Below are 57,671 nucleotides of genomic sequence, written 5' to 3'. Positions count from 1 at the left end.
AATTAAAGTTCCAATCACTTTTAAAATCAAATACTTTCCTTTATAATACTTTGACATATATATATTCTTCTCCTTAAAGGACGTTAGACATTTTTATTAAATGAAAAATATTTACTGTATTAATTCAATAAAACAGGCATTTATTTTAATGGATCAGTCACCTCAAGGCATTTTCCATTATACGCGTCCATCCTAACGGTTGGTTCTTCCCCATTTTTAGTTTTCAGTGTAACACTCAACTCGCGTTGATTAGTGAATTGATTAAAAAAACCACTCTTTGTATCAATAGACAATTTCCCCAGTGTAATGTCATTAAAATAAATTTCAACGGCTTTTATTCCCAATTTTTTAGGAGGGACGTTCAAACACAAAATTGCATAACCTGTGGCTTCATCAGTTGTCAATCTGGGCTTTTGGTATACATAGGCAATCCAAATGATCAGTAACACTAAAATGAGAAAACCTTCTTTCTTCAAGTTTGCGGCCTATAACACGTTACAATCACCCTATCCAATATTGTATAAAATTGTAATTCGACAATCTCCTCCAAAAGTCCTGCCTTATTGCACTCTCCTGCCAATTATTTCAATAAGAATAGCCATACTTCCTTCTTGAAGTATGGCTACCAATTAGTTTATGTACATTTATTCTCAAATGATGAAGGTAGAAAAATGTATATCTGTAATTAAACGCCGAACGCTAAAAACCCCCATAACCTTCCATCCTTCATTTCATAGCAGTTTCCAAATATGCCAACAGCCCAAAAAGTTATTATTCTGCCGTTTTCATATTCGAATTTTCTTTCAAAAATATTAAAAATAATCCTTTCTGCAAACATACCAGACCTAGTTGCAATTTCCTTACCGTCTTTTACACACCAGTGGTTAAATTTCTCACATTTAATATCTAACTTTTGTAAAGTCCAACTTTCGAATTGTGCTTCAGAAGGAGCAGTTGCTACCATAACTGTTAAAAGCAATATAACCACCGTTACAAGCACGATTCTAAAATTCGTTTTAAATTTACTTTTCACTATTTTTCTCCTTGGCTTATAACGTCTTCCTAATCAACTTAGTTTTAGTAGTATTTTTCCTCTACATTTTTTCATAAATCTTTCTAAACTATTATTCTTATTGTAACTTATTATAATAATCTATGAATGGAAAAATTCGAATTTTTGGGAATGACTATCTGTAATTAACCTGCCACGTTAATGCAATCAAAAAAATGGATCGCTACAGCAATCCCATCTTGAAGTAATGCACCCGTAAGTGTAGGTACATTTTTTCACAATCTTACCTTCATCACCATAGGAAATAGTTACTTCAACTTAAGTTACTTTTTATTTCCTTACAATCTTTATAGATGCACTAGACGGCGTAAGGAATTTCTTTTCCCCAATGGAAAAATCAGATTTTTGACGCTTTATTTCTGCATATTGAACTACCTTTCCTTTATTAAGAAAAACCAATAGATATATATCGTCCCTCTTATCAATATTACTTGGGTCTTTAAAATGGACATCTAATTGTTCATCGATACTTTCTTGAGTTGTATAAGGTGGAAAGATAAAGGCTTTGTCCCAAGTGAATTTAGCCAAAGACGTTATATTTATTTCACTTTTACTTTTGTTTTCCACTACCGTATGAATAGACTCTTCTAATTTTTTATTCTGGTGTACATTACTATCACTACATCCGACTAACAAATATAAAGATAAAATGACAATAATAACCTTTTTCAATTTAAATCCCCTTTTCTCAATTAACATAAGAATGCATACACTCACTCTATAATTCACACGATCCAATTTTCTAAATTTTAACATATTTATTCATTTATGTTGGACTTTTTTGAGTATTCTTATTGAACTAAACTGCTCCGTTAGTACAATAACTTCAACTAAAATAAGCGATAATCCTTTTTGAATTATCGCACCCTGTTTGTTTAATAAGAAAACATTATTTTTTTACAATCGGTATATAAATATCAAAATGCGGATCATTCGGATCACGATCAACTGGATAATGTTCATGTTTAATCGGCATATAAGGATCATAGTAATCTACACCAGCTTCTCTTAATGCGGTATAGTCACTATCAAATAACCATTGATGTAAATCCATATAGGTCTTTTGTATATCTTCTCCTTTATTATGGGTCGTCTTTACATACGTCCATTCAGGAACCCATATTTCAATCATCCCATCTGGAATTTCCTGCTCCTCACTCACTTCATACACCGCGTAATGTGCGAATCCATTCTCAATTACATGATAGGATAGACCTAATTGAACATTAGGATTCACCTTATTCTCTAACTCATCGGCACGGTCTTCAACTTGTTGAATGACGTTTTTTAACTTCGGTACAATTTCAGAGAATGTTCCCTCCCATTTTAATCCTACTGTCCGATAGGCCGGTAACGTTATAATTTCATAGCTCAATTTATTCCCTCCATTTCTCCTAAAGAGTCATAAATTCCTTTTAATCAGTTTTCTCTATCTATGGATAAATTACCTTCTTTCACTAACTAAACTGCCTAGTTAATCGAATAATAAAAAATGACCTCCGTAGCGACACTCCTCTTCAATTCTTGCAAACGTTAGCCTAGGAAAATTAAATTAAATAATGGATTTCTTGTACAGTAAAAATTGATTGTGCCATCATTTTGATAATCTGCTACTTCAATTTCTTATTTTCCCAACCTAAATCTCTAATATCGTGAATATCAAGGTTAATTGGGTGAAATTGACCACCACTCTAAAAGTTAATACGCTCATCCCCCTCTTTAGCTCTTGCCCCTATTAGCGCAATAAAGATTCTCTAATTTAGAGTCCCATTGCTCAGCACAACAAGAAAAAAGCCGCCAATTATAGCGGCCTTTCTTCAATTTTTTGTTTTATATGTGTATATAACCTTATTTACTCACCTACTAGTCCATCACCATCTCGATCGTCCATATATTTATAAAGCCAGTGATCACTCGTTATTGGCATGCTATAACCTGCTGCTTTTGCTTCTTTAATCGTCACTTGTCCATTACCATCTGTATCAACACTAGAAATATCTTCAGTGCCATTCGAGTTATTAGAACTAGTTGACTTATTTGAGTTAGTTGATTTACTTTCAGTTAAGCCTAGAGATTTATTTATCTCATCGGGGTTGCCGTTATCAAACTCATCTACAATCTTATTCCCTTTTAAAGTGTAAGTGTACTTATAATGAGAAGGAATCTGCGTTTTCGTATTAGGATATGTGATTATTGCTTCGAAATGAGCAGCCCCACCTGCTTTCCGAATGGCATCTTCCATATATGCTTGATCACCATGTCGGTTAAGCGTACTGTCTTGTGGAGTAATATTGTAAGCATTAGATACCCCTCCGAGAGAATCTGCAATGATATGTCCTTCATCTAAATCTGCTCTTTCTACACCAGGAACTTTTGCTTCATCTTCGTAGTATCTGCCAGACGATGTTACAGGTTCGCTACGATCATCTTGTAGAACGATTTCTTCTGCAATGACACGGACTACTTGCCCGTGTTCATTCGTAAAGGACCAATACTCTCGGTCCCCAAAACCAATGTCAACGACGACGTTAGGTTCTCGATGTCCAGACAAATCACCACCATCAATTTCAATTAGTTTGTAACCTTTAAACAATTGATCTTTTGATTCTGTTGATGTTTCCTCTACCACTTGTTTTTCAGTCGAAGTTTTTTCTTTTTCACTATTTTTTGTAATTACTTCTTGTGAATCAGCTTTCCCATCAGTATTTGATACATCTTCTATGTTAGTACAACCAACTATTAAGATGGCAGTTAAAAGTAAGATAAAATAGTTTATTTTCTTTTTCATTTTAGGACTCCTTATAGTATTTTTCACTGAATATTCTAGAGATCTATGATTAAAACATAAATTAACATTGTAAACCTATTTATAGTAGTATATTACAATATCAATTTTATTACAGTAAATACTTAGTTCGAAGTATGTAGTGTTAAATTCCAATAAAGATTAGTAGAGTCCATTGCACTGAAAAAGGCACAATTCCAATTCAAGAATTGCGCCCGATTGTTGATGATTGTTAGTTAACTAAAGCACCGGTTAGTTTAAGTGAAAACTTTTACATTCTCTTTCACTCATAAAACTGTAGGATGCCGCGTTCATGCGATCGGCTTATTATAACTTAATTAATAAGATATTTATGTTAAACTTACTTAAAATAACTTCTATAACAACTTATAATGCCTTATTATATAGTTAAGGAGGTCACAAATGAACCAAGAAGAGCGATTAATAAGAATTCTGAATTATTTAGAAGCTCATAAAACAATGAACATTAAACAGATGTGTGAAACGTTTAATATCTCCCGTGATACCGCAAGACGAGACATAGTTAAACTTTCAACAAATAAAGCAGTGGTTAGAACCTATGGTGGAGTTTCTTTAGCATCTTTTCATAAGAAGATTGATAATTATCAAGTGCGGTCACATACTGAATTTGATATGAAAAAATTAATTGGAAAGAAAGCAGCAAATATGATAGCTGACGATGAATTGATTTATCTAGATGTTTCCACCACAGTTAATTTTATTGCTCATTCCATACAGTCAAAACCTGTTACCATTGTGACGAATTCAATTGATACTGCTTATATGTTAGCCCAAACTGAGGATACAAAGATTCAACTCTTAGGTGGAACACTAAATAAGTCATCCAGACATCTCACTGGATATTCAACTATTGAAAAACTTAAAGATTATCACTTTAATAAGGTATTTATTGGAGCAGCAGGTATTACTGAGAACGGTTTATACTATGCATTTGAAGAAGATATTCATTATAAACGTGAATTAATAAAGCATACTGACCAAGTTATTTTATTAGCTGATCATAGCAAATATAATCATCGTCAGAATTATAGAGCTTTAACATTCGAATCAATTGATACGTTCATTACAAATGAAGCACCTCCTAATGATTTATATAATGTTATGGATAAATATGGTGTTGAAGTATTGATTGCAAGTAAAGATTAAAGCTGGGAGATATTCAGAGTTCTTTCATAATTAAACAAGAGGGAGAGAGAGAGTATGTATAATACGATTATTTTTGATGTGGATGGAACGCTTATAGATACAGAAAAGGCAGTTTTAGGGTCACTTCAAAAAGTGCTAAGAACAGACTATGACAAGGTTGTTCCACTTGAAGATTTGTATTTTGTTCTTGGAATTCCTGGGGCTAAATCGTTACCTCAGCTAGGCATTCGAGATATAGACAGGGCTAATGAACGCTGGAATTACTATATGAAGGATTTTTTTCATTCGATAGAAGTTTTTAGCGGCATTAAAGATGTATTAGAGACCTTAAAGGGCAGAGATATTGTTCAAGGAATTGTGACTTCGAAAACCAATGAAGAATTAATAAATGATTTTGTGCCATTTGGACTTTCAAGTTATATGACTCATACAGTGTGTGCTGATGATACAGAAAGACATAAGCCTAATCCAGAACCCATATTAAAGTTTTTGGAGATTTCAGGTGCTGATCAGAAAAAATCTATTTATATTGGGGACACAGTTTACGATTATGAATGTGCAAGGGATGCAGGAATAGACTTTGGTTTAGCTTTATGGGGCTGTAAAAACCACCAGAATATTCAAGCTAAATACAAATTTAAAAGACCGCAGGATATAATTGGCGTACTCTATTAGGGTATTTACAACGGTGTAATCCTCCACAAAGTTGGGATCTAACTGGTAGTTTAAGAGGAGTCGTGAAAAAGTAACTAGCGTTTCTACTCATTGTGGAAACGCTACTGGGCAAAGCTCTAAATGTTTTATCAATGGTACTAGTACGATGGATAAGAATAAGGGTATGGGTATGGGTATGGATGATAGTATGGGTAAGGGTAGCCGCCAATACCAGGTCCGCCTAAACCAAGACCTGGATAATAACCAAGTCCAGAGCCAGGTCCACCTAAACCAAGACCTGGAGCAAAACCAACACCTGAACCAGGGGCACCTATACCTGGACCCCCAAAACCAAGACCGGGACCAAAACCAGCACCAGAGCCAGGTCCGCCTAAACCAAGACCTGGGGTAAAACCAACGCCTGAACCAAGGGCACCTATACCTGGGCCTCCAAAACCATGTCCTGGACCATGACCATGACCTGGACCATGACCTGGACCATGACTTGGACCATGACCATGACCAATCCTCTCATATGTCGAACTATAAGCATTATAATTAAGAATGACATTCATCCTCCTCATTTAATTTACATTAAGCATATGCATATTTGGGATAAATTCCTGGGTATTCGTCCTGATTCTTAAAATATTATATGACAAATGCGGATAGGGAATTTATTTTAGCCAGCCTAAGGCTACTGGGCATACATCCAATCCAAGCGTTGACCTGAGCATAAACTGGTTATAAGTCTAATTCAATAAGGAGTGAACCTCGAATTATGGTATATATACGACAAACGTCACCCTATACCCAGAATCCCTTGGGTCTTCAACATTGTTTGTATCGTTTCACGTATATGCGGCTTAAAAACGGAGATAATTTCTGGTTTTATTTGACGACTGTCGCAGAATCAAGAGCTTATGGTTATAGGTTTTTCGGAGGAAGATGGAATCATTATTCGGTTGCTTTAAGAGATATTGTTTCCGCCCATTGTTCTCCTCCGACTCCAACTCTATATTAAAACACTGCTCCTGACCTTCGGAATTGTTTCGTTCAGTCTACTTTAGAAGGTTCTGGGCTTTTAAAATAACGATTTGAGCTTTATTTTAGGACATTTTTTGTTGAAACCATCTGGATTTTCGTTGTACATTTAAGTTGTTTTGGTTAACTTTAAGCCAAAACACATTTTTTTCACTGCCATTAGCTATGCCCTTGTAAATATATGGATTCAAATTATTCATTACTCATAAAAAATCCAGTTAGTAAAACTGGATTTTTTTAGTCGTATTTTTGTTCCACCAATTAGGATAAAAATTCCACCATTCCTCAGCTTGACTAAAAGAGTCTCTTATCAAAAAAGTCCTTACCGCTAAATGCAGAAGGAATTTTAATGTAATTTATAATTGATTCTTTTTTCTTACTAATTCATCTCTATCGGAAGCCATTGGAGGCTGTTCCAACCATCCATTTTTAATCATGATATTTGCTCCATCTTCAGAATACATCTGAATTTCCAAGGATAGCCTGTTATACATTGCACTAAGATCTCCTCTAGGACTTTGACTAACAGCTGTACCATAATAGCCAACGCTCAAAGAAATCAAACCACATGTGAAGAACATCATCAGTTTATCAGAAAAAGTACGGGATGTACTATTTGTTATTTCTGAATCCCAGCCCATGGGTGCAGGAAGTTTACTTTCCTCTAGCTTACTTCTAAAAATTTGAATATGTTTATTCCCAACTTCTAAACCCTTTAAAAAAAATTGTTTTACATCCTTATCCTTTGCAACCTGACTAAATCCAGTAAGTGCAGCTACTCCAAGAGCGTTTCTTTGCAGATTCGCAAATAAATTATCGACTTCTGCTGCAACTAATGGTCTTTTTTCTCCAAACACATCTAACATAAACCATTGCTTTTTTACAAATTCAACCTTTACTAAATTAGGCAGACTAGGAGACCTGACAAACAATCCTTTAGACAATAATAATTCAGTTGACTTATCATATAATTGCATTGTTTCTGTAAGACAATCCATGTAATAGGATTTAATATCACTTCTTACAGATGTTCCAACACTAGCAGCATATGTTGTAAGTCCAACCTTAGACATTTGGTTTATAAAATTTAGTACAAAACTGTCGGAATAAAGTCTAGGAGCAGTTAAATCCACATCCTCTTTAATACTAAAACCATATGGAACTACATTTTTCTCCTCTGTTAGTATTGCTGTAATCTTTTGAATATGTAACTTTGATAATTCTAAAGCAAATTTAATTATAGCTTTTATTTCAGCATCCTCAGCTTTTTCTAGAAAATATGTAAGAACACATAGGCTTGAGCTATCATTTAAGTATTGAAGCCAAAGTTGACCAATCTCACCCGCTGTTAGCCTAATCTGCTTTTCTTTTTCATCCATAAGTAACCCTCCAAAAAAGTTATACTAAAATTTACCTTCCCCAGAAACTACCTATAGTATGTAATAGTCACCGGTCACCTACCTAATTGGAACATGAAAATAGATAATAAAAAAGAAAATAATCGGAATAGAGATTATTAAAGCAACTGTTGGGTATTTATAATGCAGCCTAAGCATAACAAAAATAATAGCATTAAAGAAAACTGACCAACCTATTGTCCACCCATTATGATGGGAAATTAAGTTTAAAAACCGCAAATTTATGTATTCAATTATTGAAAACAAAGATACCCAAAATAATATCCATAAACCCATATTTAGTTTTTTCTCTGGAAATCTTCCAAGAAATATCAAGACACTTGATGGATAAGCAATAAACATAATTAATAACGTTATAATAGTGTGATTTGGCAGTACAGCAAAACCAAAAATACTTTCCTTATATTCCCACATCCTGTAATTATAACAAAGAAAATTATAGAGCAAATCACCAAACCATATAAATAAAATTGTGGAATGATATTTCCTCCAGTTCCGCCAGTCACCCCATATTATAGCTGCAATGAGAAATAAAGCATTGAATAATAAATGCATATTATCAGCCTCGAATTCCTTTTTACTCATATAATTTATTCAACTATACGGTTCTCTGAAGCAAGAACCATTTCGGAACATTTTTAACTTCATTTACCTAGTACACCATATAACCGAGATATTCCATTACGTTTTAATGTATCCAAGTAATAATAAAAAAATATTATTAAAAAGCAATCAAGATTCAAAAACCTTAACATACCAATTTCTTATTGAAGTAACCTGCCCCATTAGCACAATAAGAAAAGCTCCACAATTGGCATAACGGGTTCTCCCTTTGGAGAGAAAGCTGCAAATTAAATTGAGAAATGACAGACTAAATAGCCATTTATATATAGGAGCTTCATTGCAAAGGGATTAAATAGTAATTGTCGAATATGTAAAAGAGTAATATTATCGGGGGTTCTTGAATGAAAAAAACACTTATGATTTTATCAATATTTACTATATTCCTTATAACTCTTATTGGTTGTTCAAAAGAAGTCCCTAAAGAGTTCGATTTAAACAAACTAACTAGAGTTGACATTCAACTATTCGCTGATGAACACATTGACAATGAAATAATCATTTCAGAGGAAGAAAAGATAAAAACTTTAAGAGATGTATTTGCAAAAATTGAGTGGGAACAGAACGTAAAGGCTAATATGGCTCGAAAAGAAGATGTGAAAGCCACTTTATTCTACACCTTTGACAAAAATATGCCAGAAAGATTATTTGAATATTTTATCTGGTTCAATCAAGGCGATGCATCAGCAACGATAATTGACAGAGAAAAAAATGCTTTAGGCACATTAGAAAAAGAAGATGCCCAAACACTAAAAGATATTTTGTTGAATGACTAAAGAGCAGATATGACCTGCTCTTTTTGAATGATTTAGTGTGCATGTAGTTACCTCAGCAGCGAATGAAACCCCTAATTTCGCTAATGGTTTGTTTTTAACTTGTCTTATTCCACTAACTGTCCGTTTGCAAACAATGATTTTCAATCCTGTCTGATTGTGCTTAAAAGTACAAACGTTAACACAATCAAGTTTGGCCACTAATGACTAGAGCCCTTTTTACCCGAGTTTTATCTTCTAGCGATCATCTCGATTTCAACTTGTGCACCAAGAGGGAGGGATGACACACCTTTAGTTGTACGAGCAGGATATGGCTCGGAAAATTGTTTAGAATACACTTCATTCATTGCTGTGAAATGATTCATATCAGTTAAGAATACATTCACTTTTTCAACATTATCAGGAGTTAAACCTGCTGATTCCAATACATTGAAAAGATTCTTAAAACATTGATTGGTCTGTTCAACAATATCACCTTCTACAAGCTTTCCAGTCTTTGAGTCTACTGGGGTTTGCCCAGATAAAAATATTAAATCTCCAGCTTCAATTGCGTGTGAGTAAGGACCAACAGCAACAGCTCCAGATGCATTAAAAGCCTTTCTTGACATATTAAACTCCTCCTTTAGATATAAGCATTCCAAATGTCAGTTGTGCTAGGGGCAATATTAATGAAACTTTGAGAAAGAAAGATGCTGAAAGTTTTCTATTCATTGGATTCGCTCATTGAATGGCAACATTCGCTCATTAAACCCGAAATCGCTCATTGAACATCATAAATCCGCTCATAGACGGGTTGGGCCGTTAGATGAATAATGGTTGAAGTGTAAATTCCATCGAAAAAGAAACATTTATGAGTTTCAATTTATAATTATTTATTCAATCGTTCATATTGGTGGTCAATAAATTTCTTTACTGATTCATCCCTATTTAACAACGTTCCATCTAAATCAAATAGGACAGCCTTAATCATGATCTACCCCTCTTCCCGAATACATTTTTTCTATATACGAACTTCCTTTTAATAAATACTTCTCGGCCTTTGCTAATATTTCCTCCTTCTTCTATTAACCTTAAATGGTCACAGCCAACTTACCTAAATGATGTTTTATATGTAAAGAGACAAACCTTCTAAACTAAAACATAACCAACCTTTCGACTAATTTCTATAGTTTATTTCTTATGCAAACATTTGCTTGAAACAGCAGTAAAGTAGGATCTATAAGGCTTTCCCATGGAAACCTGAAAAAGAAATTGTCGAGAATTGCCAGGGAAATTTACAAGGAATAGCCCATATATTCACAAAATCCAACTAGTTACACGTGAACTTACATGGTTCTATCAAATCTGTGTCATTCCGATATCAATTAAACGTTCGTTTGAAAGCAGACTCAACCCGCTCCAATCCTGAACTCCCTTCGCGAAGGCCCAAAAAGAAGGTCGAAACCTGTCCCTAAATGTACGTAGAAACAAATAGAGTAGACACATGAAGAGGTTTCTTGCGCCTACTCTATAGATTCATATGGTGGTGGGGATTTAACTGACCAACATATGAAAAATGGGAGCTTAAAAATTTGCCAAACACCAACGTAGACGGGTTCTTCTTCGACGTTCGTACCTAAAATTCACTCAAACATCCAAGTAGACGGGTTCTACTTCGGCGTTCGTACCTAAAATCCACTCAAACATCCAAGTAGACAGGTTCTACTTCGACATTCGTACCTAAAATTCACTCAAACATCCAAGTAGACGGGTTCTTCTTCGATGTTAAGGCCCAAAATCCACGAAAACCTCCAAGTAGAATAATTCTAGATACTTCTTTTAAGTCGCATTTGTCCAAAAATATGTCTTAAGTCCAAAGATTTGTGTCGTAAGTTACGTCGCACTCATCCCCTATTCCGTCGTATCACTATCCACCTAAAAGGATATCTCATGGAAGTTGATCCGCCCACTAGATCAAACTTAAAATATCACGGCTTTCGGTCATAAGAACGAATCCAGAAAACGACTGAAGTATAATCCCCACAGATTGGGCAAAAAATAACCGTAATTACGTGCCAAGGGGAACCAGTTGATGAAATTTTTGGAGAAAAGGAAAAAGAAAAAGATATTTGATTTTCCAAGTAAACACTTGAATGAATCGTTGGATACATTACCGGAAATTCCTCTTGATCCGGAGTTATCTAAAAATATGGAAAGGCTAAAATCAGCCTATAAAGATTGTTCGGATGTGATATTTCGCGAATTTACTATTGGCAGCAGTGTCAATGCCGTTCTTCTTTACATAGATGGTCTTTCTAATACGGAAGAAGTCGATCAGCATGTACTCATGCCGCTGATCAGGATGAAAGACCTTGATTGCGATGCGGTATTTGAGTGTACGAAAAAGGAAATATCCATTTCGGATCTCAAAGAGATTTATTCGATTTCTGATGTTTTTAAACAAATCTCAATAGGGAACCCGATTATTCTAATGGAAAAACAGACAAAAGGAATTTCCATCGGGCTGCCGAAGTGGGAAAAGCGCAGTATTATGGAACCAGACGCGGAATCAGTCATTCGCGGTCCTAGAGAAGGGTTTATTGAAACATTACGCGTAAACACCTCCCTGTTGCGCAGGAAAATTCGTCATCCATTATTAAAAATGAAACAAATGACGATTGGCCAATATACAGAAACACCTATCATCGTGGCTTATATTGAAGGAATCGCCGACACCACTCTAGTTAATGAGGTGACCAGCAGGCTTAAGCGAATCAAGATTGATGGCATTTTAGAAAGCGGATATATTGAGGAAATGATCATTGATTACCCGTATTCTCCTTTCGCACAAGTCTTAACAACAGAACGTCCGGATGTAGCGGCAGCCTGTCTTTTGGAAGGGCGTGTTGTGATCTTGATTGACGGCACCCCTATCACTCTCATTGCACCATGTACGTTTGCCACTCTCTTACAGTCACCGGAAGATTATTATAATCAGTTTTACATCAGTACCTTTATCCGCTGGCTGCGCTATATGTTCTTTTTCATCTCGCTGCTTGCCCCATCAGCGTATGTGGCAATCTTAACGTTTCATCAAGAAATGGTTCCAACCACGCTGCTCTTAACGATCGCTGAAAGCCGTGAACAAATTCCTTTTCCGGCATTGGTTGAAGCGTTTATCATGGAAATCACGTTTGAGGCATTAAGGGAAGCAGGTGTGAGGCTGCCAAAACAAGTGGGTGCTGCTGTTAGTATCGTCGGGGCTTTGGTCATTGGACAAGCTGCGACCGCGGCAGGCCTGGTTTCATCACCAATGGTCATGGTGGTCGCCATTACGGGAGTCGCCTCGTTTTTAATGCCAAGATATGCGACCGGCATATCGACTCGAATCCTGCGCTTTCCCATCATGATTTTATCGGGGATGCTAGGACTATTGGGTGTTATGCTCGGAATTACTGCCATTGTCGCACATTTATGTAATCTAAAATCCTTTGGTGTACCCTATTTCAATTCAACTGGGGCGCTAAAGGTTCACAATTGGAAGGATATCCTAATTCGGGCTCCTTGGTGGGCAATGGATACTCGTCCAAGCCTTTTTTCAAATGATTCGAGTGACTTAATGCGTGAGGCCAGTAACCAAAAGCCTGATCCAAGCAAAGGTGGCGACGGAAGTTGAGTGGTATGATTCGATCGGTTAAGAAAACCTGCCCTTTCATCCTCCTAGTATGCTTGACTTCGTTTTGCCTAGCAGGCTGTTGGGACCGAACCGAAGTGAATGATTTAGCTCTTATTTTGGCATCAGGTATAGATAAAGGGAAGAAAAATAATATCGAACTCTCCGCTCAAATATTTATTCCACGCGCCCCACAAGGCGGAGGACAATCCGGGATGTCTAGCGGAAGCAGCAGCGGCCAGTCATTTGTCAGGTCGGCTGAAGGGGAAACGGTCGCAGATGCGATGGCACGACTCCAGGAAGAACTTACGAGAGAAATTTTTTGGGGGCAAAACGAGGTGCTCATTATTGGAGAAACATTAGCAAAGGAAGGAATAAGCGACGAAATTGATTTTTGGATGCGGCACTCGGAACCCCGTATTCGTGCCGACGTGTTTGTGGCGAAAGGAAGGCCTAAGAATGTTTTGCAGGCCATGCCTGAATTGGAAAGAAGCACCTCAAAACAACTTCGCAAAATCGTCAAAACACATATTGGTGTGAAAGTAACGGTGAAGGATTTTTCGCAGATGCTGTCAGGTGAATCCAATGCAGCCGTACTCCCTTGGGTGGAAAACCTGGACCCATCCATGATGGATTCAAAAAAGGCCATTCCAATCATTAACGGAGCCGCTATTTTTAAGGATGGAAAAATGGTAGGAAAATTAGGTGATAAAGAAACAAGGGGGATTCTTTGGCCAAGAAATGAGATCAAATCAGGTGTGATTACCATCTCTTTTCAAGACGAAAAAGGGTACATCTCCTTAAATATAATTAGAAGCCATAGTGAATTGATCCCCACCATAAAGGATGGAAAATGGGGCATGCACATCAAAACAAACGTAGACCTGGAAGTGATTCAAAATACGACAACACTTAATTTTCTGGATCCAAAGGTCATAAAAAAAGTCGAGCAAAAGGTTGGTGTGGAAATCAGGCAAAGAGAACAGTTAGCTTTTTCGATTGTAAAGAAAGACTTACATGCTGATATTTTTAATTTTGCTGATGAATTCCAAAGGAAATATCCACAAATTTGGAAACAACATAAAGAGGAGTGGAATGAAATTTTCCCACAAATCGCCCTTTCATTTGAAACGAAGGTAAATATCAAAAGAACCGGTATGGCAACTGGAACCCGTAAAAAAGGTGCTGCACGATGAAGGTGGCAGGAGTACTGGGAGTAACCATTTTACTTGCGCTCATCTTTTTGTCGCAATGGCCGATATTGAAAAAAAATAAGAAAAAAGTAAAAATGGCCTTTTTATCACTGATGCTGATTAACTGGATTCTTGCTGTTTTACTTGTTGTGTTTCCAGATATGCCGGGGCCAGGGCAACTAGTGGATTTCATCTATCAGTCATTTGAACCATTTTGGCAGTAGACGCCTTTTAGAAGAGGACTGAACAAATATGATTGAAAAAGGTAAAATTTCTTACTTGGAATTAGCCCTTATTATGTATGCAACCGTTATCGCTACGGCTATTCTTTACATTCCATATGTCACCGCCCAGCATGCAAAGCGTGATTTATGGCTGTCGCCCATTTGGGGTTCTTTGAGCGGCTTTCTGATTGTCCTGATTATTGTAAAGCTTTCTAGGCTTTTTCCGGGGAAAACGCTAATCGAATATTGTGAACTTATTCTAGGCAGGACCCTTGGCAAAATTCTCGCTTTCATTTACTTGTTTTTTCTCCTGCACGATACGGCAATCGCATTTAGGGAATACGGTGAGTTCATTGGAAGTGCTTTTTTGCATAAAACACCGATCATTATTGTTACCGGAAGTATTGCCCTTTCTTGCGCAATTGCTGTTCATGGAGGCATTGAAACGATTGGACGATGCGCGACGATTTTTTGGCCGATTGTTTTGGCCCTCTACATCCTGATTTATGTTTTTCTCATTCCTGACTTGAATGTAAAAAATATATTTCCCATACTGCAAGATGGGGTAATGCCCTCTATTAAAGGTTCCCTTGCCCCACTCGCCTGGTTAAGTCAATTTTCATTGATGTCGTTCCTCATCCCTTCTTTACGGAAACAACAAAAGGTCATGAAATGGGGAATGTTATCGCTTATTGCCAGTGTGATGACAATGGTATTTATAAATCTTGGAAATCTATTATTATTTGGAGGAATTATTTCCAACCTGCAATTCCCCGTATTTGAGGCGGCAAGGTTTATAAGCATCGGCACTTTTTTTGAACATGTGGAGTCAATCGTCATCGCCGTTTGGATTCTTGGCGGTTTCGTCCAGCTTTCCGCCTTTTTTTATATGCTAGTGCTTGGCACGTCCCAATGGCTGACACTGCCCAGTTATAAACCGTTTATCTTACCCATTGGTTTTTTAATTATTTTATTTTCAATCTGGTCGATCCCCTCGTTTGAGGACATGATTCGGGGAATGGGGACAACTGTGCCCTTTTATTTCTTAACAGTACAGCTGCTCATTCCTATTTTACTGCTATCAGTTGCGCTAATCAGGAGGAGATGATGAATGGTCCTACATCGGTGGTTGCGCTTGAAAATTCGTGAAACCCCTACGTAGACCGCTTCTACGTCGGGGTTTGGGTTGAAAAATTCACGAATTCCATACGTAGACCGCTTCTACGTCGGGGGTGACTTTGTAATAATGGCGATCATGTCCATAACCAGAAATGGTAAAAAAAAGAAGTAACGATAACTAAGAACATATAAGAAGTACAAATTAAGCCGAGTAAAACAAGGAAACATAACGAAAGTTTTCTAATTAGAACCATTTGGTACCTCCTTAGAAATAAATATTTATGTTTACCTCATTGTAATTTTCGATGTTAAATTTTCTTTAGGATTTTTGTAAAGTAATCTTTTAGTTTGTGTAAATTGGACTTTGACACGCCACGACCATTCTCCACCATTTTCACGAAATATACATCCTTTCGAGCAATTTCCATAGTTGCTTTCCTATGCAAACATTTGATTGAAACAGCAGTAAAGTATCGCCCTAAAAGGATTTCCCTTGCATACATGGAAGATCAACGCTTCAACATTTCCCCCACTTACTTCTTCCAATAGCAAATCAAAATTTTCCTTCCCATTATTACATAGTAATCCAGTCCCAACATTTATAAGGAAAAAGACCTGTTTTCTTCCTATTTACAGATTTTTCATACTCTATTAACCTATGCTCAACAATGCTCCTATATTTTTAAAGAGAAATACATAAAACGTATAGGGGATGATTGCAAAATGAAAAAGAGTTTAATTGCTAGTCTTGCTTGCCTGTCCTTGTCCGTCACAACTGCTGCGCCATATGCCGTTTTAGCCAAGCCGATTGAAATGTCCGTAACGGATAATGGACAATCAACATTAACACCACTAAACTCCGATGTGGCCGTGATTGCCCACCGCGGTGCCTCTGGATACGGCCCGGAACATACACTTGCCGCCTATAAACAGGCGATGACAATGAAGGCCGATTATGTCGAATTTGATTTACAAATGACGAAGGATGGCCAATTGATTGCCATGCATGATGAAACATTGGCGCGGACGACCAATGCCAAGGAACTTTATCCAGACCGGGCCCCATGGCGGGTAAAGGATTTTACTCTAGAAGAAATCCAGCGTCTCGATGCAGGCTCATGGTTTAATAAAGCCTATCCGGATCAGGCAAAACAAGCGTACATCGGGCAGAAGGTTCCCACACTGGAGGAAGCCATTGAATTCGTTAAGCAGCACGGTAATGGCAAAGCCGGTCTGTATATGGAAACAAAAGCTCCAAGTGTGTACCCGGGAATGGAAGAGAAAGTAATTGAAATCTTGAAAAAAACCAAAGTCTTAGAGACTGAAAAACTATTTCTTGAATCCTTCAGCGAGGAGAGCCTTCGTAAGGTACACAATCTTGCCCCAAATGTTAAACTGATTCAGCTTTATAATGCTAGTATGCTGAAAGGGAAAGATGTGTCCCAGGAGATGCATCGAATCTCTGATTATGCTTCTGGTGTAGGTCCGAGCAAAGAACTGGTGGTTCCAAAGATGATGCAAGCTGCACATCAAAACAAGCTTCTCGTTCATCCGTGGACCGTCAATTCTCAGGATGATATGGTTTCCCTAACCTCACTTGGTGTCGATGGGCTATTCACAAACTACCCGGATCAGTTTGAGAGTCTGCTAGACAAGCCGTATATTTCACACGGGATTGCAAGCGGTGATGTGACCGATTCTTCAGCCATCTTATGGACTAGGACCAACGAAAAAGCAAACGTGCAATTTGAAATTTCTACAGACAGTACGTTTAAACACGATACAATGGTCAAAACAGCACCTGCAAATAGTACGAACGATTTTACCGTAAAGGTAGAAGTGGACGGATTAAAGGCGGATACTACCTACTACTACCGGGCACATGCTGTTTCCAGCAAGTATACCGTCAATGGTTCATTTAAAACGGCACCGGGGGAAAACAGCTTAAAACCATTGACAATGGTTTGGGGCGGCGATACAGGCGGCCATGGCGAGATTCCGCCATACAAATCATTCGAAGCGATGTCCGCAGTCAATCCAGACTTCTTCCTGTTCAGCGGGGACACGATTTATGCGGATAGCCCTACCCCGGCAGTGCCGAATCCTCCTTCGCAAACGGTAGAGGATTTTTGGGCGAAGTATAAAGAAATCCGGACCGATAAAGGATTCCGCAGCCTGCTGCAGAAAACAGCGACCTATGCCATTTGGGATGACCATGAAGTAACAAATGACTTTTCAGGCCCATCCCAGCCGCTGACTCCAACTGGATTACATGCGTTTAAAAACTACTACCCCATTTCTAATGAACGCAGTGCAGAGGACAAGCTGTATCACAAGTATTCTTGGGGCAACGCGATGGATATGGTGATCCTAAACAACCGGGGTTACCGCTCTCCTAACAACCAGGCAGATGGGCCAGATAAAACCATGCTAGGGAAGGAACAAGTAGAATGGCTGAAGCAGCAGCTTCTTGAGTCAGATGCAAAAGTAAAACTGGTCGCATCTTCTGTGCCAATCTCCTTTCCAACTGGAAAAGCCATGGCTAGAGATGGATGGGCAAATGGAGACAATGTAAACCCAAATGATCCAACAGGGTTTGAGAACGAGTTCAAGGAAATCTCTGATTTTATCATCGAAAAAGGAATCAAAAATGTTTTCTTCGTCACAACAGATGTCCACTTTGCCGAAGTAATCAAATATGACGCCAATCAAGATGGTAAGACGGATTATAACGAATTGATCAGCGGACCAATCGGAGCGGTAAAGATCAATCCAGGGACACTGGATCCAACTTTCGGCCCGGAGAAATTATATGCTGAAGGCAATTTCTTTAACTTCGGCGTGTTCCGTGTGGATCCTGCAGCGAAGCAAGCGATTGTAGAAATTCAGGATGAAAACGGAAAGGTTCATTTCAGCCATACGTTCCAGCTGGAGGATTAATCCACAGGAACGGTTGATCCGGCATTTCCCACTTTTGCTTGTCAAAAAAGGCCGGCAGAAGAACGAAATCGCTAACGCGATGGCTCTTTAAAAGCCCCCACAAACCAAAAAAGTATAAAAAAAATGAAAAAGTATGTCCTTTGTGATATTGTTTAATCGCCAAACCAAACAATACAAAGAAAGACATACTTTTTCATATGACAATTATTATATCATGGACAACTCAAAAGATATACCACAATATTTTCCTTATGTTTGGAAGAGCTCCACCTATCTTCTGATTATTGATTTGCAACTAGAATAATCAATCATCAGGAGGTAATATCATGAAACAATATGAACAAAAAGTGGAGCTATATTTCGAACTTAAAGGTACCCCAGATTCCTCAAGGGAATCCTACTGGAGAAGAATGCAGGCTTTTTTAATCTATATGCAGGATCGGCAAATGCCTATTGAAGACATGACCCAGGAGGATATCCAACTATACATCCTTTATCTAAAAAGAGATAAGGGGCTTTCTGCAGGAACAATTAATAATTACATTTCAGCGGTTAAATTTTTCTATACCTACGTATTAGATAAAGAATGGAATCCTAGAAAAGTTCCAAGGATGAGAAGAATTCAGAAGCTACCTGTCATTCCTGCTAAAGAAGATGTACTTTTACTATTAAATTCTACCGTCAATTTAAAACATAAAGCTATTCTAGTATTAATTTATGGTAGTGGTCTTCGTGTGAGTGAAGTAGCGAAGCTAAAAATTAGTGATATCTGTAGTAAGACCATGCGAATTCGAGTAGACCATGCAAAACACAATACCAACAGGTATACGATACTATCTCAGACAGCACTGGAAGTGCTTCGCGAGTATTTTAAAACATATTTCCGGGCTAAAAACTATAAAACTAGTGATTGGCTGTTTCCAGGTAGAAACGAAACGGACCATATTAATGTCAAAACCATTAAGAACACCTTGATTAAACTTAGGGACAAGCTCCATCTTGACTCTACCATCTCTGCACATACATTAAGACATTGCTTTTCTACCCACTCCTTAGAAGATGGAGTCGAACCAGTATTTATCCAACAGATGCTTGGGCATAAGAGTCTTAAAACCACACTAACGTATTTGCACATGACTTCTAAAAGTTTAATGGGCGTTAAAAGTCCATTAGATTGTAAGGAGAATCATGAAGGATGACTAGTGTTCAAGATATATTTAGGGCATTCTATCCCCAATATAAAGAAAAATATAAACCATCTCCTGAACAGGCCAAAGCAGCCAACGACATCATAAGATGTCGAACTTCAGATTTAGGTGGACATGCCTATGAATGTGAAACATGCGGTCATACCCAGGTTCGATATAATTCATGCCGAAATCGGCACTGTTCCATGTGCCAAGGGGTTAATAAAGAAGTTTGGGTGGACAATCGAAAAAAGGACATTCTCAATGCCCCCTATTTTCATGTCGTATTTACCATGCCGGAACAGTTGCACATGGTAATCTATCATAATCAGAAGCTACTTTACGATTTAATGTACAAATGCGTTGCGGAAACCCTAGCGGAACTTTCAACAGATAAAAAGTATCTAGGTGCACAAATTGGCTTTTTCTCTGTCTTGCATACATGGGGCCAAAACTTGCATTTCCACCCTCATATTCATACTGTTGTCTTGGCCGGTGGACTTTCCAAGCAGAACCGTTGGCGTAGCTCGAGTAAAAAGTTCTTTATTCCAGTTAAAGTACTATCCAAGAAGTTTCGCGGAAAGTATCTGTATTACCTAAAGCAATATTATGAACAGAAGTTGCTTGTTTTTTATAATGACGCCAAAAAATACGAAAATCCAAAACAGTTCCAAAGTTTAATAGATAAATGTTACTCACTGAACTGGTATAGCTACACCAAACGGACATTTTCAGGTCCCTTGGCTGTCGTTCAGTACCTTGGGCGATATACACACCGAATCGCTATTTCTAATAATCGAATTGTTTCAATGGGTAAAGACACAGTTTCCATTCAGGTGAAGGATTATCGAAATAATAATCAAAAGAAGACCGTGACCATGAAGGCTGTTGAATTTATTCGCCGATTTCTCATGCATATTCTCCCGAAGGGATTGGTAAAGATCAGACACTATGGTCTACTGGCGAATCGAAATAAGAAAACCAAACTTAAACTATGCCGAAAATTAACCAATAGTCCAACTTACCAACCTAAATTCTCTGGACTTAGTACCGTGGAAATTGTCTCTATTATTGCAGGAAAAGATGTCACGATATGTTCAGCCTGTAATAAATCACACCTTAGGTCTGCCATCCTAGGAGCAGTACCATGATTTTAGAGAAAAGAATATCCTTTAAAAAAGCCTCTTTAGTGGGGAGGGGGCAACTGTATCCAAAAGTAGAGAAAAATTTATAAAAGGTACTTTTCAAAAATGAAAAAGGCAATTAAATATCAAAATTTTATCGAACCCCAAAGATTGAAACCCCATAGGCCATGACCGCGACTTCATTCTTCTTGGGCAATCAAAAATTCTGCGCATTTGGACTTTCGGCAAGATATAGAGCTAAGGCACAACTAGCAATTACTACTAGTTGTGCCTTTTTCCACGCAAAACTTCCGATTGTCCCCTATAAGAACCGTCCCCTTGGTCCCCCAGTCCCATTGTCTGAAAAGAGGGATCTAAGGGAATTAGGAGATTTCGGGATTATGTGTTACACTTTGAGTACCATTTGATTTACTTGTTTACATGTGCCCCGCTCATTCGTGAGCGGGGCTCCTTGTTTTTTAAAAGAAGGCTCTGTTCAAGGTTATTGTTGATTTGGAACCACTGTTGATTGGAGTGGAAGCCGCGAGACTCCTGCGGGAGCAGCGGGACAGGTGAGACCCCACAGGCGCTTTAGCGCCGAGGAGGCTCACCGCCCGCCCCGCGGAAAGCGAAGCGGCTGTAACGGAAATCAACACCGACGTTGGTTCTTACGTCTTTTTGGTGAATGTTTGTAGCCCTAAGTAAAAGTGTTACCTTCGGTAAAAAAATGTTATATTAATCAAGTTTTAACCCTGGAAACGTAAGCGATTTAACAACACCGTTATACCTGCACGTCCATACATCATCCGTTTGATATTTTTCAACTTATTTATGGTTCCTTCAGTTTTCCCGTTTGACCAAGGTAATGTTATAGCGTAATAAACAGCCTTAATATCACCTCTGATGCCATTAAGGAAGGTTTGGAAATAAGTAAATGGTGAGTGCTTATGTTCAATCAGCCATTTTCTAAGGCCAGATGAATGTTTTTCCTCAAAAAGGCTCCTAAAGGATTGAATGAATTCGCTAATTTCCATTAACGATGGGAACGTTTTTAGAAGGTTGGGATGCAAGGATTTAAATGCTTTCTTATGGTTCTGTACGTCCTTATCCCAAAGGATCCGGATGATTGCCTGTTGAAGATTCAGTGTCTGTGGCTTTTTATTTCGGATATCCCGGCGTTCGTCCGCAATCATGTAATTTAGTGTGTTGCGATGTCCACCAAACCCTGCTTTCCTGCACGCAGCCTCTATCTCATCACCCTTTGATCCATCTGCGATCATGTTACGGATAAGGGGAAGATATCGATCAAATAAAGAAGTTCGTTTAAGGGACGGTTTCGATGTCGTAGCTAAATCCTTATAAACGGTATTACGGGAAATACCTAGCTGCTTTGCGATCGCTGTGATGCTCTTGCCTTCTTTCTGAAGGCGCCGGGCATTTTGAATTCTCTTCCAAACGTTTTCTTCGTGTTCCACCAAAGGTTGGAGCCGTTTTGGTAAAGGGCGTAATGAACTGCATTGTTGGACATTTGAGTCTTGACCAGTCGGTTTCCATCTTGGCGGCACAATAGACTTAATCGTCTTCTTAACTGCGTCAAAAAGATGCTGGAGGATATGCCAACGATCACCAACTTGCTTGATTTTTGGTGACGCTTCCTCTGCCGCATTTTTATATGCATGGGCACGATCTCTTGTAATCAGTTGAATTTCAGGATGTTTGATGAGCCAGTTCCTTACTGACTCTTTGTCTCGGTTTGGTAAAAAATCAAGGATATCACCTGTTTGTAGGTCTATGAAAATCGTGCCATACCGTTTTCTTTTCTTAAAAGCAAAATCATCAATGCCCACGAAAGGGACACTCCCTTGGCTTAACCGGTTCTTCCTTTTTAATCCGGTACAGAATGGCATCATGGCTTATCGAAATACGCATTTTTCGGCAGATTTTTTCAGCGGCCAGGCAATTATTAGTGAATCCCACATGACGAATCAGGTTTTCCAGCCTGTTTGTTTTTCTGGCGGAAGGGCTTAACCAGTTCAAACGTTCGGTGAATACTTTAATCTTACAGTCTTTGTTACCACAAAACCATTTGTGCAATAGAACGGTTATATGAACCGAATGACCTGAGACCGGAAGGTCATCGACTTTCCTAGCATATTGGCTGTGCTGTCGAGACGATACATGTTTGCATTTTGGGCATTGTGCATGTTTTGAACATATCTTTAACACGGCATACATTGTATCCGGTTCCATTTTGGTATAAAGGACCTCAACGTTTTGGTCGAACTTGAAAAGTTCATTGAAGTTTGAAATGATCATTGTAACCACCGCCCTTTGAGTATTAGTATTGCTATACCCGAAAAGCAGTAAAAAATGCTTTCACCATGTTTGCGTAAGAACCCCGACGTTTAACAGAGCCTAAAAGAAAAAACAAAAAAACAGACTCGATAAAGAGCCTGTTTTCGTTTGTTCTACTTATTAAGCTTTACGTACGTTAGCTGCTTGAGCTCCACGTTGGCCTTGCTCAACGTCAAAAGTAACTGCTTGGCCTTCATCTAAAGATTTGAAACCTTCGCCTTGGATTGCTGAGAAATGAACGAATACATCTTCTCCGCCTTCACGCTCGATGAATCCGAAACCTTTTTCTGCGTTAAACCATTTTACTTTACCTTGTTCCATTTTGTTTCCTCCTGCTGTGTGCTTTGCACACATGTGTTACTATCCTTGCACTCAGTGATCGTCAAGACGAAAAGCTAATCTTATACTATTCATTACACCGAACAAAAATAATTCCTCTTAAGCTTACCATTTATCAAAAGTATTTGCAAGAAAACATGAACGGAACCATTTTTGACACTCATCTTTTGGATATTTAAAGTTTTTTTGAACGGCATAAACTTGCACTGTAGAGGGTAGTATACTTCTGTAAACATTAATGAGGTGATGGAAATGTCTAATATGATGAAGCAAGAAGAAATGGAAACGTTAAGAGAGTTAATCAAAGACGTAGACACGGCCATGCTGACTACGGTAACTGAAGAAGGACTTGTTTCTCGTCCTATGAAAACACAAGAAGTAGAGTTTGATGGCGACTTATGGTTTTTCACTAAAAAAGAGACTAATAAATATGAAGAAATTTTACATGATCAAGATGTGAATGTGGCCTATGCAGGTAAATCCTTTGTTTCCGTCCGCGGAAGAGCGGAAATCGTTACGGATTTAGATAAGAAAAAGGAATTGTGGAGCACAGCACATGAGAAAATCATGCAAACTTCTTATGATGATCCTAACGTTGTCCTGATAAAGGTAAAAGCGGAAGCAGCCGAATATTGGGAAACCGGTAATCTCACAAAAAAAATTGCCTTTCTCTATAAACGCATGACAGGACAAAGTTCTAAATCGACAGATGTGAATGAAACGGTTGAATTGAATGAATAACAGCAAAAATGGGTTGTCTGGTTATAGGACAATCCATTTTGCTGTGTTGAGTGATGTTGATCCATTTGCAGCGAACACTGAAAGAGCAATTGAGGTTAAGCCAGCACCATTTTGCACTATAAACTTGCCCTGGTTCATTTAATAAGAAATATCTATATGATACACTTTTAAATGTTTCCAAACTGCTTTCCAGTTCTTTTTTGATATTCGGTTTTCGTAAATTTCAACTCTCTCTTTCGTCTTTGTAAAATAAGGAGTCGGCTTTACCACAAGATTGACCACATCGTTGATTCCACAAGGGGCTGTTACGATCACATTGTCTTTTTCATCTAATTTTACTCCTAATGCGGTTGCTGTTTCTGGAAACTTGGAAATAGCATCCACGGATGAAACATACGGAGGCATATTGCTTTTAATATGCATTCTTGCTTCATTTTTTACAGACCAAGGAATGTTAGGCATAAGGGTTTTAAGCTTTTCCTCAAGTTTCTTTTCCAGTAATTCATCAATATTTGCAGGGTCAAAATAAATGACATCAATATCTGGGATGGGAGTTCTATCATTGAAATGATGTAATGTGTCCCATATTTTTGATCGAACAAATCCAGCACAGATCCACCAGTCAGGCAAATTCAATGATTTTGCTGCTCTTAATATATTCATCATCCATTGATCCTCTGTAATCATCTCAATGATTTTTTCCTCATTTATCACTGTAAAACTTCTCCTTAAAATGTGTATTACAAGTTACCCTTGAACTTTGGGTTAGACTTTTATTAGCCTTCTAACTAATAATTTTATAGCCAGAATAATGATATAGGTAGTTATGGTTACTATTAATATAGAAAAGATATAATTAAAAGCCAGTAAATCGGTTGCGTTTTCTTGAGGACTTAGGACCCCTACTGTGAGAGGAAAGTCTTTATCCATAGGTGTTAACGATGTCTGCTGTTCAATGATAGGTAGTGGAAAACCAAATTTAAGATAGGATAAATCATTAGTATTTGACACAATCACAGAATCAAAAAAAGGGGAAATTGAAACGGCAAGCCATCCAAAAATGAACGTAACAAAAAAAAGGCGACGATTGATACGGCATTCTCCTTTTACTTTTATTAACTAAATTATACATAGGATTTCTATGTATGTAAATCTGAATTATTTAAAATCTTGTATTCTATTGTGTTCGCTTCAATATAACTTAACATCACTTCTGGCGCTGAACATGCAATTCCTGATAAATCATGATGTTCGGCGATCTAATCGTGCGAGTATCCCCTTACAAATTCAGAAAAGGTGTAAAATCACACTTTATCATTGAATGACTGAACAGCATAAACTGGCTTAAATCATTTATCGGCGATTTTTAAGGTTTATCAGCGAATTTCGGCACTATATCAGCGAATTTTTCATTTTATCAGCGAATCCAAAATCATCCCCATAGACCATCTTTTAAATACGGGCTTGTAGACCTAGTTATTTAACCAGCCACAAAAAGGAATATTACATAGGTTAAGTCTAACATGACGTTTTTAAAATGAGGAGAATAGGCGTATGCATCAGTATTGGTTTCTGAATTCAAACGGAAACGGTCAGCTATATACACACCGAATTTCAGTGCCACAATTATATTCACAGCCCCAAACACCCAAATTTGAAGGAATTAATGGTCTTGGGATTCCTGAGGGGTGGAGTGGTCGAGTCTATCCGGCTGGTTGGAAGAGTTCTCGGGGTTTAAAGGGTTTTGATAGTATGGAACAACCTGCTATTCGGGCTTCCTCTCCCGGCCAATTAGGTTTGACAGCACAAGAGCCTTCTTCCAGTTGGACAACACCCGCAGACAATACGGACTTTACACCCCATGAACACAACGGGTATTCGATGATACCAGTCGATCATGATAATTGGGAGTCGCATGAACATCCTGCCAACTGGCCGCAACCGACTGATAATACGGGTTTCCCGTCTCAAAAACAACTCGGGAATTCGCTGCCGCCGGTCGATCATGACGAATGGGAGTCGGAAGAGCAGCCGGCCAACTGGCCGCACCTTCCCGAACAGCCCGTTTTCCTGTCTCAAGGACACTACGAGAATTCGCTGTCACCGGATCATGACGATTGGGAGTCGCAAGAACAGCCGGCCAACTGGCCGCAATTTCCCAAACATCTGGGTTTCATGACTCAAACTCCTTGGGCGCAGCCGATTAACCATGCAGGGATGTTCCCACAAGGACCGCATCTAGGTTGGGCTCCATCAGCCGGTAATAAGGGTTTCCATTCTCAAAAACAGCCCTTCTCATGGGGCCAACCGGTCAATAATAAGGGGATGTTCCCACAAGGACACCCCGCCGCTATGCTGCCGCCTCCCGCCAATCCTTTTGGTTTTAGCGCCAATGGACAGCAGGCTAACTGGGGTGGTTTTGGAACCCCCGCAGGCTGGGGGGGCCAGGTACATCCCATGGGATGGGGTGGTCCGGGAGCCCCGATGGGATGGGGGTATAACGGAGGTAACGGCCAGCCGGGCATACTTGAAGGCTTACTTAAATTAGGAAAAGGCACTATGGGTGGACTAGGAATTATTAGTAATCTAATCGGTGTGGGAAAAATCCTATTTTAGTCAATTAGGTCAAGGTGGTATTATTAAGTAAGTATAAACTTCTTACCATTGAAAAACCACGGGACGGTTCTCATGGCATTTCTCGCTCTTTCTTTCCCATGAAATCCAGCAGAAGAACGAAATCGCTAACGCGATGGCTCTTTAAAAGCCCCCACAAACCAAAAAAGTATAAAAAAAATGAAAAAGTATGTCCTTTGTGATATTGTTTAATCGCCAAACCAAACAATACAAAGAAAGACATACTTTTTCATATGACAATTATTATATCATGGACAACTCAAAAGATATACCACAATATTTTCCTTATGTTTGGAAGAGCTCCACCTATCTTCTGATTATTGATTTGCAACTAGAATAATCAATCATCAGGAGGTAATATCATGAAACAATATGAACAAAAAGTGGAGCTATATTTCGAACTTAAAGGTACCCCAGATTCCTCAAGGGAATCCTACTGGAGAAGAATGCAGGCTTTTTTAATCTATATGCAGGATCGGCAAATGCCTATTGAAGACATGACCCAGGAGGATATCCAACTATACATCCTTTATCTAAAAAGAGATAAGGGGCTTTCTGCAGGAACAATTAATAATTACATTTCAGCGGTTAAATTTTTCTATACCTACGTATTAGATAAAGAATGGAATCCTAGAAAAGTTCCAAGGATGAGAAGAATTCAGAAGCTACCTGTCATTCCTGCTAAAGAAGATGTACTTTTACTATTAAATTCTACCGTCAATTTAAAACATAAAGCTATTCTAGTATTAATTTATGGTAGTGGTCTTCGTGTGAGTGAAGTAGCGAAGCTAAAAATTAGTGATATCTGTAGTAAGACCATGCGAATTCGAGTAGACCATGCAAAACACAATACCAACAGGTATACGATACTATCTCAGACAGCACTGGAAGTGCTTCGCGAGTATTTTAAAACATATTTCCGGGCTAAAAACTATAAAACTAGTGATTGGCTGTTTCCAGGTAGAAACGAAACGGACCATATTAATGTCAAAACCATTAAGAACACCTTGATTAAACTTAGGGACAAGCTCCATCTTGACTCTACCATCTCTGCACATACATTAAGACATTGCTTTTCTACCCACTCCTTAGAAGATGGAGTCGAACCAGTATTTATCCAACAGATGCTTGGGCATAAGAGTCTTAAAACCACACTAACGTATTTGCACATGACTTCTAAAAGTTTAATGGGCGTTAAAAGTCCATTAGATTGTAAGGAGAATCATGAAGGATGACTAGTGTTCAAGATATATTTAGGGCATTCTATCCCCAATATAAAGAAAAATATAAACCATCTCCTGAACAGGCCAAAGCAGCCAACGACATCATAAGATGTCGAACTTCAGATTTAGGTGGACATGCCTATGAATGTGAAACATGCGGTCATACCCAGGTTCGATATAATTCATGCCGAAATCGGCACTGTTCCATGTGCCAAGGGGTTAATAAAGAAGTTTGGGTGGACAATCGAAAAAAGGACATTCTCAATGCCCCCTATTTTCATGTCGTATTTACCATGCCGGAACAGTTGCACATGGTAATCTATCATAATCAGAAGCTACTTTACGATTTAATGTACAAATGCGTTGCGGAAACCCTAGCGGAACTTTCAACAGATAAAAAGTATCTAGGTGCACAAATTGGCTTTTTCTCTGTCTTGCATACATGGGGCCAAAACTTGCATTTCCACCCTCATATTCATACTGTTGTCTTGGCCGGTGGACTTTCCAAGCAGAACCGTTGGCGTAGCTCGAGTAAAAAGTTCTTTATTCCAGTTAAAGTACTATCCAAGAAGTTTCGCGGAAAGTATCTGTATTACCTAAAGCAATATTATGAACAGAAGTTGCTTGTTTTTTATAATGACGCCAAAAAATACGAAAATCCAAAACAGTTCCAAAGTTTAATAGATAAATGTTACTCACTGAACTGGTATAGCTACACCAAACGGACATTTTCAGGTCCCTTGGCTGTCGTTCAGTACCTTGGGCGATATACACACCGAATCGCTATTTCTAATAATCGAATTGTTTCAATGGGTAAAGACACAGTTTCCATTCAGGTGAAGGATTATCGAAATAATAATCAAAAGAAGACCGTGACCATGAAGGCTGTTGAATTTATTCGCCGATTTCTCATGCATATTCTCCCGAAGGGATTGGTAAAGATCAGACACTATGGTCTACTGGCGAATCGAAATAAGAAAACCAAACTTAAACTATGCCGAAAATTAACCAATAGTCCAACTTACCAACCTAAATTCTCTGGACTTAGTACCGTGGAAATTGTCTCTATTATTGCAGGAAAAGATGTCACGATATGTTCAGCCTGTAATAAATCACACCTTAGGTCTGCCATCCTAGGAGCAGTACCATGATTTTAGAGAAAAGAATATCCTTTAAAAAAGCCTCTTTAGTGGGGAGGGGGCAACTGTATCCAAAAGTAGAGAAAAATTTATAAAAGGTACTTTTCAAAAATGAAAAAGGCAATTAAATATCAAAATTTTATCGAACCCCAAAGATTGAAACCCCATAGGCCATGACCGCGACTTCATTCTTCTTGGGCAATCAAAAATTCTGCGCATTTGGACTTTCGGCAAGATATAGAGCTAAGGCACAACTAGCAATTACTACTAGTTGTGCCTTTTTCCACGCAAAACTTCCGATTGTCCCCTATAAGAACCGTCCCCTTGGACTCCTTCTTGATCACAGGTGCATTTTTTCCAATTATGACGCATATCACTACAACAATCGCTAATACAATCGTAAGCCATGTGATCGATTCTCCCAAGAACAATACAGAAAATCCAATCATTAAAAAGGGCTGTAAATATTGAATCTGTCCCACTTTTGCAATCCCTCCTAAAGACATCCCTCCGTACCAAGCGATATAGGCTAAAAATTGGCTTACAACAGCTAAATAGAACAAACTGATCCAAGCTTCGATCGGCGCTTGTAACATATTTACTGATATGCTTAAGCCAACAGGAATAATAAAAAACGGGGCTCCAATTAATATAGCCCAAGCGATGACTTGCCAGCTGCCAAGCTCTTTTGAAAGTTTTCCGCCTTCTGCATAACTCAACCCAAGTAGTAAGACAGCTACAATTAGTGCCATATCCCCTTTTTGTAATTGACCTAAACCTAAATATACGGCATAAAGAAGCACTGTTACAGCGCCAATAATACTCGCAATCCAATAACGTTTCGAAGGCCGCTCGCCTCCGCGCCACATAGCAAAACCAGCTGTCGCAAGCGGGAGTAAAGCAGTTTCAATTGCACCATGTGATACAGGCAGTGATTTCATTGCAAAAGTTGACAATAACGGAAAGGCAAGTACAGCACCAGCGGCAACAATACTTAAGCTTTTCAATTGTTTTTTATTCGGTAATGATTCCTTTTTTATGATAAAAATGATACTTACGATTATTGCCGCAACTACTGTCCTACCCAACCCAACAATTGTCTCACCAAAATATGGGACAGCAATACTTGTAGCTGGTAAGGTAAGACTAAAACAAACGACGCCAATAAAGCCGAACAGCATTCCTCTTTTACTATTGTTTCCCATTCAAATTCCTCCTTCACAAGGATACAAATGTATTTCATAATCATGGTAATAAGGAATAAACTAATTAAACATGATTGTAATGAATATTCACTCTATTTGGAACCATAAAATTCCACATCTGTCATAGGACAGATACAAAGGAGAACATATGACAACAAAATATAGAGGTATTTTAGAATGGGTGAAACAACAAATAGAGAATGAGCAGTTAAAAACAGGTGATAAATTACCTTCCATTCGTCTGCTCGCTGATCAATTTCAATGTAGTAAAAATACGGTTGTAAAGGCATTAGTTGAATTGGAACAACAGCATATTGTCTATGCTAAACCCAAAAGTGGCTATTACGTTGTTGATTATTACCAAACACCTAGTCCACATGAAAAGGATATTGATTTTTTATCTGCTGGTCCGGATAAACAGATCATGCCTTATGAGGACTTTCAGCATTGTATCAACCAGGCGATTGAACATTATAAAGAACAATTATTTACTTATAGTGAGCAACAGGGACTTTTTTCTTTACGAAAGGAGATTGCGAAGTATTTACAACATTTACAAGTATTTACGAAACCTGAACGACTGGTTATTACTTCCGGCTCACAACAAGCGCTTCACATTCTAGCCAACATGCCGTTTCCGAACGGGAAGAAGAATGTATTGATTGAGCAGCCTACTTACTTTGGAATGATCGATACCTTACAGTTAAATCAGATTACAACGTTAGGAATTGAATTAACAATGGAGGGTATTGATTTTGAAAGGCTTGAATATTTGTTTCGAACAAACGATATTAAATTCTTTTACATCGTTCCAAGATGCCATAACCCACTTGGGCATCATTATACAAATGAAGAAAAGAAAAAAATCGTTGCACTTGCGGAAAAATACGATGTATACATTGTAGAGGATGATTTCTTAGCAGAATTAGATCCGGATTTAAAAGCAGACCCTTTGTTTGCCTATGAACCAAACGGAAGAGTCATTTATGTAAAGAGTTTTTCGAAAGTATTTTTGCCAGGACTGCGTATGGCTACTGTTGCACTCCCTGAAACAATGATTCCCACCTTTGTAAGCTATAAATTTAGCACTGATTTCACTTCATCGACACTTTCACAAGGAGCATTAGAAATCTATTTAAAAAATGGTATGTTTCACTATCATTTAGAAAGCGTAAAAAAATTGTACATAAAAAAAATGAAAACAGTCTTGGAAGCCTGTTCATTGTATTTACCGGACTATGTACAATTTACAAAGCCCAAAAGTGGTTTTTATCTCACCATCTTTTTGCCTTCACATATAGATGTCAATAAATTAATTTACCTATTACATGAAAAACATATTTATGTAGACAACGCTTCTAGAATGTACTTAGCTGAAAACAGCCAGCAAGCCATTCGGCTAAGCATTTCACAAGTAAATGAAGATAAGATACATCTCGGTATACAACAAATTGCAACATATATAATCGATATGTGTGAAAAAAAGAAATACAATCCACTCTCGTTTAAATCCTATCATTGAAAAACCACGGAGACGGTTCTCATGGCACTTTTTCATGACAAAAAAAGCCAGCAGAACCGCCCCCATGTTAATTGGTCATTTCTTTACATTTTCTTCTTTGTGTTTTTTCGGTTTTCTTTCGGTTTTCTCATTACCACCAATAACGCTATAACAAAACAAATCATTAGAATGATATTTAAGCCCCAACCAAAACTATCAATATACTGCATTCCCCTTCCTCCTCAGATATGTTTTGTTCACTTTAGCATGATTTACGTGTTAGTTGGTTGTTTTCTACAAAAGAAGATAAAAGGTTACAATTTTTTCTTTCAGGAGTCGTTTGCTGAAATTTCCATAATAAAACACCACCCTTCCCCTATAACAAAATATAGAGAAAGGGCGGTGCTGGGTTTTCATTATTTTTTTCGTCAAGGTATGTTCATGTCACTTAAAACAAACCAAGATAGTTACTTCTGCATGATCTGAATAAGGTTGCCGCATGTATCGTCGAAAACAGCTATGGTGACTTCGCCCATTTTTGTCGGCTCCATTGTAAACTTTACGCCGCCTTCCAATAATCGTTTGTACTCTTTTTGAATATCTGCAACGCCAAACATTGTTGCTGGGATGCCATCGGCAAATATCTTCTTTTGAAACTCCGTTGCGGCAGGATTCTCATTCGGTTCGAGTAAAAGCTCCGTACCGTCCTCTGCATCGGGAGAAACTAACGTAATCCACCTATGTTTCCCCATAGGAATGTCGTGCTTTATTACAAATCCCAGCTTTTCAGAGTAAAATTCCCGTGCCCTGTCTTGGTCTTGTACGAATAAACTGGTTACAATGATTTTCATCATGTTTTGCCTCCTTTAATATTTACCACTTTAGTGCGCTGCAAACAATCTGGCCCTAAGCAGAAAAACCCCTACTTTTATCCGGAAATTTTTACATAAATTACTCGATCCATCCTTTTAGCAGATCTTTAAGTGGTTCGTTGTTAAATTTAATTACTCGATATTTTCCCTTTCGTTTTGATTTTACGAGCCCTGCATCTTCCAGCACAGAAAGATGTTTGGCGATCGCCTGCCGCGTAATGGAAAGGCCGTGCTTCGTAATCAGACGTACCGTAAGTTCATACATCGTCTGCTCGTTACGTTCGGAAAGTTCGTCTAAAATGAGTCTTCGTGTCGAGTCGCCAAGTGCTTTGAATATAGCGTCTTTGTCCCAATTCATATTTCAAGTATAAGCAACCCTACAGTTGCCTGTCAAGCATAAGCAACTTTTCGGTTGCACGAGAAATGAACCTATCATGCATAACAGTAGTTTGAACCATTATAGAAAAATAATTTCTAACTCTTTTCTTCTCCAACTATTGGGGTTAGTTGAAGAAGGAAATTTCATACATTATTTAAAAACAATTTGGAACCAAAGTTATAGTGATAATATTTCATGAATTAGCAAAAAATAGTGTTTAGGAAAGGAGGGTTTGCACATGTTTGCAAAAAAGTGGTTAACAGGGTTGGTCGTATTGCTTGCAGTGATTGTAGGTGTGACAACACTAGGCTCACTCGGCGTATTTGCCGAATCCGGTGAGGTAACTCAGCCTACGGAGACGGTGAAAGCGATTGAGGTTAAGATGAACGATGATTACTTTGATCCGAAAGTCATCACTATTCTTAACGGAAAAACGACACCGTTGATATTGAAAAACGAAGGGAAGAGGGAACACACCTTCACAGTGGAAAAGCTCGGAATTGACGTCGAAGTCCAGCCAGGAAAAGAAAAAACCATTACCGTGAGTCCGAAAGAGCCCGGTACATATCAACTAATATGTCGGTACCATTTCACCAAAGGAATGGATGGAACAGTAATCGTTAAATAACAAACAACCACGAAAAACCACGAGTAAAAAGTTCTCGTGGTCTTATTCATTTACTTTTCCTTTAAAAATAGCCCCTGGCACCCTTATTTGTTCGGTGATAGTTCACTTTCTGTAACCCATTTATGGTTTTTTACTTCTTTTCCTGTTTCAGTATTTTTGAAATCAACCATATATACCGTTGTTTCCTCGGCTGAATCAATAACAGCGGCAGCCCCATCCATTCCTTCCATATGGTCCGCTTTCAATACAACCTCATCGCCAGGCTTAAATGCTTCTTCGCCTGCGTTTTCAATTTCTTCATGAATAACCCACTTATGGTCTTCCACTCTTTCACCACCAGTTGTAGGGGTATATGAAACGGAATACACGGTTGTATGATAGGCTCCCGCAATTGTGGCGGCCGCTCCGTCCATTCCCTTCATATGTTTCGCATGCATAACAGCCTGACTTCCAACTGGGTAGGTTGGATTTTCTGCAACCGCTAAATCTTCTGGAACTTCACCTGAACTTGAATGATTCATTTCCATTTGTTCATTGGATTTCGTCTTTGGATCTGCGTTATGATCAGATGGTGGTGTGTCACCATTTCCAGTACAAGCCGCTAAAACGAGAACCATAATCAAAGTAATGATACTTGCGACAAATTGATGAGCTTTCATTGAAATCGTCCTTTCTTTCTAAATTTACTTTCCATATTAATAGATTTTTGACAACAGTGAATGCACAAATGATGGTACATGGCGATTTGCCTTCTCAAAAATACGTGCCTTTATTGTTATACCCTAGCTCCCTATAGTAAAACCAAAAACAACGAAGACGGTTCTCGTGGTCATTTTCAACCACGTTTTTCAAAAAAAGCCACCAGAACCGCCTCTGGCACCTGGCCCCCCTCATCCCTTGGTCTATGGTAAGATACATTGTAAGGGCAGGAATGCTAATATGGACTTATTATTGATGTACATACAGAGCCAAAAATAATATGAGGAAGTGGGTACATATGACAGTGGCAGGCAGGAACAGGATTGAACTAAAAAATTTTTCAATTGGATTACCTCAAAAATTGATGTACGGGACTAATAAGGAAATGGATTCAGGCATTTGCAAACAAACGATTGAAGAAGCGCTCTTAACAAAAGAGGGATTTCTGGGAGATGGAGTGGCGGACTTACAGCATCATGGAGGTCCAGACCGTGCCGTATGTGTATACCCCTATGAACACTATTTACTTTGGGAAAACGAATTTGCAACTACTTTACCAGCTTCCACTTTCGGTGAGAATATAACGGTAACAAATATGTTGGAAAAAGATGTCCATGTCGGGGATATTTTTCGGCTTGGTGAAGCTGTTATCCAAATCACTCAAGGGAGAATCCCATGCAGCACCATTTCTAAGCGTACGAATAATCCTTTTCTGCTAAAGAGGATGGTACAAACAGGTTTTACAGGTTATTTGTGCCGTGTGTTAGAAGAGGGGTTTGTCCGTTACGATTCTCAAATTACATTATTGGAGTCACATCCAAAAAAGGTATCCATTCTTTACGGAAATGAGATTTATTTTCATAATCAAAAGGATATCGAAGGGATAAAAAAAATTCTAGCTGTTGATGAATTGGCTAACGAATGGAAAGAACTGCTCGCAGATCGGCAAAATAAGCTTACTAGTTGAAAAAAGTGCAGGTTAAAAAAGTAAATGATAGCAGAGTGCGCCTAGTCGAGAATAATATATTACAATTTTTCGGATTAAATAAACAGGACGAGGTGACTGCCACCTCGTCCTTTCATTCGGATCTCCCCATTAGTTGTGCTCTACATAAGTAACTTCCGTTTCGAATCAACCCAATTGCCATTCCCCCTCAATTCATAGGAAATTCATCGAAAAAAAGCAATTTCCCGTTCAATAGTGTTTTTTGAACGTCGATTTTGATATTTCGAGGTTTAAAATCCCGCCAAAAGTGAATTTGATCTGTTCGCTCAACTGTTCGTAACCCGTTATGGTAGAGGTACCCGGGAATACAAAGAAAAGCGCGCTTTCTGAAAGGGTCCTACCATTGGAAAGCTTTGAACAGTTAGCTGAACAATACACACCGATGATCTACAAAATCATGCACTCATTACACATTTATAAGGACCAAGAAGAATTCTTCCAGCTCGGGCTTATTGCCCTTTGGGAAGCCTCCCGCCGCTTTGACGCAAGCAAGGGCAAGCTCACCAGCTATGCTTACATGTACATTAAAGGGTATCTGCTCATGGAACTGAAGAAATGCCGCAAAAACGAGGAAAAAAGCCTTTATCCAAGTGAGGAATTCTGGAGCGTCATCGAGGATCACACCCCCTTCTGCCCATTAGAGGGAAGAAACGCTTCGCTCCTATTGTGCAGGCCTGACACCTAACCAAACAAAGTGGGTCCTCTACACCTCCCGTTATGGCTTATCGGCAAGCGAGATTGCCGCATTAGAGAAAGTGTCGGTTTCCGCTGTGAAAGGCTGGCGTGCCGGGGCGCGAGAAAAAATAAAGCAGTTGGTGATGGTCTAGGAACAACAAATCATGAAATCAAAAAGGTAAGGGCCTAACCGCTCAGTAGACAGGTTCTACTTCGACGTTCGTACCAAAAAATCACTCAAACACCGAAGTAGACGGGTTCTACTTCGATGTTCGTACCTAAAATTCACCCAAAGGTCCAAGTAGACAGGTTCTACTTCGACGTTCGTACCTAATATTTACTCAAACACCGAAGTAGACAGGTTCTACTTCGATGTTCGCCCCTAAAATTTACTCAAACACCGAAGTAGACGGGTTCTACTTCGATGTTCGTACCTAAAATTCACTCAAACACCGAAGTAGACAGGTTCTACTTCGATGTTCGTACCTAAAATTCACTCAAACGTCCAAGTAGACAGGTTCTACTTCGATGTTCGCCCCTAAAATTTCTCAAATACCTAAGTAGACGGGTTCTACTTCGATGTTAAGGCCTTCAAATCTCCCCTTCTATTTCCAAATAACAAATTATGCCATTAGTAAAATATACTTTTTAGTTATCCTCTTTAGGGTACACAACTAACGTCCTTAAACGCACTCAATGAATTGGCCGATTCTACGAAGCCTATTTTAGGAGGATAATCATGTTTGGATTCGCTGACATTATAAAATTCCTAATTTCTTTTTTCGTAATCCTGCCCATCGTGACACTTATCCATTTAAGCGGACATATTTTTTTTGTTACGCTTTTCGGGGGATCAGAGAAAAAAATCACAATCGGATGTGGGGCAATGGTATTTTCCTTTTGGAATATTGAAGTAAGGAGATACTACTTCTGGAATGGGGCCTGCGAGTTTAAATCGTTAAAGCATGATAACCGTGTTACGAATACCTTGATCTACCTTGGTGGGTCCATATTCAACCTTGCAGGTATTTTTCTGGTATACGCCCTTATTTCTGAAGGAATTCTAGATAATTCCGTTTTTTGGGATCAGTTTATCTATTTCTCTTTTTACATGCTGTTTTTCTCTCTATTTCCTATGTATTTTTCGGATGGGTCGCCCAGTGACGGGAAGGCAGCAGTACTCACATTGAAGAACCAGCATGAAAAGAAACTTAGTGACGATATTCAATTCAGGAAAATGGAAGAGCAAGATCAACCCAAGGAACAATCCAAGGATAATAATAAGTAATCGATCTTATGGGAACTTAAACGCCGATAACAAAATTCCGTACAATTTCCAACTAATCCATAGCATCTTTTTTCTGTAAGATTTGCTAACACAGTCACATATTCAAATTGTTCCTCGGTACCGCCTCGCTCCGTTAAAGGTAATGTTGATATTTGCCTTTCTCCCAATTCTTGATATAATTAAAAAAGAACATACATTCGCAACGAGAGGATGTTCAAGGTGAGCAAAGCGTTTAGCAACTTGTAAAAGTATACCGACAAATTACCACAAAAAAAACAAGTCGATCAATGGGTTAAACGCCATGTTGAGCCTTATTCCTCGGTTGGTGTTCGTTTAATCAATGAAATGAGAGAAACTCGTTTCAAGGAAGGCTTTGAGTGTCCTCCTTGTTCATACAGAACACGGTTGTTCGGTTCAGAAAAAATGATTGTCTAAATTCGCTGTGTAATCCTTATACAACGGGGCAGAGGAAACAAAATCTGAATGATTAAAGGAGGAATAGTTATGTCAAATAACGTAAAACAGAGAAAAATAATTTTGGATTTGGCAGTTACTTTAGATGGTTTTATTGAAGGGAAAAATGGCGAAGTTGATTGGTGCATTATGGACCCAGATATGGATTTCACTAATTTCTTGAATCAAATTGATACAATTTTATATGGTAGAAAAAGCTACGATTTATGGGGACAATATATTCCAAAAAAGGAAGACTCCGATACCGAAAAGGAAATTTGGAAATTGGTTCATAGCAAAGAGAAATATGTGTTTTCCAGAACACAAAAAGAGACTGATAATCAAGCAATACTAATAAATGATAATATTCTTGAACAAGTTAATAAATTGAAGAAAAAGCCTGGTAAAGACATCTGGCTATATGGCGGAGCAAGTCTCATTACCACTTTTATAAATTTAGGGCTTGTTGATGAATTTAGATTATCCATACACCCTGTTGTTTTGGGAGAAGGCAAACCGTTGTTTAGTGATATTAAACAGAGGTTAAATTTAAAAGTGGTTAATACAAGAACGTTCTCTTCTGGAGTTGTACAAATAACCTATCATTATAATGGTAATTAATCCCATCATTCACTCGAAAGATATATCCTAATAAATTTTGAGGTAATACTTAAACAGTAGTTGGTACATATTCAACTATTGGAGGTTAGTGAATATACCGCAAACCAAAAACACCCGTCGTTTCGCCATTGTCTCTCCTCCATTATTTATAATCTAAGCGTGGTCCGAAATATTGATCTACAACAGTCTCACCACAGGGACAGTTTTCGTGGCTTTTATTTATATTAGTACAGACCACAAGAACCGTCCCCATGACCATTCGGTAATCTTATTAATTAAAGTGTTAAAGCTAACCAATAGCTAATAATACGTTAGCTTTTAAACTCCATAAAGTGACTTGAATTTGGATAAAGATTTCCCTTTGAAAATCCAATAGAAGAATAAAATGTATCAGCCTGTTCGGTATCTGTATGAAGCACCAAAATTTTATAATACCTTTTTGCTTCGTCAATGATCCTTTTTACCAAAATACTTCCCACACCGTTTCTCCTATACTCTTTACGAACATAAAACCTTCTCAGCCTGCCTATATAATGTTCATTTGAAAAGGGGTCTTTATTTAATCCGCCAACAGCAACAAGTAGACCTTCTTTATTAAACACACCAAATAATCCTTCTCCAGAATGGTGAAAAGTATTACTGCCATTTTTATAGTCATTTAATAATCGTTCTACAAAGCGAAAACCCTCTTCTTTGCTTTGCTTTACTATATGATCCAAATCATAATTCAACAGATCATTTATTTGTTTTACCTCATATTTCCCCATATGTATCCCCTTCGAATTCCGTAACTATTTCTCTTCTTTTTCAAAGAACAGAGGTTTGTACATAAACTTGTATAAAAATGCTATTGGCAAACTCCTAGAGGGTTATCGTCCGGGTCGTAAAATGTAAAAAATCTAGTGGTTCCTTCTCCACCCATTGCATTTACTTTTACATTCTTTTCAAGCAGAATTTTGTAGGTTTCTTCTATTTTGTCTGGAATAAAATTATAATATTTCCCTACTCCAAAATTATTATTTGGAAACTTCATTGGTTGATGATTGACTGTTCTAACAAGACATACTACGGTTTGAGAATGCTCTTCAATCTTCATTACAGCAGCCTCTTCTTCAATGTAAATAAGTTTGAATCCCAGTATTTCCTCATACCATTTCGCAGACATTTCGGGATCTTTAACCGGAATAAAAACTCCTTCCATCCCCCTTAAGAGTGGTTTGGTCATATATTCTATCCCCCTCATAAAATATGTTCAACTCTTGAATGGAACCGAAGTCCCCTTTAGTTTAAGAAAGCTACATTCAGTTAGGTATTTGTTGTCAAAATTATGGGATTTTAAATATAAATAGGTAAATAAATCTCAACTTCTTCCTCGCCATTTTCCATTGGATGATAGGTTTCAACAATATGAGATTTAAGATCCCTTTTATAACCCTGTTCCTCTGCCCAATTTAATAAAGTGCTATGTAAGGTAGCGATATTATTCATTTTCCCCCTTGTCGTGATGTAGTTTTGAGCAGTTTCAATATACTCCATCCCAGCTGGAACCTCTATTAGGGCCTCCTTAACGAGTAATCCTACATAATAATGGCCTTCCAAATGATTAGCATCCCTTTTAGGTTCAAAAAGGGCAACTTCCGTGCCTGCGCAATTTTCGATTTCATCTAAACGAATGAGGAATTTTCGGGCAAGGTTTGGAACATCGGTATCAAAATTAGCATAAGCCCCACTGCCTCTTATTCCTACAACCCTAAAAATTTTCTCTACCGTTTTACACTCCATCAATATCCCCCCTAAGGAATGAATAAGCTCTTACATACCAATTCCCTTCCAAATAATAAAATTCCTTCTTTTGAACTCGGTTAGGGATATTCTATTAACACAGCCTTCTTCTAATCCGACATCTGACACCCACTGACCCTTTTCCACAAATTCTCCTATCAAACAAACGTTTAATTAAAACCGCTGCAACCCTTGAAAAATACTCATTTCTCTTGCGCGTTTGATAAAAATAATGCCGAATGATGTCACAAAAATAAGGCACGAAGTAGATTCGAACCGCTAATATCACGAATCGACATCCGTTCGATGAATTTCCCTATATGATATACTATTCAAACATTTGTTTGAAACAGCAGCAATGGATTGGTAAATATGAATTTCCCTAGCAATTCATATAAGTAGCTTGTCGAGAATTGCCAGGGAAATTTACAGAACATAACCCACAAATAGGTAATATATGACTAGTTTCATGTCTACTTACAAGATTCAATCAATTCCTCATATTTTCGCTATAAGTTAAACGTTTGTTTGAATTGATTGCCATTCCTTTCCACTCCTGAACTTTCCCCTTCGAATGCTTGAAAATGATGGAGAAATCCGAACCCAAAATTCAGTATTCTTATTCAAGTATTTTTGAAAAACCATTCACCTTTGTTACCATGTCGATTCTCTATTTGATGTCTTATTGCCCCTACTGTTCTTTGCATTCCAACAGCAATCCATGGCGCGAGCACATCCATGCTTTCGGGGATAAGTATGAGTGATAATTTATCCAGAAATTCCTTCTCATCGGCTGCATATGGTAGACCATCCCTTGCTGGGATATAATCTGGGCTCAACGAGATAGGCTGTATAGATTTTAGGACTTTTAAAAACTGGTCAATGCTTACACCATAATCAATAAAGCTCATATTTTCACCATTAGAACCGTGAGTTAAATCCATATTGGAGCCTCCTAGTATCATTTTGCCTTCCATACATATTATATTGGTCGCCACCAAAATATGACTTATTCTATAGAAAGGTTGAGGAAAAATGGTGCCAGCAGTCGAACTTTGTATAATATATATATAACTCCAACTAAAACACTAGGAATTTCACATAGAGGATCGATTTCATCAAATTTTCCAATTGATTGGTACACAGCTGTAAGACGCATGATTTGGAAAAAAGTATAAATTTAAGCCCCTTTTTAGTGACATATATCACATAGAATTTCAAAAAAATCAATTAAAATAACTGTAAGTTTTAAATCAAGGGGGTTACTAAAATGTTTGTTGCTTGGTTTGCTGTAATCACTATTTTTTCAATTTGTACTTTTATCACCATTTCAATTTTTGAAGGAATTAAAGAAATTGATGCGAAGGATTTAGCTGACTTACAATCTAGACTTAAATACATGACCGAAAATGATAAAGAACTTTTGAAACAAACCATCTAATAAATGTAAAACAGCTTCCTTGGTGAAGCTGTTTTTTTGCAAGAAAGATAAGATTTTTATATTGGAACGACCTTCATCCCTTCCACCATTAGACATACCTCGACCTTTTTCCTTAAATCTCCCTATCAAACAAACGTTTATTTAAAATCGCTGCAGCCCTTGATACATACACCTTTCTCATGCCTGATCGATAAAAAATTTGATGAAAGATGCCATAAAATTAAGGATTGGAGTAGATTCGAACCCTTTTTTCACGAATCGACATCCTTTCAACGAAATTCCCTATAGGATATACTATTCAAACATTTGTTTGAAACATTGGCAATGTATTGGTAAATATGGATTTCCCCAGTAATTCATATACGTAATTTGTTGAGAATTGCCAGGGAAATTTGCAGATTATATCCCACCAATAGGTAATATATGACTAGTTTCACTTAAACTTACATATTTCTATCCATTCCGCGTCATTCCGCAATTAATTAAATGTTTGTTTGAAAATTGCCTCACCTCGCACCAAGCCTCAAGTTCTCTCCCCAAATTCCTAAAAGGATTGTTGAAAACTGTCCCTAAAAATTCATGTTATTTAAGTCACAATCCTCCATCTACCAAACTATGGAACGGAAGCAAATCCTATAAGGAACCGCCCCGTTTGCTTCCTTAGAAGCGAATTGGGCGGTTTTTTATACGGATCAGCCTCATTTAATCGTCTTATTTAAAGGGAAGATGGACAAAATAATAAGGTTCGAAATTTTGGATGTAAGGAGGAATCTACTTGGAAGCTTCTTTGAAGGTTGGGGATACGGCTCCAAACTTTTCGCTAGCCGCAACAACGAAGGAAAAGATTTCACTCGCTGATTATAAAGGGAAAAAGAACGTTGTGGTTGCCTTTTATGGAATGGATTTTACCCCAGGCTGAATTAAAGAAATCGCCTCTTGGAAAGAGGATTACAAAAGATTTGAACAATCAGACGCAGAAGTACTATGTATCAGTGCGGATCATATTCACTCACACCGTGTTTTTGCAGCGAGTATGGGAACATTGCCTTATCCTTTATTATCTGACTGGCATAAAGAAACAATAAAAAGCTATAAAGTATTTAACGAAAAAGGCGGAGTAGCAATCCGTTCTGTCTTCGTTGTAAAAAAAGACGGAGCCATTAGCTACCTAAACACCTCCTTTAGGGCAGACAAGAAAGAAGACTATGAAGCCGTATTCACTGAGCTCGAAAGATTAAAAGAATAAACGATTGAAGATGTTAAAGCATGTGGATGCAATGAAGAAAGCAGCGGGGTGAAAAATAGGATTCAGCCCCGCTGCTCTTCCATTCGCCTTACGCATTTGCTATATAAATTGCAGTAATTTTAAAACAAAACCGTTCCCTTTCATATATAATAAAAAGGAGAAGTGCTGCGAACACTTCTCCTGACAACAGAACCCGTTAAGGGAAAAGTTGTTTATTTAATATTTTTTTGAACCACCCTTATGCTTCCTACGGCTGGGGTGGTTTTCTTATGAGAGATTAAGAAGAGAAAAACTTTAATTCATTTTTACTTGCGGCAAACGCTACTGCTATGACCATGATTAAACCTTTGGCAATATCTTGAATATAGAAGGGTAAACCTAATAGGTTTAAACCATTGTTAAGTAGACCAATTAGTAACACGCCAACAAACGTTCCAATAATATTAGGCTGGCCAATTCTAATTGTCGTCATTCCAATAAATACTGCGGCTAAACCATCTAATAGAAAGGAGGATCCTGCAGTCGGCTGGCCGCTTCCTAATCTAGCAGCCAAAACAATGCCCGCAATTCCGGCACCAAGCCCACTAAACATTAATCCAATTGTTCTGTATTTTAAGGTTTTGATACCTGAAAGCTTCGCCGCTGTCGCATTACCGCCGGTAGCATAAATATATCGTCCAGGCTTTGTATAATTTAAGAAAATAAATACGACAATTCCGAGAATCAGCATAATGAAAATGGGTGAAGGAATTCCGAATAAGGCCCCTCTGCCCAATGCGGTAAATGAAATGGGCAGCCCACCGTAAACGGCTCTTCCTCCCGTATACATAAAATTGACACCTATAGCAATAGAAGATACACCAAGGGTCACAATCATAGAAGGGATACCAACTTTTGTCGATACCACTCCATTTAAAAGTCCAATTCCGGCACCAACTGCTAAAGCGGCTAAAATAGCTGCAAGCATTCCCGACCCATTGGCAAGAAGTCCTGCTACAACTACTCCGGACAAACTTGCAATACTTCCAACTGATAAGTCAAAATCACCTGCTGCCATCGTAATTGTTAAACCAAATGCCACAATGGCTAAAGTAGAAACCTGACGCGCAATGTTCATGATATTATTTAATTCAAAGAATTTATCTACGAATATTGAAAATACAATAAATAGTATGAGCAAAGTCGCAATAGTAGCATAATGGGATACTAGATAGCTTGTATCCAATGCCTTCTTATCATTTCTTACAACTGATATACTTTGCATGTTAATCCCCCTCTGTTAGACTCCTAAAGAGCTTTGAATGAGCCTTTCATTAGTGACCTCATCTAATTGGATTTCGTCCACGATAGATCCTTCTTTCATAATATATATCCGGTCTGATAGCCCCTTTATCTCGGAAATATCTGAGGATATTAATATGATTCCGGCACCTTGTTTTGCTAAATCCACCATAATTTTATACATCTCAGCCCTTGCTCCAACGTCTACACCTTCAGTAGGCTCATCAAATATAAATACCTTTGGCTTTTTATCTTCCGAGACAATCCATTTTCCGAAGGAAACTTTTTGTTTATTACCGCCGCTTAAATTTTTTACCTTTTCATGAATGGACGGAGTTTTAATATTAAGGTCATTCACCATCATTTGAGAAATTTTCTCTTCTTTTTTAACCTGTACCCAAGAGAATAATGACATTTCACCCAAAAATGGAAGTGAGATATTTCGTTTAACCGGTTCGTCTAAAATTAAGCTTTTTTTCAATCGATCGTCCGGGATTAAAACTAGCCCATTTTCGATCGATTTAGGCACTGATTTTCTATTTTTGATCTCTTTTCCCTCTATGAATACTTTTCCACTTTTCCTATCTCTAGCACCAAAAATGCATTCAGCCAGTTCAGTCCTTCCAGACCCGACTGTACCAAAAATACCGACTATTTCCCCTCGCTTAACTGAAATAGTCACATCGGTTAGCTTCTGACCATCAGAAACACTTTTTGCCTCGAATAGGACTTCCCCCAGCCCATGAGTCTTTTCTGGATACTCGCTATGGTGGTCTTTGTCAATCATCAGTTTAATAATCTCATCATTCGATGATTGCGACGTTATTCTTGTTCCAGCATGTGTACCATTTCTTAAAACGGTGATACGGTCTGACATTTCAAAAACTTCGTCTAAATAATGAGTAATAAAAATAATAGTAATACCATCATTTTTTAACTTTCTCATAACAGAAAACAACTTGTTTCGTTCATTTTCTGATAAGGCGGCTGTAGGTTCATCTAATATTAATATTTTCGGATGAATATTCAATATTTTTAAAACCTCAATGAGCTTTCGTTGTGCAGGATTCAAATCTTTGACTTCTTTATTTAAATCCAGATCAATTCCTAACGTCTCCATCAAATGTTTTGCTTTTTTCACCAATTTCCTTCTATTAATAAGGCCAATTTTACTTTCTTCTTGCCCTAGAAATATATTTTCAATTGCATTAAAACTTGGGATTAAACTCCCCTCTTGGGTGACAATCCCGATCCCTTTATCAATAGAATCTTGAATGCCGCGAAAAGAAACTTCTTTGTTTTCCAATTTAATCACACCGGCATCAGGAGTATAGGCTCCTGTTAAAACTTTGACAAAAGTAGATTTACCCGCGCCATTATGACCAACTAAAGCATGGATTTCCCCTCTATTTAGGCTAAATTGGATATTATTCAATGCTTTAACCTTCGCGAAATGTTTGTTTACTCCCTCAACAGACAGTATTTCCTCCAATCGTCAAACCTCACTCTCTTGCGAGGGAGATACGAACATATCTCCCTCTTTATTTAACTTAATTTGAGCTATAGAAATCTTTGGCTTTATATGGTTCTACTCCATCTTCAGGTAAGTTCTTATCCGTTATTAAAGGTGTATCAACGTAAACAGTGGTTGAATTTATTACTTGATCGATAGGTTTTCCTTCTGTTCTAATACTATAGATATACCCCGCTATTTTTTCTCCCATAACCTCAAATCCTTGCGCTACTGTTGCCGCAATTGGAGACCCTTTTTTCATTTCATCAATTGCAGGCGGATGGCCGTCAATTCCAGTGACAAAAATCTTATCCTTACTAATTCCTGCTGCTTGAATAGCAGCTGCAGCAGCCATTGCAGGCTCATCCCAGCCAGTCCATACAGCGTCAATTTTATCTCCGTATCTAGCGATATAATCTTCCATTGTTTTTAGTGTATCTTCATAAAAATTTGTGTAATCAATATTATGTTCCTCAAGCACCTTAATACCTGGGTTTTCCTTTACAATCGTATCTAATACTTCTCCTCTTTTTCGAACTCCATGGTGTTCAGCCATCTTAAAGGCAACAATATTTCCTTCTCCACCTAATCTATCTACTAAATAGCTCGAGACTTTAGACGACATCACGTAGTTATTACTCGTTACATCTACAACAATACCTGGTGTCCAGCCTGAGTCGACCGAAAAGACAGGAATGCCAGCTTTCTCTGCTTCTGCAATAGAAGCTTTTGCTGCACGCAGATCAGCCATTGAAATGATGATTGCGTCTACTTTTCTTTGAACCGCGTCCTCAATATTTGATGCTAGATTTTGACCAGATCCTTTACTATCAACAACACTCAAGTTCCACTTATATCCGCTTTTCTTAACGAAATCTTCAAATCCTTTTTTGGCTCTTTGTTCAGATTGTGCAGCTGAATTCATGTGAACCCAAGCAATTTCTAACTCTTCCTTCCCTTCGCTGCCTTTAGAGGAAGTTTCTTTTGAGGCTGACTCATTTTTACCCTTAACTGAAGATTCAGAATTCGCAGGCTGCGTAGTATCAGCCGAACATCCAACAATAAATAGGAACGTTAATAACATCATCACAACTGCCCAAAGCTTTGGCTTTTTCATACTTTTTCCCCCTTATATGTGACTAATTGTCTCAAACTTTGAATATTCTTTTCGATTTCTTGGTTTTTGAATATCCTGCTTCCAATGATTAAATTTCCAACCCCTAACTCTATTAATCTATTAATATTTATTTCATTAACCCCTCCATCAACTGAAATAATGGTGTTAAGTTGTTCACTCTGAATAATGTTTTGGATAAACGTTATTTTATTAAATACTTCTGTTCTAAACTTTTGGCCGCCAAAACCAGGTTCAACTGACATTAAGTTAATTTGATCAAGTTCATGGATAAAATATTTTACTGAATCCAAACTGGTCATGGGCGCAAAAGCTAATGAAACGGAACAACCTCTATTCTTTACTTTCTCAATGGCTCGCAATGGATGTACGAGACTTTCAAATTGAAGTGTGATTAAATTCGCCCCTGCATCAATAAAGCAGTCAATATATTCCTCTTGCTTATACATTTCAAAATGGACATCGATCGGCAAGTCAGTAATTTTCCTCAGATGTTCTACTGTTTTGGGACCGAATGTGAGGTTCTTAACATAATGACCATCCATTATATCCACATGGATCGAATCCCCACCTCCTTTCGCGATAGCTAAGATATCATTTTGAAGATTCATGTGATTTCCATCTAAAATTGAGGGTGAGATTAACACCATACACTCATCTCCCTTTCCTTAAATTTGAACGGTTTCTGTAATCCCCTTCATCCAAGGCTGAAGAATTGGGTAGGCTTCATTATACCTTTGGGATAGTTGTTTATATTTAAGATGATTTTCAAAATTTGGCTCTACTTTCTTCTTATAATGAACCATGTGACTAACTGCCTCCGGTATACTCGAATATCTCTTTGCAGCAACACTTGCCAAAATAGCAGAACCTAAACTTGGTGCCTGTGTCACTTTTGGTACATAAATTGGCAGATTACTAACATCTGAGTGAATTTGTAAGAACAAATCACTGTTTGATGCACCACCGGCAACGTACAATTCAGTCGCGTTAAAACCGTTTTTCTTAAAGCTATTAATAACCAAGTCTGTTCCAAATGCGATTCCTTCCATTAATGCCCGGTAAATATGTTCCCTGCGATGATTTAGTGAAAAACCATACATCAATCCTCTTACATCCGGATCAACATAGGGGGTTCTGTTCCCCTGCCAATACTCTAAAACTAACAACCCATCAGAACCCGGCGGTAATTTACTTGCTTCTGGAGTTAAAAAATCGAACACATTCTGATTCAGTTCTTGACTCTTCTGGACAAGGTCTTGGCAAAAATTATTTATAAACCATTTGATAACGGATCCTGTAGAAATTTGCCCGCCTTCAACCATTTTCAAGCCCTTAATTACTGCATCTGGGAAGCCGCCAAATATTCCTTTTCCGTTAAAGTTTTGCTCCGTTAAACCCATTAACAAATGGGATGAGCCAGTAATTAACCCTAACTTACCAGATTCAACAACCCCTAATCCGATGAGCCCGACAAACGCATCTGCCCCACCTTGCGCAACTGGGGTTCCCGGTTCTAAACCTAAGTCGTCAGCAGCTGCTTTTGTTAACCCGCCGACAAATTCACCTAGATCTAAAATATGTTTTGGGAATTTTTCGAAAATATCACCTAGACCGATTCCTTCGTAAAAGTCATACGGCCATCCACCTTCATCCCGATTGTAATACCACCTCGTAGTAGCATTACAAGTACTGACTGTCCAACTACCAGTCAGCATATACGTATACCAATCAACAAACTCCACAATTTTATCAGCGTTATCATAGTTTTCAGGTTCATTTTGTTTAAGCCAAAGGGCCTTACATGGCATCCATTCAGCTGAAACTGTATCGTATCCGCTCATTTTTAAGATAGGGTGCTTCTTTTCTGCAATAAACTTTGCTTGTTTATTAGCACGTATATCCATCCATATCAGTGGATTTCTTATAGGTGTTCCATCATCCTTACACGCAATGACACTGCAGCACGTTGCATCATAACTGACCCCAATGATTTGTTTCTTATCAATTCCAGAATCTGCCAAGGCTTTTCTTGAACTTTTAGCTAAAGCGCTCCACCAATCATTGGGATCCTGTTCAGCCCAGCCTGGGTGAGGATGATAGGTTTTGTATTCAGTCGAGGCAAACGTAATCTCATTTCCTTGTAAATCAAATAATCCTACTCTAACTCCCTCTGTACCAGCATCAATTCCCATTACAATTTCTTTCATTGTCTTCCCCTCCAGTTTGGCATCGCTTTCATAATTAACAACTGGAATTATTCCAGTAGGTACTGAGCGACATTTTCACATGTGATTAAAACATCTACCCAATTCCCTTGTAATGCTGCTTTAATTACTTCCTTTTTTTCGTTTGTCCCAGAAATCAGAACCACTTTTGATTGCTCACTTAACTTGCTAAAATCAGGTCCAACTACCCTTTTATGGATATCCAAATTCAAGATATTTCCCTTTTTATCAAAGAACCAAGAGCCAATATCTCCTATTACCCCGTCATTTTCCATTATTTTCGCTTCTTCCTTACTGATGATTCCAAGATCAATAAACGTTGAATCGGTGACATTTCCGACACCCACAACGGTGATGTCTGCATTTAACCCCATCTTAAAAACACTCTGAATCATCGGGTCCGTTATAATGGCATTTTTTAATTCTTCATTTCCAACGATAGCAGGGGCATATAAGGGATAAGCAGTACCTCCAAATTTATCTGCAATTCTTCTACAAATATCATTGGAGTGCAATTCAGACTTAACCTGCCCTAACCCACCAGTAATAGGAACTATATTACAATCAACCTTTTCATCCACCTCTAAGCAGTTTGCAACTTCACTTAAAGTTTTACCCATTGAAAATGCAACGGTCATTCCTTCCTGAATATTTTGTTTAAGATAATTCATTCCGGCTTCGCCCAATACCTTCAAAATATTCTCCTCGATAGCCGAATAGGATGGAACCACTATTGCTTCCTCAATATGGAACTTTTCTTTTAAGAGTTTCTCTAGAGAATAGCACCTTGTATTCAATGTCTGTATTTCAATTTTGACAATCCCACGATCTCTTGCCGTCTGTATCAGTCTAGATACCGTGGAATTTGAAATATTCAATAATGAAGCAATTTTGCTCTGTGGAAGATTGTCAATGTAATACATATAAGCGACTTTCGTTACTAACTCGGTATTATTTTGCATTCTATTTCCTCACTCTAAGACGACTTTGAAATTATTTTCAGTCAATTGAAAATTTTCCCTATGGTTATCATTAAAACACCTTAATTTCATTTTGTCTATACTTTCCAATAAAAATCGGAAAATAATTTCACCATTACAAATATTCAGGAAAATAATTCGAAATATTTTTCACAACCTTGAAATTATTCCCGTTGTATGCCATTATATAACTGTATTCTAAATATTGGTTAAATTTTCATTATTATGAATAGTAAAAGGAGGAAGAACAAAGTGAATTTCGAAGGGAAAATTGCCTTTATCACCGGAGCAGGGAGAGGAATAGGAAAAACAGCCGCTCTGCTGCTAGCTAAATATGGTGCCGATATTGTTGCCTGTGATCTAAACTTTTCAAATTTAAAAGAAACAGCTGAACAGGTTGAAGCTCTAGGCAGAAGAGCCATCATCAGTGAAGTAAACGTGACGAATAAAGTAGATATTGACAAAGCCGTTCAACAGGCGGTTGAGGAATTTGGAAGAATAGATATTTTAGTAAATTGCGCAGGGATTATCTCAACATCCTTACTTGTAGATGCTGAAGAAGAAATGTGGGATCAAATTATGGGTGTAAATGCTAAAGGGACCTTCTTAACCTGCCAATCAGTTGCTAAGCAAATGATCCAACAAAATAGCGGTAAAATAGTAAATATCTCTTCCATTGCATCAAAAACAGCTGAATATGCTAATGGACTTTACTGTACTTCAAAAGCAGCGGTTAATATGATCTCTCAAACATTAGCATTAGAACTAGCTCAATATAACATAAATGTAAACGCTATCTGTCCTGCCTATACCAATACGGATATGATGCAAAACGTGTTCAATAATAGAGGGCCAGTAGAAGGAATGACACCAGAGGAGTATCAAAATTACCTTACTTCCTTTGTACCGCTAGGAAGAATGGCTGATCCAATTGAAATAGCAGAATTAATCGCTTTTCTTTCAAGCGACAAATCTAACTTTATCACAGGAACCACTTATACAATAGCTGGCGGAAAAGAATTACATTAATCCTGATTTCTTAAGGTGGTGCAAATCTTGAATATTTTAGATCGTTTTAAATTAGATGGAAAAACAGCATTAGTAACTGGCGGTGCAAAAGGATTAGGAAAGAGTATATCAAAAGCGCTCTCTGATGCTGGTGCAAATGTTGTTATTATAGATATTGATGAAGTAGAAGCGAAAAAGGCGATAGAAGAGCTTTCAAGAAGTGGTGATCATTTTGCCTTAAAAGCGGATATTACGAACGAATATGAAGTAAAAGACGCTATAGCTACTATTATTGAAAAATATAAACAAATTAATATTCTAGTAAATAATGCCGGAATATGCCAAAGAATTGAATCTGAAAATATGTCGTTAGAAGATTGGAAAAAAACATTTGATATTAATGTAAACGCCATGTTTTTAGTATCCAAATATGTCTATCCTACTATGAGAGATAACGGTGGCGGCTCCATTATCAACATGGCTTCGAAGGCTGGAATCATCTCGCTTACCTATCCACAGAGTGCATATAATGCGTCTAAGGGTGCTGTAATCATGTTAACCAAAAGCCTTGCCCAAGAATGGGTTGGAGATAATATAAGGGTAAATGCGATTGCCCCAGGGTTCATGCAAACAGATATGACGAAGCCTATGTTTGAAAATGACGGTCCGCTTTCCTTTGTTGTGGATCTAGTTCCAATGAAAAGAGTGGGCTTCCCGCATGAACTAGGCGGAGCAATCGTATTGCTTGCTTCCGAAGCTTCGTCATTTACAACAGGATCTATTATATCTATCGATGGCGGATATACTATGGTATAAAAATCATATATTCGAACAAATGACCTCGTTTTGAACCGAGGTCATTTTATATTTTCATGAATATGGCCAATGCGATGTAAGCGGCTGGCGCGGTATCCAACTGCCCGGCAATTAGTTTTAAGTGGGGAATAAAGATATCATTTCATTTATGCTGGGATAAGGGGCGTGCCTTACGTAGATTGCTTCTATATCGGGGGTTGGGGTTAAAATCCACTTAATTATCAAAGTAGAAATATTTTTAATGAAAAAAATAGGAATCAGCCCCGCTGCTCTTAAAGTCCGCGGAACTAAACCCTTAATTGTAACTATTGAATTAAAATGGTAGCTTATGGACCGCCTACCCACGCATTTTCGATGAATATCAGAGCGTGCCAGAGACCGCAATCTACTGCTTTAAGCTTTAGCCGAGTGGGACTGACTCCAATGTCTCTACGTAGACTGCTTCTATATCGGGGGTTGTGCTTTAATTTTCATGAAACCCCTATGTAGACATTCTACTTCGACGTTAAGGCTTAAATTTTTCTCCAACATCCAAGTAGACTGGCTCTACTTCGACATTCGGGCTTAAAATTCACTCCAACATCCAAGTAGACTGGCTCTACTTCGACATTCGGTCTTAAAATTCACTCCAACATCCAAGTAGACCGGCTTTACTTCTACATTCGGGCTTAAAATTCACTCCAACATCCAAGTAGACTGGCTCTACTTCGACATTCGGGCTTAAAATTCACTCCAACATCCAAGTAGACCGGCTCTACTTCAACATTCGGGCTTAAAATTCACTCCAACATCCAAGTAGACCGGCTCTACTTCGACATTCGGGCTTAAAATTCACTCCAACATCCAAGTAGACCGGCTCTACTTCAACGCTAAGGCTAAAAAATCACCAAAACGTCGAAGTAGGAACAGTTATTATAAAAAAAACAGGATTCAGCCCCCCTGCCCTTAAGTCCGCGGAACTAAACCCTTAATTGTAACTATAGAATTATTATTGTAGCAAGGACCTACCTACCCACGCTTATTCAAAACACATATCAGGGCGTGCAACCGCCGTAACCTCAACTATTCCAACATTAAATGTGGCTCGAGTTCGGCTTCGAAGATTCGTGGCCAAGGCAGTTTGACATCTACGCTCTCTAGTGAAGAGATCGTTTGATAGAAATCCTTTTTGCCTCTTGAGCCGATGTACACCTTTTTACCATCAAAGTATTGATACCAGAATTCGGTCTCTTTTGTAAGTTTTTCCTTCACAAAATCGTTTACAAGGTCATACTTATCGTCGAGGGCCCATTCACTTGCGCCAATTTGTTGGATATAGGTTCTGGCCGCCGGATGGACCACATTTTTATACCCTTGATCCTTTGCAAAACGGTGGAGCAAAAATTCGTAATGGGCTTTTGCTGTTTGTTCATATAGCGGCACACCAAATCCAGATGTCTGATTAATAAAAGCAAACCGAGCCGCTGCATGGCCGACCGTAATTCCCAGTGCATTCCCCGCCGTATTCCAGCCGCTATAGGAAAGAATTCTTGTCAAATCCACAGATTCCGCAAGCTTCGTTACAAGTTCTTCATCTGCCTTATTTACGATAAGAACATCGCCAATGGCCACCTGCTTGCCATTTGCTATTAATTCCTTCGTTCGATTAACAAGCCCGTCAATATCCTTTGCTCTTGTCGAGCCGTTAGCCGAAGGGGTATTTAACAGGAGATGAATATCTGCCTGATCCTCCCGGTCAACAATCGTACCGCCTGCTGAGACGATATGTTTTTGCACATTGTAGTCAAATGACGTATCTTCAAAAGGCGCAATCCAGTCATCTCCGTGGATTCCCCCATATTCAATAAAGAACTTTGGTGAAGTATGGAAGAAATGGTTAACGAATCGAGAGACAAATACGACCCCTACTTCATCGGCCCCAGGAAAAACGGATACTTGATCTTGAACCTGAAGTTCATTGACCTTTGCCAGTAACTGTTCTCGTTCTGCACGGTGAAGTCCATATGGGGCAGCATCATCCTGAGCGAGAATTAAATTGTCAATGTACCCTTGATCAACCCAATCAATCATAAGTTTGTTAACCGTATGATTTCTTTCCCTTGCTTTCTTATAATCTTCTAAAACTGAAGCAGGAATTAATGACTCCAGCTCTGCTAATCTTTCTTTACCAGCCATTCCTAAATGAACGACCTTATCATACAAAATTGCCCATTCACTAATAAGAGAATAATATTTGAGATATTCGTCGCTGATGGCTGTAACCGCCAGCCTTTGAATCGTATCAAATACATAGACCGGCTTCTCCGGATATAATTCTTTCAACTTTTTAATAACCTGAATATCTTTAAGGGAAGCATCTAATGATTTCACACCTGTCCGTGAAGCCACTAGTCCCCCGTAAGCAAGCATACTCGTAGATATAACAAATCCGTCCGCCTTATCGGCGTTCTCTAACACCCATTTGCTTATCTCCTCACCATTACCCGGTTCGGTGAAATAGCCAATCATTTCTTTCGGCGGCACAATGACATCTACACCTGCCGAATGGCCAACCTGCTGAGGAAAGTAAGTATTAGCTGGCCGATCATCTAATGGAACCAATAAAACCGTAGCCAGCTCATTCTTTTTTTCCTTTGCTTCAATCATCCCCACAGAACTAAACAACAAAAGGACGGCAAGTACTACTGAAAATAATGTTCTCAAGCGTTTCACGATTTTCCTCCTTTTCATTACTTGACTGGTGACTTTCCTAAAGAACTACCCCATTCTCTGTTAAAATCCTCCGTAACTCGGTAATATTTACGTCCTTTGGTGCAACATGATCACGAAGGGAGAGTGCTGCTGCGGTACCAGCGGCTTGACCGGTGGCCATTGCGCTAGGTGTGAGACGTGTGGTGGCTAATGCCTCGTGTGTGGTTGACATACACCTCCCCGCTACTAATAAATTTTCAATTTGTTTTGGTATGAGGCATCGGTACGGGATGCCGTAGCTGCCATCTCCTTCGATGTCTTTCGCTTGAACGCCTTTGCCACTTGGATCATGTATGTCAATGGGGTAGCCGCTTAGTGCAATGGTGTCTTCGAATTTCCTTCCTTCCACCACATCCGCAATCGTCAGGGCATATCGCCCATCGATACGCCGTGTTTCCCTAATGCCGATTTGCGTTCCAACCGCCGATATGGATGCCTTTTCGAAGCCGGGAATCTTCTGTTGCAAGAACTCAGCCATCATCAATACCTGTTTTCTTCCTTCTCTTTCCCCTGCCGATAAATCAAATACATCCGTTCCATCTAACCCCTGAACACGTGTACAATTCACGAGGACCTCGTCCTCCTCAGGGCCTGCAAAAAAGAGAACCTGGTCCCGATTAATGGGGACACCTGATTCATTCCATTCCTTATAAAAGCCCTGCACACCTGTTAACGGTATCTCGTCCAACCGATCTATTGGGGTTTTTTTGTAAAAATTAGTCGGATTCGCCTTCATCGCTTCCTTTACCCTTTCAAGGTTGACCCCCCTCATCCGGAACTTCATCGTCATCGGCTGTGTTTTGTGGTCTTCGTCTCTCCCTTTTAAGCAAGGAGCACCCGAAAGGTAAGCAACATCCGCATCCCCAGTTGTATCGATAAATCTCTTCGCAGAAACGCGAATTGGACCTGATTTGGTGGCTAGTTTAACGGCGGTAATCAGATTTCCTTCCGTCTCCACTTGATCGACAAAACTATGAACTAGGACCTCAACACCTGCTTCTTCGAGCATATCCAATGCCAACAGCTTATATTTTTCTGGATGATACGGTGTGACCGAATAGGTGAATCCGACCGTATCACGTAAATGGCCAGGGGAACCGCCTATTTCCATTAATCGCTCTACTATTTCTTCCGCAATCCCTTTAATGACCTGTTTCCCGGAATTCGTGTGGTAGGTCATCCACGGGTATACCAGTGCAATGGTTGACATGCCTCCTAAAAAACCATACCGTTCAATCAGCAGGGTTTTCGCACCGGCCCTGCCTGAAGCAATCGCAGCATTGATACCGGCGGGACCTCCGCCCGCCACCACCACATCAAAAGTAAGTTCAGACTTCAAACCAGACACATCCTTTTTTAAAAATAGATTATTTTCCGCCCGTCATCGTCGCTCCCTCAATAAATTGCTTTTGCGCGAAGAAAAAGACGATTAACAACGGAACGGTTGCCATCACTGATGCACTCATCAATAGCTCCCACTTTGTCCCAACCTCATCGGTAAATAGCGCCAACGCTAACGGCAAGGTCATCAATTCTTTTGAATTAATATAAATAAGCGGCTCATAAAATTCATTCCAGCTTGTTAAAAAGGTGAAGATGGTCAGCGTGGCAATCGCCGGTTTTGCTAGCGGCAACATGATGCTCCAATAAATTCGGAAATAGGAACATCCATCCAGCTTCGCGGCCTCTTCTAATTCTTTCGGGACTAATAGAAAGAATTGCCTCATAACGAAAACGCCAAATACTCCCGCCGGCCCTAAGATCGGAATTGCAATTAGCGGTACATGGGTATTAATCAAACCTAAATCTCTCATAAATAGAAAAAGAGGAATGGTGATGACTTCAACCGGAATCATCATTGTGCTTAATAAACATAAAAATAGCAGCGAACTTCCCTTAAACTTCAATTTTGCAAAGGCGTAACCGGCCAGTGATCCAAAGAAAATCGTACCGATTGTGACCAAAACGGCAATATAAAAACTATTAAAATAAAAAAGATGAAACGGTGTAGTCTTTAGTACCGTAAGGAAGTTTTCCCACCTAAAAGGGCCCGGGATGAACTGAAAGGTAAATATTTTGGTAGAGTCCTTAAAGGATGTATTGATCATCCATAAAAATGGCACAATCATAATCAATGAAATAATCGTTAAGATTCCATAAAAGGATAGCTTCGTAAAAAACCCATTTCTCTTCTTATTGTTCATGGAAAACCCACCTTTTTCTTACACTCCATTGGATGAGGGTAAAGAATAAGATAATCAAAAATAAGACAATCGCAATGGCCGAGGCATAGCCAAAATCAAATAGCTTAAAGGCATTTTCCCAAATATAGTAAACGAGTACCTTCGTGTGATTTCCTGGCCCACCGCCAGTCATGACATAAATCTGCCCAAACACCTTCATCGATCCAATGACCGTTAAGATTAAGGTTAAAAAAACAGTCGGGGTAATCATCGGCAGGGTCACATGCCAAAACTGTTTCAGTTTATTGGCACCGTCTAATCAAGAAGCTTCATAGAGATTGCGATCCACCTGCTGGAGGGCGGCCAAGAATAAAATCATATTCAAGCCAACATTTTTCAACGCGCTTACCGCAATGACCGCACCCATGGCGAATTGAATGTTGAAAGCGGCGCACGAAAAACGCGAAAGCGTTTCACGATAAATGCGAAACGCCTATCTAGGTTGTTGGGTTTGGGGTTAATATCGGCTTACAACTGAACCAGTAGAGGACATAA

56 protein-coding genes and 3 pseudogenes are annotated in these 57,671 nt (G+C 38.5%); 25 read left to right on the top strand and 34 right to left on the bottom strand.

Translation table 11 applies throughout. The features are described from left to right. Window positions 1-140: 140 nt before the first annotated feature. From ACO1D1_RS20985 to ACO1D1_RS20965, 5 genes are all read right to left on the bottom strand, one after another. A complete protein-coding gene (locus tag ACO1D1_RS20985) occupies window positions 141-476 on the bottom strand; it encodes a hypothetical protein (RefSeq protein WP_423336966.1) in 336 nt (111 codons plus the stop codon). Between the two features lie 209 nt (window positions 477-685). After that, window positions 686-1,033, bottom strand: a complete 348-nt coding sequence (locus ACO1D1_RS20980) for a hypothetical protein (protein ID WP_423336965.1) — start codon at window positions 1,031-1,033, stop codon at window positions 686-688. A 309-nt stretch (window positions 1,034-1,342) separates the two neighbouring features. Beyond that, window positions 1,343-1,744 carry a hypothetical protein gene (locus tag ACO1D1_RS20975; RefSeq protein WP_423336964.1) on the bottom strand — a complete coding sequence of 134 codons (402 nt, stop codon included), beginning with the start codon at window positions 1,742-1,744 and terminating at the stop codon, window positions 1,343-1,345. Window positions 1,745-1,961: 217 nt separating this feature from the next. Next, window positions 1,962-2,447 carry a GyrI-like domain-containing protein gene (locus ACO1D1_RS20970; RefSeq protein ID WP_423336963.1) on the bottom strand — a complete coding sequence of 162 codons (486 nt, stop codon included), beginning with the start codon at window positions 2,445-2,447 and terminating at the stop codon, window positions 1,962-1,964. Between the two features lie 477 nt (window positions 2,448-2,924). Then, window positions 2,925-3,860: a DNA/RNA non-specific endonuclease gene (locus tag ACO1D1_RS20965; RefSeq protein WP_423336962.1), complete on the bottom strand. Its 936-nt coding sequence runs from the start codon at window positions 3,858-3,860 to the stop codon at window positions 2,925-2,927. Between the two features lie 420 nt (window positions 3,861-4,280). Here ACO1D1_RS20965 and ACO1D1_RS20960 point away from each other — a divergent pair, with 420 nt between their 5' ends. Both ACO1D1_RS20960 and ACO1D1_RS20955 read left to right on the top strand, forming a co-directional pair. Continuing rightward, window positions 4,281-5,045, top strand: a complete 765-nt coding sequence (locus tag ACO1D1_RS20960; RefSeq protein ID WP_423336961.1) for a DeoR/GlpR family DNA-binding transcription regulator — start codon at window positions 4,281-4,283, stop codon at window positions 5,043-5,045. A gap of 54 nt (window positions 5,046-5,099) precedes the next feature. After that, window positions 5,100-5,720: an HAD family hydrolase gene (locus ACO1D1_RS20955; RefSeq protein ID WP_423336960.1), complete on the top strand. Its 621-nt coding sequence runs from the start codon at window positions 5,100-5,102 to the stop codon at window positions 5,718-5,720. 137 nt (window positions 5,721-5,857) lie between these two features. Here the strand turns inward: ACO1D1_RS20955 and ACO1D1_RS20950 are convergent, their stop codons facing one another. The 3 genes from ACO1D1_RS20950 to ACO1D1_RS20940 all read right to left on the bottom strand — a co-directional run bounded on the left by ACO1D1_RS20950 (window position 5,858) and on the right by ACO1D1_RS20940 (window position 8,716). Continuing rightward, window positions 5,858-6,274: a hypothetical protein gene (locus ACO1D1_RS20950; protein WP_423336959.1), complete on the bottom strand. Its 417-nt coding sequence runs from the start codon at window positions 6,272-6,274 to the stop codon at window positions 5,858-5,860. An 825-nt stretch (window positions 6,275-7,099) separates the two neighbouring features. Further along, window positions 7,100-8,122: a DUF3231 family protein gene (locus ACO1D1_RS20945; protein WP_423336958.1), complete on the bottom strand. Its 1,023-nt coding sequence runs from the start codon at window positions 8,120-8,122 to the stop codon at window positions 7,100-7,102. Window positions 8,123-8,200: 78 nt separating this feature from the next. Beyond that, window positions 8,201-8,716, bottom strand: a complete 516-nt coding sequence (locus ACO1D1_RS20940; RefSeq protein WP_423337005.1) for a CBO0543 family protein — start codon at window positions 8,714-8,716, stop codon at window positions 8,201-8,203. Window positions 8,717-9,126: 410 nt separating this feature from the next. On the opposite strand from ACO1D1_RS20940, the gene ACO1D1_RS20935 reads away from it, so the two are divergent. Beyond that, window positions 9,127-9,558: a hypothetical protein gene (locus ACO1D1_RS20935; RefSeq protein ID WP_423336957.1), complete on the top strand. Its 432-nt coding sequence runs from the start codon at window positions 9,127-9,129 to the stop codon at window positions 9,556-9,558. 227 nt (window positions 9,559-9,785) lie between these two features. Here the strand turns inward: ACO1D1_RS20935 and ACO1D1_RS20930 are convergent, their stop codons facing one another. Both ACO1D1_RS20930 and ACO1D1_RS20925 read right to left on the bottom strand, forming a co-directional pair. Then, window positions 9,786-10,163: a RidA family protein gene (locus tag ACO1D1_RS20930; protein ID WP_423336956.1), complete on the bottom strand. Its 378-nt coding sequence runs from the start codon at window positions 10,161-10,163 to the stop codon at window positions 9,786-9,788. A 269-nt stretch (window positions 10,164-10,432) separates the two neighbouring features. Further along, window positions 10,433-10,525: pseudogene (locus ACO1D1_RS20925) on the bottom strand (L-2-haloalkanoic acid dehalogenase); the annotation flags it as partial. 1,101 nt (window positions 10,526-11,626) lie between these two features. Between ACO1D1_RS20925 and ACO1D1_RS20920 the strand changes: the two are divergent. The 7 genes from ACO1D1_RS20920 (at window position 11,627) to ACO1D1_RS20890 (ending at window position 21,021) form a co-directional block, all read left to right on the top strand. After that, the gene (locus tag ACO1D1_RS20920) at window positions 11,627-13,210 is read left to right on the top strand and encodes a spore germination protein (RefSeq protein WP_423336955.1); all 1,584 of its coding nucleotides are present in this window, start codon (window positions 11,627-11,629) and stop codon (window positions 13,208-13,210) included. Window positions 13,211-13,215: 5 nt separating this feature from the next. Further along, window positions 13,216-14,403 (top strand): Ger(x)C family spore germination protein, encoded by a 1,188-nt coding sequence (locus ACO1D1_RS20915; protein ID WP_423337004.1) that lies wholly within the window; start codon window positions 13,216-13,218, stop codon window positions 14,401-14,403. Beyond that, window positions 14,400-14,624 (top strand): hypothetical protein, encoded by a 225-nt coding sequence (locus tag ACO1D1_RS20910; RefSeq protein WP_423336954.1) that lies wholly within the window; start codon window positions 14,400-14,402, stop codon window positions 14,622-14,624. The genes ACO1D1_RS20915 and ACO1D1_RS20910 overlap by 4 nt, the downstream gene beginning before the upstream one ends. Window positions 14,625-14,652: 28 nt before the next feature. After that, window positions 14,653-15,732, top strand: a complete 1,080-nt coding sequence (locus ACO1D1_RS20905; protein WP_423336953.1) for a GerAB/ArcD/ProY family transporter — start codon at window positions 14,653-14,655, stop codon at window positions 15,730-15,732. 734 nt (window positions 15,733-16,466) lie between these two features. Further along, window positions 16,467-18,683, top strand: coding sequence for a glycerophosphodiester phosphodiesterase family protein (locus tag ACO1D1_RS20900; RefSeq protein ID WP_423336952.1), 2,217 nt, complete (start codon window positions 16,467-16,469; stop codon window positions 18,681-18,683). Between the two features lie 326 nt (window positions 18,684-19,009). After that, entirely contained in the window at window positions 19,010-19,882 is an 873-nt protein-coding gene (locus tag ACO1D1_RS20895) for a tyrosine-type recombinase/integrase (RefSeq protein WP_423336950.1), read from the top strand. Continuing rightward, window positions 19,879-21,021 carry an IS91 family transposase gene (locus ACO1D1_RS20890; protein WP_423336949.1) on the top strand — a complete coding sequence of 381 codons (1,143 nt, stop codon included), beginning with the start codon at window positions 19,879-19,881 and terminating at the stop codon, window positions 21,019-21,021. The genes ACO1D1_RS20895 and ACO1D1_RS20890 overlap by 4 nt, the downstream gene beginning before the upstream one ends. Window positions 21,022-21,740: 719 nt before the next feature. Here the strand turns inward: ACO1D1_RS20890 and ACO1D1_RS20885 are convergent. The 3 genes from ACO1D1_RS20885 to ACO1D1_RS20875 form a co-directional block, all read right to left on the bottom strand. Next, window positions 21,741-22,901, bottom strand: coding sequence for an ISL3 family transposase (locus tag ACO1D1_RS20885; protein ID WP_423337003.1), 1,161 nt, complete (start codon window positions 22,899-22,901; stop codon window positions 21,741-21,743). Beyond that, window positions 22,831-23,229 carry a transposase family protein gene (locus ACO1D1_RS20880; protein ID WP_423337002.1) on the bottom strand — a complete coding sequence of 133 codons (399 nt, stop codon included), beginning with the start codon at window positions 23,227-23,229 and terminating at the stop codon, window positions 22,831-22,833. The genes ACO1D1_RS20885 and ACO1D1_RS20880 overlap by 71 nt, the downstream gene beginning before the upstream one ends. 240 nt (window positions 23,230-23,469) lie before the next feature. After that, window positions 23,470-23,670, bottom strand: coding sequence for a cold-shock protein (locus ACO1D1_RS20875; protein ID WP_027322891.1), 201 nt, complete (start codon window positions 23,668-23,670; stop codon window positions 23,470-23,472). Between the two features lie 270 nt (window positions 23,671-23,940). Here ACO1D1_RS20875 and ACO1D1_RS20870 point away from each other — a divergent pair, with 270 nt between their 5' ends. After that, complete coding sequence (locus tag ACO1D1_RS20870; protein ID WP_423336951.1) at window positions 23,941-24,429, top strand: pyridoxamine 5'-phosphate oxidase family protein; 489 nt, start codon at window positions 23,941-23,943, stop codon at window positions 24,427-24,429. A gap of 138 nt (window positions 24,430-24,567) precedes the next feature. On the opposite strand, the gene ACO1D1_RS20865 is transcribed toward ACO1D1_RS20870, so the two are convergent. Both ACO1D1_RS20865 and ACO1D1_RS20860 read right to left on the bottom strand, forming a co-directional pair. After that, the gene (locus tag ACO1D1_RS20865; protein ID WP_423337001.1) at window positions 24,568-25,116 is read right to left on the bottom strand and encodes a nucleotidyltransferase family protein; all 549 of its coding nucleotides are present in this window, start codon (window positions 25,114-25,116) and stop codon (window positions 24,568-24,570) included. A 1,165-nt stretch (window positions 25,117-26,281) separates the two neighbouring features. Then, on the bottom strand, window positions 26,282-26,533 hold the full coding sequence (locus tag ACO1D1_RS20860; protein WP_423337010.1) for a hypothetical protein: 252 nt from the start codon (window positions 26,531-26,533) through the stop codon (window positions 26,282-26,284). On the opposite strand from ACO1D1_RS20860, the gene ACO1D1_RS20855 reads away from it, so the two are divergent. From ACO1D1_RS20855 to ACO1D1_RS20845, 3 genes are all read left to right on the top strand, one after another. Next, window positions 26,419-27,045, top strand: a complete 627-nt coding sequence (locus tag ACO1D1_RS20855) for a hypothetical protein (protein ID WP_423337000.1) — start codon at window positions 26,419-26,421, stop codon at window positions 27,043-27,045. The genes ACO1D1_RS20860 and ACO1D1_RS20855 overlap by 115 nt on opposite strands. A gap of 380 nt (window positions 27,046-27,425) precedes the next feature. Next, window positions 27,426-28,298: a tyrosine-type recombinase/integrase gene (locus ACO1D1_RS20850; protein ID WP_423336950.1), complete on the top strand. Its 873-nt coding sequence runs from the start codon at window positions 27,426-27,428 to the stop codon at window positions 28,296-28,298. Further along, on the top strand, window positions 28,295-29,437 hold the full coding sequence (locus ACO1D1_RS20845; RefSeq protein WP_423336949.1) for an IS91 family transposase: 1,143 nt from the start codon (window positions 28,295-28,297) through the stop codon (window positions 29,435-29,437). The genes ACO1D1_RS20850 and ACO1D1_RS20845 overlap by 4 nt, the downstream gene beginning before the upstream one ends. Before the next feature lie 242 nt (window positions 29,438-29,679). Here the strand turns inward: ACO1D1_RS20845 and ACO1D1_RS20840 are convergent, their stop codons facing one another. Continuing rightward, window positions 29,680-30,630, bottom strand: a complete 951-nt coding sequence (locus ACO1D1_RS20840) for a DMT family transporter (RefSeq protein WP_423336948.1) — start codon at window positions 30,628-30,630, stop codon at window positions 29,680-29,682. Window positions 30,631-30,778: 148 nt separating this feature from the next. Between ACO1D1_RS20840 and ACO1D1_RS20835 the strand changes: the two genes are divergently transcribed. Further along, window positions 30,779-32,152 carry a PLP-dependent aminotransferase family protein gene (locus tag ACO1D1_RS20835; RefSeq protein ID WP_423336947.1) on the top strand — a complete coding sequence of 458 codons (1,374 nt, stop codon included), beginning with the start codon at window positions 30,779-30,781 and terminating at the stop codon, window positions 32,150-32,152. Window positions 32,153-32,235: 83 nt separating this feature from the next. On the opposite strand, the gene ACO1D1_RS20830 is transcribed toward ACO1D1_RS20835, so the two are convergent. From ACO1D1_RS20830 to ACO1D1_RS20820, 3 genes are all read right to left on the bottom strand, one after another. After that, entirely contained in the window at window positions 32,236-32,361 is a 126-nt protein-coding gene (locus ACO1D1_RS20830) for a hypothetical protein (protein ID WP_263315246.1), read from the bottom strand. 237 nt (window positions 32,362-32,598) lie between these two features. Beyond that, the gene (locus ACO1D1_RS20825) at window positions 32,599-32,982 is read right to left on the bottom strand and encodes a VOC family protein (RefSeq protein ID WP_423336999.1); all 384 of its coding nucleotides are present in this window, start codon (window positions 32,980-32,982) and stop codon (window positions 32,599-32,601) included. Window positions 32,983-33,082: 100 nt separating this feature from the next. After that, window positions 33,083-33,361, bottom strand: coding sequence for an ArsR/SmtB family transcription factor (locus tag ACO1D1_RS20820; RefSeq protein WP_149872117.1), 279 nt, complete (start codon window positions 33,359-33,361; stop codon window positions 33,083-33,085). A 259-nt stretch (window positions 33,362-33,620) separates the two neighbouring features. On the opposite strand from ACO1D1_RS20820, the gene ACO1D1_RS20815 reads away from it, so the two are divergent. Further along, window positions 33,621-34,010, top strand: a complete 390-nt coding sequence (locus tag ACO1D1_RS20815; protein WP_423336946.1) for a cupredoxin domain-containing protein — start codon at window positions 33,621-33,623, stop codon at window positions 34,008-34,010. 83 nt (window positions 34,011-34,093) lie between these two features. On the opposite strand, the gene ACO1D1_RS20810 is transcribed toward ACO1D1_RS20815, so the two are convergent. Beyond that, window positions 34,094-34,669 carry a YdhK family protein gene (locus tag ACO1D1_RS20810; protein WP_149872119.1) on the bottom strand — a complete coding sequence of 192 codons (576 nt, stop codon included), beginning with the start codon at window positions 34,667-34,669 and terminating at the stop codon, window positions 34,094-34,096. Between the two features lie 320 nt (window positions 34,670-34,989). On the opposite strand from ACO1D1_RS20810, the gene ACO1D1_RS20805 reads away from it, so the two are divergent. The 5 genes and pseudogenes from ACO1D1_RS20805 (at window position 34,990) to ACO1D1_RS20785 (ending at window position 38,752) form a co-directional block, all read left to right on the top strand. Next, on the top strand, window positions 34,990-35,676 hold the full coding sequence (locus ACO1D1_RS20805) for an MOSC domain-containing protein (protein WP_423336945.1): 687 nt from the start codon (window positions 34,990-34,992) through the stop codon (window positions 35,674-35,676). A 382-nt stretch (window positions 35,677-36,058) separates the two neighbouring features. Beyond that, entirely contained in the window at window positions 36,059-36,400 is a 342-nt protein-coding gene (locus ACO1D1_RS20800; RefSeq protein ID WP_423336944.1) for a sigma-70 family RNA polymerase sigma factor, read from the top strand. Window positions 36,401-37,129: 729 nt separating this feature from the next. Further along, window positions 37,130-37,678, top strand: a complete 549-nt coding sequence (locus ACO1D1_RS20795; RefSeq protein ID WP_149872122.1) for a hypothetical protein — start codon at window positions 37,130-37,132, stop codon at window positions 37,676-37,678. Between the two features lie 219 nt (window positions 37,679-37,897). After that, window positions 37,898-38,071 (top strand): annotated as a pseudogene (locus tag ACO1D1_RS20790) (IS1595 family transposase); the annotation flags it as partial. A gap of 111 nt (window positions 38,072-38,182) precedes the next feature. After that, the gene (locus ACO1D1_RS20785) at window positions 38,183-38,752 is read left to right on the top strand and encodes a dihydrofolate reductase family protein (protein WP_149872123.1); all 570 of its coding nucleotides are present in this window, start codon (window positions 38,183-38,185) and stop codon (window positions 38,750-38,752) included. Between the two features lie 311 nt (window positions 38,753-39,063). Here the strand turns inward: ACO1D1_RS20785 and ACO1D1_RS20780 are convergent, their stop codons facing one another. From ACO1D1_RS20780 to ACO1D1_RS20765, 4 genes are all read right to left on the bottom strand, one after another. After that, window positions 39,064-39,519, bottom strand: coding sequence for a GNAT family N-acetyltransferase (locus ACO1D1_RS20780; protein ID WP_149872124.1), 456 nt, complete (start codon window positions 39,517-39,519; stop codon window positions 39,064-39,066). Between the two features lie 80 nt (window positions 39,520-39,599). After that, window positions 39,600-39,977 (bottom strand): VOC family protein, encoded by a 378-nt coding sequence (locus ACO1D1_RS20775; RefSeq protein ID WP_149872125.1) that lies wholly within the window; start codon window positions 39,975-39,977, stop codon window positions 39,600-39,602. Between the two features lie 110 nt (window positions 39,978-40,087). Beyond that, on the bottom strand, window positions 40,088-40,534 hold the full coding sequence (locus ACO1D1_RS20770) for a GyrI-like domain-containing protein (protein ID WP_149872126.1): 447 nt from the start codon (window positions 40,532-40,534) through the stop codon (window positions 40,088-40,090). A 623-nt stretch (window positions 40,535-41,157) separates the two neighbouring features. Further along, a complete protein-coding gene (locus ACO1D1_RS20765) occupies window positions 41,158-41,478 on the bottom strand; it encodes a hypothetical protein (protein WP_423336943.1) in 321 nt (106 codons plus the stop codon). A gap of 326 nt (window positions 41,479-41,804) precedes the next feature. Between ACO1D1_RS20765 and ACO1D1_RS20760 the strand changes: the two genes are divergently transcribed. Continuing rightward, window positions 41,805-41,975, top strand: coding sequence for a hypothetical protein (locus tag ACO1D1_RS20760; RefSeq protein ID WP_190284743.1), 171 nt, complete (start codon window positions 41,805-41,807; stop codon window positions 41,973-41,975). A 775-nt stretch (window positions 41,976-42,750) separates the two neighbouring features. Continuing rightward, window positions 42,751-43,221 carry a redoxin domain-containing protein gene (locus ACO1D1_RS20755; RefSeq protein WP_423336942.1) on the top strand — a complete coding sequence of 157 codons (471 nt, stop codon included), beginning with the start codon at window positions 42,751-42,753 and terminating at the stop codon, window positions 43,219-43,221. Window positions 43,222-43,498: 277 nt separating this feature from the next. Here ACO1D1_RS20755 and ACO1D1_RS20750 read toward each other — a convergent pair whose 3' ends face one another. The 6 genes from ACO1D1_RS20750 to ACO1D1_RS20725 are packed head-to-tail and all read right to left on the bottom strand — an operon-like array spanning window position 43,499 to window position 50,340. After that, window positions 43,499-44,485 carry an ABC transporter permease gene (locus tag ACO1D1_RS20750; protein ID WP_423336941.1) on the bottom strand — a complete coding sequence of 329 codons (987 nt, stop codon included), beginning with the start codon at window positions 44,483-44,485 and terminating at the stop codon, window positions 43,499-43,501. Between the two features lie 15 nt (window positions 44,486-44,500). Further along, complete coding sequence (locus ACO1D1_RS20745) at window positions 44,501-45,994, bottom strand: sugar ABC transporter ATP-binding protein (protein ID WP_423336940.1); 1,494 nt, start codon at window positions 45,992-45,994, stop codon at window positions 44,501-44,503. 58 nt (window positions 45,995-46,052) lie between these two features. Further along, on the bottom strand, window positions 46,053-47,132 hold the full coding sequence (locus tag ACO1D1_RS20740; protein WP_423336939.1) for a sugar ABC transporter substrate-binding protein: 1,080 nt from the start codon (window positions 47,130-47,132) through the stop codon (window positions 46,053-46,055). Then, entirely contained in the window at window positions 47,129-47,800 is a 672-nt protein-coding gene (gene rpe, locus ACO1D1_RS20735; RefSeq protein ID WP_149872133.1) for a ribulose-phosphate 3-epimerase, read from the bottom strand. The genes ACO1D1_RS20740 and rpe overlap by 4 nt, the downstream gene beginning before the upstream one ends. 18 nt (window positions 47,801-47,818) lie before the next feature. Beyond that, window positions 47,819-49,360: an FGGY-family carbohydrate kinase gene (locus ACO1D1_RS20730; RefSeq protein ID WP_423336938.1), complete on the bottom strand. Its 1,542-nt coding sequence runs from the start codon at window positions 49,358-49,360 to the stop codon at window positions 47,819-47,821. Between the two features lie 47 nt (window positions 49,361-49,407). Further along, a complete protein-coding gene (locus tag ACO1D1_RS20725) occupies window positions 49,408-50,340 on the bottom strand; it encodes a sugar-binding transcriptional regulator (protein ID WP_423336937.1) in 933 nt (310 codons plus the stop codon). 270 nt (window positions 50,341-50,610) lie between these two features. Here ACO1D1_RS20725 and ACO1D1_RS20720 point away from each other — a divergent pair, with 270 nt between their 5' ends. Both ACO1D1_RS20720 and ACO1D1_RS20715 read left to right on the top strand, forming a co-directional pair. Further along, window positions 50,611-51,387 carry an SDR family NAD(P)-dependent oxidoreductase gene (locus ACO1D1_RS20720; protein ID WP_423336936.1) on the top strand — a complete coding sequence of 259 codons (777 nt, stop codon included), beginning with the start codon at window positions 50,611-50,613 and terminating at the stop codon, window positions 51,385-51,387. A gap of 18 nt (window positions 51,388-51,405) precedes the next feature. Beyond that, window positions 51,406-52,182, top strand: coding sequence for an SDR family NAD(P)-dependent oxidoreductase (locus tag ACO1D1_RS20715; protein WP_423336935.1), 777 nt, complete (start codon window positions 51,406-51,408; stop codon window positions 52,180-52,182). Window positions 52,183-53,244: 1,062 nt separating this feature from the next. Here the strand turns inward: ACO1D1_RS20715 and ACO1D1_RS20710 are convergent. From ACO1D1_RS20710 to ACO1D1_RS20695, 4 genes and pseudogenes are all read right to left on the bottom strand, one after another. Further along, on the bottom strand, window positions 53,245-54,894 hold the full coding sequence (locus tag ACO1D1_RS20710) for a DUF4127 family protein (protein ID WP_423336934.1): 1,650 nt from the start codon (window positions 54,892-54,894) through the stop codon (window positions 53,245-53,247). Window positions 54,895-54,931: 37 nt separating this feature from the next. Then, window positions 54,932-56,272 (bottom strand): FAD-dependent oxidoreductase, encoded by a 1,341-nt coding sequence (locus ACO1D1_RS20705; protein WP_423336933.1) that lies wholly within the window; start codon window positions 56,270-56,272, stop codon window positions 54,932-54,934. A gap of 28 nt (window positions 56,273-56,300) precedes the next feature. Then, window positions 56,301-57,137, bottom strand: coding sequence for a carbohydrate ABC transporter permease (locus tag ACO1D1_RS20700; protein ID WP_423336932.1), 837 nt, complete (start codon window positions 57,135-57,137; stop codon window positions 56,301-56,303). After that, window positions 57,127-57,423: pseudogene (locus ACO1D1_RS20695) on the bottom strand (carbohydrate ABC transporter permease); the annotation flags it as partial. The pseudogene ACO1D1_RS20695 and the gene ACO1D1_RS20700, both read right to left, overlap by 11 nt. Window positions 57,424-57,671 lie beyond the last annotated feature (248 nt).

This window comes from Neobacillus sp. 19, assembly GCF_049463095.1.
Classification (GTDB): domain Bacteria; phylum Bacillota; class Bacilli; order Bacillales; family Cytobacillaceae; genus Neobacillus.
Note: the sequence above shows the minus strand (reverse complement) of the source record. Positions and strands in the feature narration are given on the sequence as shown.

Coding starts and splice junctions, on each gene's coding strand:
- ACO1D1_RS20965 (WP_423336962.1), bottom strand. CDS start 3,860: ATGAAAAAGAAAATAAACTATTTTATCTTACTTTTAACTGCCATCTTA.
- ACO1D1_RS20960 (WP_423336961.1), top strand. CDS start 4,281: ATGAACCAAGAAGAGCGATTAATAAGAATTCTGAATTATTTAGAAGCT.
- ACO1D1_RS20955 (WP_423336960.1), top strand. CDS start 5,100: ATGTATAATACGATTATTTTTGATGTGGATGGAACGCTTATAGATACA.
- ACO1D1_RS20950 (WP_423336959.1), bottom strand. CDS start 6,274: ATGAATGTCATTCTTAATTATAATGCTTATAGTTCGACATATGAGAGG.
- ACO1D1_RS20945 (WP_423336958.1), bottom strand. CDS start 8,122: ATGGATGAAAAAGAAAAGCAGATTAGGCTAACAGCGGGTGAGATTGGT.
- ACO1D1_RS20940 (WP_423337005.1), bottom strand. CDS start 8,716: ATGCATTTATTATTCAATGCTTTATTTCTCATTGCAGCTATAATATGG.
- ACO1D1_RS20935 (WP_423336957.1), top strand. CDS start 9,127: ATGAAAAAAACACTTATGATTTTATCAATATTTACTATATTCCTTATA.
- ACO1D1_RS20930 (WP_423336956.1), bottom strand. CDS start 10,163: ATGTCAAGAAAGGCTTTTAATGCATCTGGAGCTGTTGCTGTTGGTCCT.
- ACO1D1_RS20920 (WP_423336955.1), top strand. CDS start 11,627: ATGAAATTTTTGGAGAAAAGGAAAAAGAAAAAGATATTTGATTTTCCA.
- ACO1D1_RS20915 (WP_423337004.1), top strand. CDS start 13,216: ATGATTCGATCGGTTAAGAAAACCTGCCCTTTCATCCTCCTAGTATGC.
- ACO1D1_RS20910 (WP_423336954.1), top strand. CDS start 14,400: ATGAAGGTGGCAGGAGTACTGGGAGTAACCATTTTACTTGCGCTCATC.
- ACO1D1_RS20905 (WP_423336953.1), top strand. CDS start 14,653: ATGATTGAAAAAGGTAAAATTTCTTACTTGGAATTAGCCCTTATTATG.
- ACO1D1_RS20900 (WP_423336952.1), top strand. CDS start 16,467: ATGAAAAAGAGTTTAATTGCTAGTCTTGCTTGCCTGTCCTTGTCCGTC.
- ACO1D1_RS20895 (WP_423336950.1), top strand. CDS start 19,010: ATGAAACAATATGAACAAAAAGTGGAGCTATATTTCGAACTTAAAGGT.
- ACO1D1_RS20890 (WP_423336949.1), top strand. CDS start 19,879: ATGACTAGTGTTCAAGATATATTTAGGGCATTCTATCCCCAATATAAA.
- ACO1D1_RS20885 (WP_423337003.1), bottom strand. CDS start 22,901: ATGCCATTCTGTACCGGATTAAAAAGGAAGAACCGGTTAAGCCAAGGG.
- ACO1D1_RS20880 (WP_423337002.1), bottom strand. CDS start 23,229: ATGTATGCCGTGTTAAAGATATGTTCAAAACATGCACAATGCCCAAAA.
- ACO1D1_RS20875 (WP_027322891.1), bottom strand. CDS start 23,670: ATGGAACAAGGTAAAGTAAAATGGTTTAACGCAGAAAAAGGTTTCGGA.
- ACO1D1_RS20870 (WP_423336951.1), top strand. CDS start 23,941: ATGTCTAATATGATGAAGCAAGAAGAAATGGAAACGTTAAGAGAGTTA.
- ACO1D1_RS20865 (WP_423337001.1), bottom strand. CDS start 25,116: ATGATTACAGAGGATCAATGGATGATGAATATATTAAGAGCAGCAAAA.
- ACO1D1_RS20850 (WP_423336950.1), top strand. CDS start 27,426: ATGAAACAATATGAACAAAAAGTGGAGCTATATTTCGAACTTAAAGGT.
- ACO1D1_RS20845 (WP_423336949.1), top strand. CDS start 28,295: ATGACTAGTGTTCAAGATATATTTAGGGCATTCTATCCCCAATATAAA.
- ACO1D1_RS20840 (WP_423336948.1), bottom strand. CDS start 30,630: ATGGGAAACAATAGTAAAAGAGGAATGCTGTTCGGCTTTATTGGCGTC.
- ACO1D1_RS20835 (WP_423336947.1), top strand. CDS start 30,779: ATGACAACAAAATATAGAGGTATTTTAGAATGGGTGAAACAACAAATA.
- ACO1D1_RS20830 (WP_263315246.1), bottom strand. CDS start 32,361: ATGCAGTATATTGATAGTTTTGGTTGGGGCTTAAATATCATTCTAATG.
- ACO1D1_RS20825 (WP_423336999.1), bottom strand. CDS start 32,982: ATGAAAATCATTGTAACCAGTTTATTCGTACAAGACCAAGACAGGGCA.
- ACO1D1_RS20820 (WP_149872117.1), bottom strand. CDS start 33,361: ATGAATTGGGACAAAGACGCTATATTCAAAGCACTTGGCGACTCGACA.
- ACO1D1_RS20815 (WP_423336946.1), top strand. CDS start 33,621: ATGTTTGCAAAAAAGTGGTTAACAGGGTTGGTCGTATTGCTTGCAGTG.
- ACO1D1_RS20810 (WP_149872119.1), bottom strand. CDS start 34,669: ATGAAAGCTCATCAATTTGTCGCAAGTATCATTACTTTGATTATGGTT.
- ACO1D1_RS20805 (WP_423336945.1), top strand. CDS start 34,990: ATGAGGAAGTGGGTACATATGACAGTGGCAGGCAGGAACAGGATTGAA.
- ACO1D1_RS20795 (WP_149872122.1), top strand. CDS start 37,130: ATGTTTGGATTCGCTGACATTATAAAATTCCTAATTTCTTTTTTCGTA.
- ACO1D1_RS20785 (WP_149872123.1), top strand. CDS start 38,183: ATGTCAAATAACGTAAAACAGAGAAAAATAATTTTGGATTTGGCAGTT.
- ACO1D1_RS20780 (WP_149872124.1), bottom strand. CDS start 39,519: ATGGGGAAATATGAGGTAAAACAAATAAATGATCTGTTGAATTATGAT.
- ACO1D1_RS20775 (WP_149872125.1), bottom strand. CDS start 39,977: ATGACCAAACCACTCTTAAGGGGGATGGAAGGAGTTTTTATTCCGGTT.
- ACO1D1_RS20770 (WP_149872126.1), bottom strand. CDS start 40,534: ATGGAGTGTAAAACGGTAGAGAAAATTTTTAGGGTTGTAGGAATAAGA.
- ACO1D1_RS20765 (WP_423336943.1), bottom strand. CDS start 41,478: ATGGATTTAACTCACGGTTCTAATGGTGAAAATATGAGCTTTATTGAT.
- ACO1D1_RS20760 (WP_190284743.1), top strand. CDS start 41,805: ATGTTTGTTGCTTGGTTTGCTGTAATCACTATTTTTTCAATTTGTACT.
- ACO1D1_RS20750 (WP_423336941.1), bottom strand. CDS start 44,485: ATGCAAAGTATATCAGTTGTAAGAAATGATAAGAAGGCATTGGATACA.
- ACO1D1_RS20740 (WP_423336939.1), bottom strand. CDS start 47,132: ATGAAAAAGCCAAAGCTTTGGGCAGTTGTGATGATGTTATTAACGTTC.
- rpe (WP_149872133.1), bottom strand. CDS start 47,800: ATGGTGTTAATCTCACCCTCAATTTTAGATGGAAATCACATGAATCTT.
- ACO1D1_RS20730 (WP_423336938.1), bottom strand. CDS start 49,360: ATGAAAGAAATTGTAATGGGAATTGATGCTGGTACAGAGGGAGTTAGA.
- ACO1D1_RS20725 (WP_423336937.1), bottom strand. CDS start 50,340: ATGCAAAATAATACCGAGTTAGTAACGAAAGTCGCTTATATGTATTAC.
- ACO1D1_RS20700 (WP_423336932.1), bottom strand. CDS start 57,137: ATGAACAATAAGAAGAGAAATGGGTTTTTTACGAAGCTATCCTTTTAT.